This is a genomic window from Spirillospora sp. NPDC127506, from assembly GCF_040302145.1.
Lineage (GTDB): Bacteria > Actinomycetota > Actinomycetes > Streptosporangiales > Streptosporangiaceae > Spirillospora.
The window spans coordinates 1-56,118 of record NZ_JBEORG010000025.1 but is presented as its reverse complement, the minus strand read 5'-3'; the positions used below and the strand labels follow the sequence as shown (position 1 = coordinate 56,118).

Annotated in this window: 53 protein-coding genes and 1 pseudogene (1 of these 54 only partly in view); 26 read left to right on the top strand and 28 right to left on the bottom strand. The window is 72.9% G+C overall.

What is annotated here, in order from left to right; translation table 11 throughout:
* The 13 genes from ABTW95_RS22980 to ABTW95_RS22920 all read right to left on the bottom strand — a co-directional run.
* Positions 1–1,065, bottom strand: the 5' portion of a protein-coding gene (locus ABTW95_RS22980; protein ID WP_396445259.1) for a sensor histidine kinase. The gene continues 900 nt to the left of window position 1, outside the view; the window shows 1,065 of its 1,965 coding nt (coding positions 1–1,065); it begins with the start codon at positions 1,063–1,065; the stop codon falls past the left edge of the window.
* Positions 1,066–1,421: 356 nt separating this feature from the next.
* On the bottom strand, positions 1,422–2,186 hold the full coding sequence (locus ABTW95_RS22975; RefSeq protein WP_500227351.1) for an enoyl-CoA hydratase-related protein: 765 nt from the start codon (positions 2,184–2,186) through the stop codon (positions 1,422–1,424).
* Positions 2,183–3,067: a 3-hydroxyacyl-CoA dehydrogenase family protein gene (locus ABTW95_RS22970; protein ID WP_500227350.1), complete on the bottom strand. Its 885-nt coding sequence runs from the start codon at positions 3,065–3,067 to the stop codon at positions 2,183–2,185. The genes ABTW95_RS22975 and ABTW95_RS22970 overlap by 4 nt, the downstream gene beginning before the upstream one ends.
* A complete protein-coding gene (locus tag ABTW95_RS22965) occupies positions 3,064–4,686 on the bottom strand; it encodes an AMP-binding protein (protein WP_500227349.1) in 1,623 nt (540 codons plus the stop codon). Before ABTW95_RS22965 ends, ABTW95_RS22970 begins: the two co-directional genes overlap by 4 nt.
* On the bottom strand, positions 4,683–5,837 hold the full coding sequence (locus ABTW95_RS22960) for a CaiB/BaiF CoA transferase family protein (RefSeq protein WP_396445255.1): 1,155 nt from the start codon (positions 5,835–5,837) through the stop codon (positions 4,683–4,685). Before ABTW95_RS22960 ends, ABTW95_RS22965 begins: the two co-directional genes overlap by 4 nt.
* A gap of 5 nt (positions 5,838–5,842) precedes the next feature.
* Positions 5,843–7,003 (bottom strand): acyl-CoA dehydrogenase family protein, encoded by a 1,161-nt coding sequence (locus ABTW95_RS22955; protein WP_500227348.1) that lies wholly within the window; start codon positions 7,001–7,003, stop codon positions 5,843–5,845.
* Positions 7,000–7,713, bottom strand: coding sequence for an enoyl-CoA hydratase/isomerase family protein (locus ABTW95_RS22950; protein WP_500227347.1), 714 nt, complete (start codon positions 7,711–7,713; stop codon positions 7,000–7,002). The genes ABTW95_RS22955 and ABTW95_RS22950 overlap by 4 nt, the downstream gene beginning before the upstream one ends.
* Complete coding sequence (locus ABTW95_RS22945) at positions 7,710–8,783, bottom strand: LLM class flavin-dependent oxidoreductase (protein WP_396445252.1); 1,074 nt, start codon at positions 8,781–8,783, stop codon at positions 7,710–7,712. The genes ABTW95_RS22950 and ABTW95_RS22945 overlap by 4 nt, the downstream gene beginning before the upstream one ends.
* Positions 8,780–9,469 (bottom strand): ABC transporter ATP-binding protein, encoded by a 690-nt coding sequence (locus ABTW95_RS22940; protein WP_500227346.1) that lies wholly within the window; start codon positions 9,467–9,469, stop codon positions 8,780–8,782. Before ABTW95_RS22940 ends, ABTW95_RS22945 begins: the two co-directional genes overlap by 4 nt.
* Complete coding sequence (locus ABTW95_RS22935) at positions 9,462–10,214, bottom strand: ABC transporter ATP-binding protein (RefSeq protein WP_500227345.1); 753 nt, start codon at positions 10,212–10,214, stop codon at positions 9,462–9,464. Before ABTW95_RS22935 ends, ABTW95_RS22940 begins: the two co-directional genes overlap by 8 nt.
* Complete coding sequence (locus ABTW95_RS22930; RefSeq protein ID WP_396445249.1) at positions 10,211–11,179, bottom strand: branched-chain amino acid ABC transporter permease; 969 nt, start codon at positions 11,177–11,179, stop codon at positions 10,211–10,213. The genes ABTW95_RS22935 and ABTW95_RS22930 overlap by 4 nt, the downstream gene beginning before the upstream one ends.
* Positions 11,176–12,045, bottom strand: a complete 870-nt coding sequence (locus ABTW95_RS22925) for a branched-chain amino acid ABC transporter permease (protein WP_396445248.1) — start codon at positions 12,043–12,045, stop codon at positions 11,176–11,178. Before ABTW95_RS22925 ends, ABTW95_RS22930 begins: the two co-directional genes overlap by 4 nt.
* Positions 12,046–12,055: 10 nt before the next feature.
* Positions 12,056–13,246 (bottom strand): ABC transporter substrate-binding protein, encoded by a 1,191-nt coding sequence (locus tag ABTW95_RS22920; RefSeq protein ID WP_500227344.1) that lies wholly within the window; start codon positions 13,244–13,246, stop codon positions 12,056–12,058.
* A gap of 223 nt (positions 13,247–13,469) precedes the next feature.
* Between ABTW95_RS22920 and ABTW95_RS22915 the strand changes: the two genes are divergently transcribed.
* The 14 genes from ABTW95_RS22915 to ABTW95_RS22850 all read left to right on the top strand — a co-directional run bounded on the left by ABTW95_RS22915 (position 13,470) and on the right by ABTW95_RS22850 (position 27,207).
* The gene (locus ABTW95_RS22915) at positions 13,470–14,255 is read left to right on the top strand and encodes a FadR/GntR family transcriptional regulator (protein ID WP_396445246.1); all 786 of its coding nucleotides are present in this window, start codon (positions 13,470–13,472) and stop codon (positions 14,253–14,255) included.
* The gene (locus ABTW95_RS22910) at positions 14,255–15,136 is read left to right on the top strand and encodes an LLM class F420-dependent oxidoreductase (RefSeq protein ID WP_396445245.1); all 882 of its coding nucleotides are present in this window, start codon (positions 14,255–14,257) and stop codon (positions 15,134–15,136) included. The genes ABTW95_RS22915 and ABTW95_RS22910 overlap by 1 nt, the downstream gene beginning before the upstream one ends.
* 36 nt (positions 15,137–15,172) lie before the next feature.
* Positions 15,173–15,640, top strand: a complete 468-nt coding sequence (locus ABTW95_RS22905) for a VOC family protein (RefSeq protein WP_500227343.1) — start codon at positions 15,173–15,175, stop codon at positions 15,638–15,640.
* Positions 15,641–15,647: 7 nt separating this feature from the next.
* Positions 15,648–16,016, top strand: a complete 369-nt coding sequence (locus ABTW95_RS22900) for a cupin domain-containing protein (protein WP_500227342.1) — start codon at positions 15,648–15,650, stop codon at positions 16,014–16,016.
* On the top strand, positions 16,013–17,500 hold the full coding sequence (locus ABTW95_RS22895) for an aldehyde dehydrogenase family protein (RefSeq protein WP_500227341.1): 1,488 nt from the start codon (positions 16,013–16,015) through the stop codon (positions 17,498–17,500). The genes ABTW95_RS22900 and ABTW95_RS22895 overlap by 4 nt, the downstream gene beginning before the upstream one ends.
* A gap of 28 nt (positions 17,501–17,528) precedes the next feature.
* Complete coding sequence (locus ABTW95_RS22890) at positions 17,529–18,683, top strand: mandelate racemase/muconate lactonizing enzyme family protein (RefSeq protein WP_396445241.1); 1,155 nt, start codon at positions 17,529–17,531, stop codon at positions 18,681–18,683.
* Positions 18,680–19,837 (top strand): acetyl-CoA acetyltransferase, encoded by a 1,158-nt coding sequence (locus ABTW95_RS22885; protein WP_500227340.1) that lies wholly within the window; start codon positions 18,680–18,682, stop codon positions 19,835–19,837. Before ABTW95_RS22890 ends, ABTW95_RS22885 begins: the two co-directional genes overlap by 4 nt.
* Positions 19,834–20,271: a Zn-ribbon domain-containing OB-fold protein gene (locus ABTW95_RS22880; RefSeq protein WP_500227339.1), complete on the top strand. Its 438-nt coding sequence runs from the start codon at positions 19,834–19,836 to the stop codon at positions 20,269–20,271. The genes ABTW95_RS22885 and ABTW95_RS22880 overlap by 4 nt, the downstream gene beginning before the upstream one ends.
* Positions 20,272–20,351: 80 nt before the next feature.
* A complete protein-coding gene (locus tag ABTW95_RS22875; RefSeq protein WP_500227338.1) occupies positions 20,352–21,122 on the top strand; it encodes a FadR/GntR family transcriptional regulator in 771 nt (256 codons plus the stop codon).
* 55 nt (positions 21,123–21,177) lie between these two features.
* Positions 21,178–21,912, top strand: a complete 735-nt coding sequence (locus ABTW95_RS22870) for a YwaF family protein (RefSeq protein ID WP_500227337.1) — start codon at positions 21,178–21,180, stop codon at positions 21,910–21,912.
* A gap of 114 nt (positions 21,913–22,026) precedes the next feature.
* Complete coding sequence (locus tag ABTW95_RS22865) at positions 22,027–22,998, top strand: ABC transporter permease (protein WP_500227336.1); 972 nt, start codon at positions 22,027–22,029, stop codon at positions 22,996–22,998.
* Positions 22,995–23,789 (top strand): ABC transporter permease, encoded by a 795-nt coding sequence (locus ABTW95_RS22860; RefSeq protein ID WP_500227335.1) that lies wholly within the window; start codon positions 22,995–22,997, stop codon positions 23,787–23,789. Before ABTW95_RS22865 ends, ABTW95_RS22860 begins: the two co-directional genes overlap by 4 nt.
* Entirely contained in the window at positions 23,786–25,543 is a 1,758-nt protein-coding gene (locus ABTW95_RS22855) for a dipeptide ABC transporter ATP-binding protein (protein WP_500227334.1), read from the top strand. The genes ABTW95_RS22860 and ABTW95_RS22855 overlap by 4 nt, the downstream gene beginning before the upstream one ends.
* Positions 25,544–25,548: 5 nt before the next feature.
* Entirely contained in the window at positions 25,549–27,207 is a 1,659-nt protein-coding gene (locus tag ABTW95_RS22850; protein ID WP_500227377.1) for an ABC transporter family substrate-binding protein, read from the top strand.
* A 10-nt stretch (positions 27,208–27,217) separates the two neighbouring features.
* On the opposite strand, the gene ABTW95_RS22845 is transcribed toward ABTW95_RS22850, so the two are convergent.
* From ABTW95_RS22845 to aceB, 5 genes are all read right to left on the bottom strand, one after another.
* Positions 27,218–27,940, bottom strand: a complete 723-nt coding sequence (locus tag ABTW95_RS22845; RefSeq protein ID WP_500227333.1) for a hypothetical protein — start codon at positions 27,938–27,940, stop codon at positions 27,218–27,220.
* A gap of 122 nt (positions 27,941–28,062) precedes the next feature.
* Complete coding sequence (locus ABTW95_RS22840; RefSeq protein ID WP_500227332.1) at positions 28,063–29,349, bottom strand: (Fe-S)-binding protein; 1,287 nt, start codon at positions 29,347–29,349, stop codon at positions 28,063–28,065.
* Positions 29,349–30,545: an FAD-binding oxidoreductase gene (locus ABTW95_RS22835; protein ID WP_500227331.1), complete on the bottom strand. Its 1,197-nt coding sequence runs from the start codon at positions 30,543–30,545 to the stop codon at positions 29,349–29,351. The genes ABTW95_RS22840 and ABTW95_RS22835 overlap by 1 nt, the downstream gene beginning before the upstream one ends.
* A complete protein-coding gene (locus ABTW95_RS22830) occupies positions 30,545–31,993 on the bottom strand; it encodes an FAD-linked oxidase C-terminal domain-containing protein (protein WP_500227330.1) in 1,449 nt (482 codons plus the stop codon). Before ABTW95_RS22830 ends, ABTW95_RS22835 begins: the two co-directional genes overlap by 1 nt.
* Before the next feature lie 162 nt (positions 31,994–32,155).
* Positions 32,156–33,763, bottom strand: coding sequence for a malate synthase A (aceB, locus tag ABTW95_RS22825; RefSeq protein ID WP_500227329.1), 1,608 nt, complete (start codon positions 33,761–33,763; stop codon positions 32,156–32,158).
* Between the two features lie 230 nt (positions 33,764–33,993).
* Between aceB and hflX the strand changes: the two genes are divergently transcribed.
* The 3 genes from hflX to ABTW95_RS22810 all read left to right on the top strand — a co-directional run bounded on the left by hflX (position 33,994) and on the right by ABTW95_RS22810 (position 37,997).
* The gene (hflX, locus tag ABTW95_RS22820) at positions 33,994–35,436 is read left to right on the top strand and encodes a GTPase HflX (protein WP_500227328.1); all 1,443 of its coding nucleotides are present in this window, start codon (positions 33,994–33,996) and stop codon (positions 35,434–35,436) included.
* 467 nt (positions 35,437–35,903) lie between these two features.
* Positions 35,904–37,118: an imidazolonepropionase gene (gene hutI, locus ABTW95_RS22815; RefSeq protein ID WP_396445226.1), complete on the top strand. Its 1,215-nt coding sequence runs from the start codon at positions 35,904–35,906 to the stop codon at positions 37,116–37,118.
* Positions 37,119–37,151: 33 nt separating this feature from the next.
* Positions 37,152–37,997: a DegV family protein gene (locus ABTW95_RS22810; protein ID WP_396445225.1), complete on the top strand. Its 846-nt coding sequence runs from the start codon at positions 37,152–37,154 to the stop codon at positions 37,995–37,997.
* 4 nt (positions 37,998–38,001) lie between these two features.
* On the opposite strand, the gene ABTW95_RS22805 is transcribed toward ABTW95_RS22810, so the two are convergent.
* Complete coding sequence (locus ABTW95_RS22805; RefSeq protein WP_500227327.1) at positions 38,002–38,751, bottom strand: helix-turn-helix domain-containing protein; 750 nt, start codon at positions 38,749–38,751, stop codon at positions 38,002–38,004.
* Positions 38,752–38,817: 66 nt separating this feature from the next.
* Between ABTW95_RS22805 and ABTW95_RS22800 the strand changes: the two genes are divergently transcribed.
* The 3 genes from ABTW95_RS22800 to ABTW95_RS22790 all read left to right on the top strand — a co-directional run bounded on the left by ABTW95_RS22800 (position 38,818) and on the right by ABTW95_RS22790 (position 43,230).
* Positions 38,818–40,134, top strand: coding sequence for an MFS transporter (locus ABTW95_RS22800; RefSeq protein ID WP_500227326.1), 1,317 nt, complete (start codon positions 38,818–38,820; stop codon positions 40,132–40,134).
* 67 nt (positions 40,135–40,201) lie between these two features.
* A complete protein-coding gene (locus tag ABTW95_RS22795) occupies positions 40,202–40,900 on the top strand; it encodes a ComEA family DNA-binding protein (protein ID WP_396445222.1) in 699 nt (232 codons plus the stop codon).
* A complete protein-coding gene (locus tag ABTW95_RS22790; protein WP_500227325.1) occupies positions 40,897–43,230 on the top strand; it encodes a ComEC/Rec2 family competence protein in 2,334 nt (777 codons plus the stop codon). Before ABTW95_RS22795 ends, ABTW95_RS22790 begins: the two co-directional genes overlap by 4 nt.
* A gap of 236 nt (positions 43,231–43,466) precedes the next feature.
* Here the strand turns inward: ABTW95_RS22790 and ABTW95_RS22785 are convergent, their stop codons facing one another.
* Both ABTW95_RS22785 and ABTW95_RS22780 read right to left on the bottom strand, forming a co-directional pair.
* Positions 43,467–43,892 (bottom strand): thioesterase family protein, encoded by a 426-nt coding sequence (locus ABTW95_RS22785; RefSeq protein WP_500227324.1) that lies wholly within the window; start codon positions 43,890–43,892, stop codon positions 43,467–43,469.
* On the bottom strand, positions 43,889–44,491 hold the full coding sequence (locus ABTW95_RS22780; protein WP_396445219.1) for a TetR/AcrR family transcriptional regulator: 603 nt from the start codon (positions 44,489–44,491) through the stop codon (positions 43,889–43,891). The genes ABTW95_RS22785 and ABTW95_RS22780 overlap by 4 nt, the downstream gene beginning before the upstream one ends.
* 441 nt (positions 44,492–44,932) lie before the next feature.
* Here ABTW95_RS22780 and holA point away from each other — a divergent pair, with 441 nt between their 5' ends.
* Complete coding sequence (gene holA, locus ABTW95_RS22775; RefSeq protein WP_396445218.1) at positions 44,933–45,886, top strand: DNA polymerase III subunit delta; 954 nt, start codon at positions 44,933–44,935, stop codon at positions 45,884–45,886.
* Positions 45,887–45,929: 43 nt separating this feature from the next.
* Positions 45,930–45,995, top strand: a pseudogene (locus ABTW95_RS22770) (DUF5954 family protein); the annotation flags it as partial.
* A gap of 70 nt (positions 45,996–46,065) precedes the next feature.
* On the opposite strand, the gene ABTW95_RS22765 reads toward ABTW95_RS22770, so the two are convergent.
* Complete coding sequence (locus tag ABTW95_RS22765) at positions 46,066–46,479, bottom strand: SRPBCC family protein (protein ID WP_396445217.1); 414 nt, start codon at positions 46,477–46,479, stop codon at positions 46,066–46,068.
* A complete protein-coding gene (locus ABTW95_RS22760; protein WP_500227323.1) occupies positions 46,452–47,339 on the bottom strand; it encodes a LysR family transcriptional regulator in 888 nt (295 codons plus the stop codon). Before ABTW95_RS22760 ends, ABTW95_RS22765 begins: the two co-directional genes overlap by 28 nt.
* A gap of 69 nt (positions 47,340–47,408) precedes the next feature.
* On the opposite strand from ABTW95_RS22760, the gene ABTW95_RS22755 reads away from it, so the two are divergent.
* Positions 47,409–47,936: a hypothetical protein gene (locus ABTW95_RS22755; protein WP_500227322.1), complete on the top strand. Its 528-nt coding sequence runs from the start codon at positions 47,409–47,411 to the stop codon at positions 47,934–47,936.
* On the opposite strand, the gene ABTW95_RS22750 is transcribed toward ABTW95_RS22755, so the two are convergent.
* Positions 47,878–48,414, bottom strand: coding sequence for an RNA 2'-phosphotransferase (locus ABTW95_RS22750; protein WP_500227321.1), 537 nt, complete (start codon positions 48,412–48,414; stop codon positions 47,878–47,880). The two genes, ABTW95_RS22755 and ABTW95_RS22750, sit on opposite strands and share 59 nt — an antisense overlap.
* Before the next feature lie 64 nt (positions 48,415–48,478).
* Complete coding sequence (gene rpsT, locus ABTW95_RS22745) at positions 48,479–48,748, bottom strand: 30S ribosomal protein S20 (RefSeq protein WP_396445214.1); 270 nt, start codon at positions 48,746–48,748, stop codon at positions 48,479–48,481.
* 205 nt (positions 48,749–48,953) lie between these two features.
* On the opposite strand from rpsT, the gene lepA reads away from it, so the two are divergent.
* Positions 48,954–50,828, top strand: a complete 1,875-nt coding sequence (lepA, locus tag ABTW95_RS22740; protein WP_396445213.1) for a translation elongation factor 4 — start codon at positions 48,954–48,956, stop codon at positions 50,826–50,828.
* 21 nt (positions 50,829–50,849) lie between these two features.
* Here lepA and ABTW95_RS22735 read toward each other — a convergent pair whose 3' ends face one another.
* The 3 genes from ABTW95_RS22735 to ABTW95_RS22725 form a co-directional block, all read right to left on the bottom strand.
* Complete coding sequence (locus ABTW95_RS22735) at positions 50,850–51,356, bottom strand: DUF4870 domain-containing protein (RefSeq protein WP_396445212.1); 507 nt, start codon at positions 51,354–51,356, stop codon at positions 50,850–50,852.
* A gap of 141 nt (positions 51,357–51,497) precedes the next feature.
* The gene (locus tag ABTW95_RS22730; protein WP_500227320.1) at positions 51,498–52,883 is read right to left on the bottom strand and encodes a hypothetical protein; all 1,386 of its coding nucleotides are present in this window, start codon (positions 52,881–52,883) and stop codon (positions 51,498–51,500) included.
* Positions 52,884–52,966: 83 nt separating this feature from the next.
* On the bottom strand, positions 52,967–53,863 hold the full coding sequence (locus tag ABTW95_RS22725; RefSeq protein WP_396445210.1) for a hypothetical protein: 897 nt from the start codon (positions 53,861–53,863) through the stop codon (positions 52,967–52,969).
* Between the two features lie 163 nt (positions 53,864–54,026).
* Between ABTW95_RS22725 and ABTW95_RS22720 the strand changes: the two genes are divergently transcribed.
* Positions 54,027–54,467: an antitoxin YezG family protein gene (locus ABTW95_RS22720; protein ID WP_396445209.1), complete on the top strand. Its 441-nt coding sequence runs from the start codon at positions 54,027–54,029 to the stop codon at positions 54,465–54,467.
* Positions 54,468–54,481: 14 nt separating this feature from the next.
* Positions 54,482–55,690 (top strand): radical SAM family heme chaperone HemW, encoded by a 1,209-nt coding sequence (gene hemW, locus ABTW95_RS22715; protein ID WP_500227319.1) that lies wholly within the window; start codon positions 54,482–54,484, stop codon positions 55,688–55,690.
* Positions 55,691–56,118: the final 428 nt, after the last annotated feature.

The window sequence follows — 56,118 nt, the reverse complement described above, 5'->3', positions numbered from 1 at the left end:
CGCGAGCGCGGCGCCGGGGTCGGCGGCGGTCTGCAGCCGCCGGTTGAGCCGGTCGGCGATCCGGTACGGGTCGCGCTCGCCGTGGATGAACCCGTCCACCGTGCGCTGGAGCCGCCGCCGGACGGGCTCGAACACGGCGCCCGCGACGATCGCCCCGGCCAGCCCGGCGAGGGTGCCCCTGCCGTGGGCCAGCACGCTCGCCGCGCCCACCAGCGCGAAGTACACGCCGGTGATGACGGCGGCGAGCCCGGCGTACACCAGCGTCCGGCTGACCACGAGGTCGATGTCGTACAGCCGGTACCGGGTGATGGCGACCGCGATGCAGATCGGGACGGCGACGATCGTGATGTTGCGCAGCGGATCCCCGATGGGGCTGTTCTCGCCGATGTAGATGACCCCTTCGGCGAGGATGCCGGGGTAGACGACCCATGCGATCTGCCGCCGCACGTCCGGCGCCGCCTTGACGAACCGGATCAGCACCGAGAGCAGGCCCGCGGCCAGGGTGCCGATGATGACGACGCTGATCGGGAGCGGGATCTCGTCGAACGGGTACACCGACACCCCGTTGTGCCACCGCCGCACATCGGGGTCGATCGTCAGGTGGACGCACACGATGACCGGCACGAGGCACGCCAGGACCAGCACCGGCCGGAACCAGCGCGACACCAGCCGCCCGTCCGGGAAGATCAGCGGCAGGACGAGCGTCAGCGTGTAGGTGTCGACGGCCCACAGCCAGGTGCCGAGCCAGTCGAGGAACCCGGCGGCCGCCCAGTCGTGCCGCCCCGCCCACGGCCCCAGGTTCAGCGACAGGACGTACGTCGCCGCGCTGAACCCGGCGCCGACCATCAGCCAGGCGACCTTCAGCCCCGGCCGGTGCCGCAGCAGGACGGCGCCGACGGGCGTCCAGGCCAGCGCGACGAGGATCTCCGGGTGCCACCACACCATCCGCACGCCCGCCGGGAGCCGGGCGCCGATGGCGAGTGACGCGGCGACGAACGCGACCGCGGTCAGTGCGAGCAGGACGCCGATACGTCCTGCCGCACGGCCGTGCACTGCCGTCTCCATCACACACTCCCCGCCCGAAAGTAATGGAATGTTAAAGCGTGCGGCTCCCTGTCTCGCAGTACCGGCGGCGTCCGCCTCAGGACACTCCGCCGCGTGCCGCCGTGCGCCCACTGACGGGCATGGTGCACTCGGCGTGCAGCGATGGTAACCGGCGATCCCGCTCAGGAGAACAGAAGGCCCAGGTCAGCGCACGTTCTGTAACATTTCCGCACGCTGCGTGCCCGGTGCGTCCCAAGGCGTGACCCCTACCGCCCGGTACGAGCGCGCCGGCCCGCCGATCGCCGCGGCCGCCGGGGCGGCGGGCGGTGCGCTCGGCGGGCCGGTCGGCGGGCGGTCGGCGGGCGGTCGGCGGGCGGTCAGCGGGCGTCGTCCGCCCAGGCGGGCGGGCGCCGCTCGGCGAAGGCGGCCATCCCCTCCGCCGCCTCCTCGCTCGCGAACAGCTCGGCGGACAGCGCCCGCATCTCCTCCACCCGGCCCGGCAGTTCCGGCTCCGCCCACTGGCGCACCAGCCGCTTGATCACGGTCTGCGCCCGCGGCCCGCCCCGCGCCAGCTCGCGCAGGACCGCGTCGAGGGCGTCTCCGGAGGGGCCGGGCGTCACCGAGGTGACCAGGCCCAGCGCGGCGGCCTCCCCGGCCCCGAAGCTCGTTCCGCTGAGCAGGTGCGGGACCAGGAGGCGGACGGCCAGCTGCGGCCGGGTCACCGCCAGGACGAGCGCGGGCGCCACGCCGACCCGGGCCTCGGAGTAGGCGAACGTGGAGTCCGGGGACGCCAGCACCACGTCCGAGCAGGCGAGGAGTCCGAGACCCCCTCCCCGCACCGCGCCGTCCACGGCCGCCACCACCGGCCGCGGATAGGACCACAGCTCGCACAGCAGTTCGCCGAGCAGCACCGAGTGCGCCGACCCGGAGGCGTCCGCGCGGCGCTCCTTCAGGTCGACGCCGGAGCAGAAGGCCGGGCCTTCGTGCGTCACGACGAGGCCCCGCGAGGAGCCTTCGGCGCTGTCGCGGACCGCGTCCGTGAGGCGGTGGAGGAGCTCGACCGACAGCGCGTTGCGGTTGCGGGGCGAGTCGATCACCAGGGCGTCGAACCCGAGGCGCGTGGTCACCGTCAGGAGGCTCATCGCGCCTCCCCGGCGGCGCCGGCGCCCGGCGCGTCGTCGTAGTCGAAGAAGCCGCGCCCCGACTTGCGTCCGAGGCGCCCCTCCGCGACGAGCCGTTCGAGCACCCCGGGCGGGCGGTAGCGCTCGTCGCCGGTCCGCGCGAACATGCTCCGCAGGTTGTTCAGCCGGGCGTCGAGCCCCACGAGGTCGGCCAGCCGCAGCGGCCCGAGGGGGTGGCCGTATCCGAGGGTCATCGCCCGGTCGATCGACGCGGCGTCCGCGACCCCCTCCTCGACCATGCGCATCGCCTCGGTGCCGAGCAGGAGGCCGAGCCGGCTCGTCACGAAACCCGGCACGTCGCGCACGACGATCGGCTCCTTGCCGAGCCGGCGCGCCAGGGCGACCGCGGCGGACTCCGCCTCACCGGAGGTCCGGTCGCCGGTGACCACCTCGACCAGGCGCATCTTGTGCGCCGGGTTGAAGAAGTGCATGCCGACCACCATCGCGGAACCGCCGCACGCCTCGGCGAGGGCGGACACGCTCATGGTGGAGGTGTTGGAGGCCAGGAGGACGTCCGGCGGAGCGCTCTTCAGCCGGCCGAAGATCTGCTCCTTGAGCGCCGGCGTCTCCGGGACGGCCTCGATGACCACGCCGGCGGCGTCCAGGACGTCGTCCAGGTTCCGGGTGGTGGCGAGCCGTCCCCGGACGGGTTCCTCCGACGGCTCGGTCCGCGGGTGGCGGGCGAAGTAGCCGGAGATCCACGCGCCGGCGGCCAGGAGAGCGCGCTCCTCGACGTCGACGAGGTCGACGTCCAGCCCGGCCAGCAGGGCGCTGAGCGCGATGCCCCGGCCCATCGTGCCGCTGCCGATGACGACCATCCGCTCCGGTGCCGTGCCGGTCATGTCCGAACACCTTTCTCGGCCGCGAGCCGCAGCGCGCGCCGGTCGATCTTGCCGGTCGCCGTTCTGGGGAGGGCCGCCACGAACTCGACCCTGCGCGGGTAGGCGTGCGCGCCGACGCGGTCGCGGACCTGCTGCTGCAGGCGCCGCACCAGGTCGTCGGACCGGCTCGTGCCGGCGGCGGGAAGGACGAAGGCGGTGACGACGTGGCCGCGCTCGGGTTCGGGGACGCCGACCACGGCGCACTCGGCGACCGCCGGGTCCGCCCGCAGCGCCGCCTCGATCTCCGCCGGCCCGAGCCGGTAGCCGCCGCTCTTGATGATGTCGTCGGCCCTGCCGTGGAACACGAGGGTCCCGTCCGGCTCGGCGTGCGCGGAGTCGCCGGTGAGCAGCCATCCGTCCCGCACCTTGGCGGCCGTCGCCTCCGGAGCGTTCCAGTAGCGCAGCATGCACACCGGGTCGTCGCTGCGGACGGCCAGCTCTCCGGCCACCCCGGGTGCGACCGGGACGCCGTCGGCGTCCAGGACGGCGATCTCGTGGCCCGGGTAGGGGCGGCCCAGAGCCCGCGGATCGAGCGGTCCGAGGGCGGCGGCGTGCCCGATGAGCGCGTTCGCCTCGGTCTGGCCGAACGCGTTGTTCACGGTCAGGCCGATCTCGTCGCGCGCCCAGGCGGTGAGTTCGGGTTCGACCGCCTCCGCGCCCGTGATCAGGCACCGCAGCCGCAGATCCCGCATCGACTCCGCGGTCAGCGCCCCGGAGCGCCGGAGGATGCGCAAAGCGGTCGGGGGGAACATCCCGATGCTCACTCCCGCCTCCCGGAACAGGCGCACGGCGTGGTGGGGGTCGAACCTCGGCGAACGGTGCGCCAGTACCGTGACGCCGTGCGCGAGCGGCACCAGGAGTCCCAGCATCAGCCCGCCGGCCCAGGCCCAGTCGATCGGGCTGTAGGCGACGTCGTCGGACCGGATGCGGTCCCAAGCCAGGTCGATGGCGTGGTGCCCGAGCAGGACGCGGTGCCCGTGCAGGACGCCCTTCGACTTGCCGGTCGTGCCCGAGGTGTAGAGGAGGAGAGCGGGGTCGTCGGGTCCGGTGACCGGCGTGTCGGTGAGCGGCTCGTAGAGGTCGAGCCCGCCGTGGAGCCACGGCGTCCCGCCATCGGTCGCCAGCACAGCCGTGCCGGCCTTCTGCGCCAGGCCGAGTTCCCGTTCGGTACCGGCGCACACCAGGAGGCGCGCCCCGCTGTCGGTGAGCCGGTGGAGCACCGCCTCGTCACCGAGGACGTCGGAGACCGTGACGACGACGGCGCCCAGTTTCAGCACCGCCAGGACGGCCACCGCCATGTCGGCGCCCTGGGGCAGCTTGACCGCCACGCGGTCGCCGGGGGAGACGCCGTGGACCTCCGCCAGGCGGCGGGCGAGCCGTGCCGTCAGGTCGGCGAGGCCGGCGAAGCTCAGGGTCTCGATCCGGTCGCCGGCCGGGGTGAGGACGGCGGCCCGGCCGCCTTCGTGGTCCAGGCAGTCGGCGGCGATGTTGTAGTCCCCGATCGGCGGCCAGGTGAAGGCGGCGCGGGCCTCGTCCCAGTCCCGCGCCGCCGGGAACCGGAGATCGGACAGCCGGATCACGATGCGTCCCCTTCCTCGATGTCCAGTTCGGCCAGCACCTCGCCGGTGTGCTCGCCGAGCCCCGGGGGCGGGCGCCGCACCGAGCCCGGGGTGTCGGAGAGCTTGACCGGGACGCCGGTGACCCGCAGCGGGCCGGTGTGGTGGGCGGTCTCGACGACCATGCCGTTGTGCAGCACCTGCGGGTCGGTGAAGACCTCGTCGTAGTCGTTGACCGGCCCGACGATCACGTCGGCCGCCCAGAGCCGTTCGAGGGCCTCGTCCCGGGTGAGCTTCCCGAGGTGCTCGCCGATCACCTGGTCCAGTTCGTCCCGATGGGCCAGCCTGGCCTCGTTGGAGGCGAACCGGTCGTCCTCCGCGAGGTCGGGGCGTTCGAGCGCGGCGCAGAGGTTGCCGAAGAACTTGTCGTTGTAGCAGGCCAGGTGCACGTACCGGCCGTCCCCGCAGCGGTAGGCGTTGTACGGCGCGTACCAGTCGATGCTGTTGCCGGTGCGGGGCTGCTGGGTGCCGAGCAGGAAGTACTGCCCGGTGTAGGGGGCCTGCACGTGCAGCAGCCCGTCGATGAGGGAGACGTCGACCTGCTGGCCGCGGCCGGTGATCTCCCGGGCGCGCAGCGCGGCGAGCGCTCCCACCGCGGCGAGCATGGAGGCGGTCGCGTCGCCGACGGGCGGGCCGGCCTTGGTCGGCGCGCCGCCGCGGGGCCCGGTCACCGCCATGAACCCGGTCAGGGCCTGGGCCACGGGGTCGATGCCGGCGCGGCCGGCGTAGGGGCCGTCGGCGCCGAAGGACGACAGCGACACCGAGATGACGCGCGGGTTGAGCGCGCTGACGGTCTCGTAGTCCAGGCCGAGCCTGCGACGCGCCTGCGGACGCAGGTTGTCCACCACGATGTCCGCCCAGGCGACCAGTTCGGCCAGCACTTCGCGGCCCCGGTCGGTGCGGAGGTCGAGCACCACGCTGCGCTTGTTCCGGTTGACGCCGACGAACACGCCGCTGTCGTCGCCCCGCCGCGGCCCGAACCGGCGCGTCTCATCGCCGGCCGGGGGTTCGACCTTGACCACCTCCGCGCCCAGGTCGCCGAGCAGGGTCGCGCAGTACGGCCCGGCGAGCATGGACGCCGCGTCGAGGACGTTGATCCCTTCCAGTGCCATCATCGGCGTCACCGCGGCCTCAGGCCGAGTTCGCGGGCCACGATGTTGCGCTGGACCTGGGAGGCCCCGCCCGCCACGGTCGCGATGACGGCGTCGGTGTAGTGCATGGTCAGCGGATGCTCGTCGATGTACCCGTAGCCGCCGTGCAGCTGCATGCAGTACCGCGCGGCGTCCGCGTACAGCTCGGCGGACGCGATCTTCGCCATCGACGCCTCCTTGGTGTGCGGGAGGCCGGCGTCGTGGAGTTCCCCGCCGTGGTAGACGAGCAGCCGGACGCTCTCGGCCCTCGTCCAGAGGTCCACCAGGAGATGCGCCACGGACTGGAAGTCGCCGACCGGGCGGCCGAACTGCTCGCGCTCCTTGACGTGGCGCAGCGTGTCCTCGAGCACCTGGAAGGTGGCTCCCACGAAGCCCGCGCTGATGATGAGCCGCTCAAGCGGCAGCTCGGCCCCCAGCTGGTGCCAGCCGCGGTTCTCGGCGCCGACCAGCCGGTCGGCCGGGACGCGGACGTCGTCGAGGAAGACCTCGTACACGCCGGTGATGTTGCGTCCCATCGTGGGCAGTCTGCGGAGGGTCACGCCCGGCAGCGCCGGGTCGAGCAGGATCATGCTGATCCCGTCCTGCTTGCGGGCGGCGCCGTCCGTCCGCGCGTAGAGCTGGATGATCGTGTCGGGCAGGCCCGCGGCCTCGCAGAAGGTCTTCTGCCCCTTGATCACGTAGTGGTCGCCGTCGCGGCGGGCCGAGGTCGTCAGGGCGGCCGCGTCCGATCCGGCCTCCGGCTCGGTCACCGCGATCGACAGCCGGACGGTGCCGTCCATGAGCTTCGGCACCAGCTCGGCGCGCTGCGCGGGGCTGCCGTCGGCCACCAGCGTGCGCAGGCCCGAGGCGGTCAGGCTGAAGCAGGCGACCAGGTCGGTGCTCCCGCGGCCGAGCTCCTCGGCCACGACCAGCAGGTCGCCGGCGGTCCCGCCGGAGCCGCCGTCGGCCTCGGGTATCCCGATCCCGAACCAGCCCAGCGCGGCGATCCGGTCGAACACCTCCTTGGGGTAGGTGCCGGCGCGGTCCCACTCCAGGCACTTCCACTCGTCGCACTGCTCCTGGACGAACGCGCGCACGGTCTCCCGGACCGCCTCGCGCGTCGCCTCCGCCTCGGTCATCGCTCCGGTCACTGGGATGGCTCCTCATTCCATGCGTATTCGGGCGGCGGGGTCAGCAGGCCGCCGGCGCGGGGGCGCAGCACCTGCTTGGCGTGCACGACCGACGTCCCCGGCGCCCGCGCGAGCGCCCCCGCCACTTCTCGCGCTCGCTCCTCCGCGGACGCCGAGTCCGGGAGGACCCGGCCGACCCACCCCCAGGCGAGGGCCTGCTCGGCGGTGTAGACATCGCCGGAGTAGGCGATCTCCGCCGCGCGCACCGGGCCCACGACCTCGGCCAGCCGGTGCAGGATCGCCGGAGGGAGCCGCAGCCCCGCGGGCAGCTCGGGCAGGCTGAACGTCGCGTCCGCGGCGGCGTAGGTCAGATCGCACGCCAGGGCGAGCCCCCACCCGGCGCCGAAGGCGGCCCCGGACACCGCGCAGACCGTCGGCCGCTCCAGGTTGCGCAGCCGGCCGACGACCCGGCTCACCAGGCGGATCCTGCGGAGCGCCCCCTGCTCGCCCGCGGCCCCCCGGAACTCCTTGAGGTCCGCGCCGGCGCAGAACACCGCGCCCTCGCCGCACAGGACCAGCCCCCGGACCGCGGGGTCGTCCGCCACGGCGTCGAGCTCGTCCGACAACCGGCGCAGCAGGTCGGTGTTCAGCGCGTTGCGGCTCTCCGGCCTCGCGAGCCGCAGCGTCGCGACCCCGGCCGCGTCCGCGCGCCGCAGGACGGTCCCGGTCATGCCAGGCCCGCCCGTTCCGGCCAGACTTTCGGAATCACCCGGGTGACCAGCAGCTCCGCCGCCTCGACGGGGTCGGGGCCGAGCGGGCCGCCGATGTAGAACTCGGTGTAGCCCTCGGCGGCGGCGAGGTCGCGCAGCTCCGCGATGGCCGGGACGCAGTCGTCCGGGGTCCCCGCGATCACCAGGCCGTCGACCAGGTCGTCCGAGCACCGGGCCGCGGCGCCCGCCACCCCCTCGCCGTCGTCGAACGCCTGCTTCACCGACTCCGCGGACGCCAGGTCCATGCCCACCCGCTCGAGATCGGGCCACAGCCGGGGGTTGCCGACGACGAGCGCGACCTGCCGGCGCGCCTGGTCGCGCGCGGCCCGGCGGTCGGCGGACACGGAGGTGTTGATCCCGAAGATCAGCCGGAGGTCGCCGGCGTCGGCCGGACGCGCGGCGAGCGCGGTCGCCAGGCCGGAGACCTCGGCGAAGCGGCCGGTGCGGAACGCCGCGCGGGACAGCGTCGGCATGTTGCTCGGCGAGATCAGCCCGTCGGCGTATCCTCCCGCGACGGCCAGGATCCGCGGCCCCACGCCGGCGACCACGAGGCCCGGCGGACGCTCCACGGGATAGGTCAGCTGCGCGACCGCGCCCGGCTTGTACGACAGCGCCCGTCCCAGCACCGGGAACTGGTCGAGTTCGACGCGGGCGCCCGACCACAGGGCGCGCATCAGCTGCAGCGCCTCCCGGACGGCGGAGACCGGCTTGTCCTTCTGGAAGAGGCTGTTGACGAGGGCGCCCCCGGTCCCGATCCCCACGGCCAGCTCGCGCCCCTCGGGCAGCAGCTCGCTGATCGTGGCGGCCGCCGACGCCATCTCGATCGGGTTCCGGCCGACCGGGTAGGTCACGTTGGTGCCGACGCCGCAGCCCGCATGGGCGAGCGCGGCCAGCAGGCCGTACACGTTCCGCGCCAGCATCTGGTCCTGGACCCACACGGTGTCCACGACCGACGACAACCGGACGCCCAGCGAGACCAGCTCCCGCGAACCGCTCCAGGGCGTCACCTGCACGCCGAGCCGCGCCGTCATCGGGCCGCTCCGTCCGGTGCGCCGGCGCCGCGGCGGCGCCCGGGAGGCGCCGCGGACGACAGCAGCCCCCGGTCCATCGTCGCGACCCGGTCGGCCAGCCCGCGGGCGAACTCTCCGGGGCGCTCCATCAGCAGGACCGCCGTCCCCCGGTCGCGGAGCCGCCGGACGAGCCGGCCCACCGCGCCGACGATGCCCGGCGCCAGCCCTTCGGTGGGCTCGTCGAGCACGAGCACCGCGGGACCGGGCAGCACCGCCCGGGTGATGGCGAGCATCTGCTGCTCTCCGCCGCTCAGCCGGCGGGCGCGCACGCTCCAGCGCTCCCGGAGCCGCGGGAAGAACTCCAGGACCTCGTCCACCGTGAGAGCGCCGGGCCTGGCGTTCCGCGCCGCCAGGGCGGCGTGCTCGGAAACGGTGCAGCTGGCGAACACGCGCCGCCCCTGCGGCACCAGCGCCACCCCCTTGCGCGCGATGAGGGTCGGTTTGGCCGCCGCGAGGTCGGTGCGGCCGAGCAGGAGACGTCCGGCGCTCGGCCGGTGCAGGCCGCTCACGGCGTTGGCGAGCGTGGACTTGCCGGCGCCGTTGGGGCCGAGGACCGCGAGCACCTCCCCGGGACCGACGGCGAAGGACACCGATCGCACGGCCTGGACCGCGCCGTAGTTCGCGCTGAGGTCGATCGCCTCAAGCATCCGCATCCACCTCCAGGTAGATCTCGCGTAGGACGGGCATGGCCCGGACCTCGGCCGGCGTGCCCTCGGCGACGACCTCGCCGAAGTTCAGCAGGGTCACGTGCGTGGCGAGCCGGAAGACCAGATCGAGGTCGTGGTCGACGAAGAGCACCGCCAACCGGGGGTCCAGGCCGAAGACCAGCGACAGCAGCTCCTCGGTCTCCTCGCTGCTGAGCCCGGCCCCCGGCTCGTCCAGCAGGATGAGCGAGCACGGGTTGGCGACCGCGATGACGATCTCGACCCGGCGCTGCTCGCCGTACGCCAGCCGCCCGACGGGGACGTCCCTGATCCGGGTGAGCCCGCCGCGTTCGAGCAGCTCGTCCACCCGCGCCCACACAGCGCGGGCCCTGGACCAGGGACGGAGGGGGTCCGCCCGCCCGCGGCTGGTGGCCTGCACGGCGATCGCCAGGTTCTCGGCCACGGTCATGGCCGGGAGCAGGGACGTGATCTGGAAGGTGCGGGCCAGCCCGAGGCGGGCGCGGCGGTGCACCGGCAGCGAGGTGACGTCGCGGCCGAGCAGCCTGACGCGCCCCTCGGACGGGCGCAGGACGCCCGACGCCATGTTCATCAGCGTCGTCTTCCCCGCCCCGTTGGGGCCGACGAGCGCACGGCGCTCGCCCTGCCGCACGGTGATCGAGACGTCGCGGTTCAGGTAGGCGCCTCCGATGCGCTTGGAGACCGCATCGAGTTCGAGGACGGCGGTCATGGCTTCTCCTGGGGAACGGGGTCGAGCCTGCGGCGGACGGCCAGGGCGATCCGGCGGGGTGCCCGGTCCTTCTCGCGGCCGCTGAGCGCGACCACCACGTAGAGCAGCCCCATGAGGGCGAGCCAGTTCTCGGTCCTGCTGCTGACCAGGTCCTCGCCGAAGGTCAGCGCGATCGCGACCAGCACCGGCGGGACGAGCGCGCTCCCCGCCAGCACCACGAGGATCAGCCCGCGCGCCGAGACCAGGGCGGACAGGTCCTCGGGGCTGGCGAACCTGATGAGATAGGCGTGCAGCACCCCGGCGACCGCGGCGACGCCGGCGGACAGGACGACGGCCGCCGCCTTGTAGGTCTCGACCCGGTAGCCGAGCGCGCGCATGCGCTCCTCGCTCTCCCGGATCCCGACCAGGACGCCGCCGAAGGCCGACCGCCGGACGGCCCAGAGCAGGAGCAGGCACAGCACCGTGCAGGCCAGCGTGAAATAGAACCAGGTCACCGGCCCGGCCAGGTCCACCGGAAGCGGGCCGGCGCCGGGCCGGGCGATCCCGGTGAGGCCGTCGGAGCCGCCGACCGCCCGCCAGCGCATGGCCAGCGAACGCAGCATCTCCGCGAAGGCGAGCGTGATGAGGAGGAACCCGATGCTGCCCAGCCGGGCCGCCACCGCGGCGATGGGCAGGGCGGCGGCGCAGGTGACGCCCACGCCGATGCCGAGGGCGAGGAACACGTTGTCGACGCCCCAGCGCGTCACGGCCAGCCCGGCGGCGTAGGCGCCCAGCCCGAAGAAGGCGGCATGGCCGAAGGACGGCAGGTTCAGCAGGCGCAGCAGGAACCAGACGGACAGCGCCACCAGCCCCCATACCAGGCCGCGGGCGACCAGGCCGATCTGGAACACGTCGAGGTAGAACGGCGCGGCGGCTACCGCGAGCCCGGCTCCGGCGGCGGCGAGCGTCGATGCGGACCTGTTCAACGGGCACCTCCGAAAAGACCTCGGGGACGCCATGCCAGGACCGCCACGACCAGCGCCATCATGGTGAACTCCGCCACGGTCGGCAGGAACGCCTTGCCGTACGCGTCGGCGACGCCCACGGCGAGGCTCGCCAGGAACGCTCCGCGCAGATCGCCCGGCCCGCCGAGGACGACGATCACGAACGCGAGGACCAGGACGCTGAACTCCTGCCCCATCGCGGCCCCGAGCACCGGCGCGGCGAGCCCCGCCGCGAGCCCGGCGAGCAGCCCGGACAGGCCGAACACGGCGAGGAAGATGGGCCCGGCGCTGACTCCGGTGGCCTCCAGCATCGCCCGGTCGTCGACGCCGGCGCGGACCATCGCGCCGAACCGGGTGCGCTCCTGCAGCCACCACAGGGCCGCGGCGAGCGCGAGCGCCGCGGCCGCCATGAACGCCCGGTAGACGGGGAAGGAGGCATCGGCGAAGCGCCAGGCGCCGTCGGCGAACCCCGGCGCGGGCAGGGACCGGGGGAGCCCGTCCCACCGCACGCGGGCCACCTCGGCGAAGACGAGCAGGAGACCGAAGGTCAGCAGCACCTGCTTGAGTTCGTCGCCGAGGACCCTGCCCCACCGCAGCCGGGTCGTGGCGTACACGAGCAGCGAGAGGACCGTCCCCGTGGCGCCCGCGGCGAGGACCGCCGTCACGTAGCCGCCGGGGCCGGTGAACGCGGTCGCGACATAGGCCGACAGCAGGAAGACGGCGCCGTGCGTCAGGTTGACGAAGCCCGCCAGACCGAACGTCAGGGTGAAACCGGATGCGAGCAGGAACAGCAGGAGGCCGAAGGAAAGACCGATGGCCAGCTGGAGCACCGCCTGGGCGAGGGACATGGCGCGGCTCTCACGACATCTCGCCGGCGACGGAGTGCTGCAGCGAACCCGACTTCTGGACCACCGTGTAGTAGTAGGTGGGCGCGTCCGCGTATCCCGTCTCCGGATTGAAGCTCAGGGTCCCCCAGGGGGCGTCGACCTTGGTGGCGCGGATCGTCCGCGCGAGCTCCCGGCCGTCGGTGGCGTGCTCCCCGGCGGCCTCGACGGCCGCCAGCAGCACGCTGCCGCTGGCCCAGGCGCCCGCGGTGAAGTGGCTCGGCACGAACTGGCCGCCGGCGGCCTTCATCGTGTCGATGAACCGCTTGTTCTCGGGGTTGTCCAGGGTGGAGGAGTAGTAGAAGCCCGCGCCGACGCCCACCGCCGAGGGGCCGATCTGCTTGAGGACGAGCTCGGTGACGAGCGGGCCGTGGCCGATGAGCGGCATGCGCTTCTTCACGCCGAACTTGTCGTACTGCTGCACGAAGCGCACCGCGTCCGCGCCGGCGAAACCGGCGAAGGTCACGTCGGCGTCCGGCAGCCGGGCCAGGTAGGAGGCGAAGTCCGCCGTGCCGAGCGGGGTGAGCACCCGTTCGACGATCTTCCCGCCCGCTTCGGTGAAGCTCTTCTCGAAGGCGTCCGCCACCTCGTGGCCGTAGGCGAAGTCGCTGGCGACGATGACGGCCGTGCGGTGCCCGAGCTCCTCGGCGGCGTAGGTTCCGAGCTTTCCGGCGTCGTGCCCCGCCGTCGGCGCCGCGACCGCGGCGGTCTTGAACTTCTTGAGCCCGTCGGGGTTGGGGATCGGCCCGAGCTGCGGGATTCCCCGCTCCGCGAGGATCGGTCCCACCGCGAGGGTGGCGGCGCCGGTCGCGCAGCAGACGACCGCCGAGACGCCGTCCTGGTCGAGCAGCTTGCCGGCCTTGGAGACCGCGACGGCCGGATCGGTCGCCTCGTCCTCGAAGACCAGCTCCACGGCGCGGTCGCCCGCGCGCCCCTGCGCGAGCTGGAGGCGGGCCTTCAGCGCGGCCTCCATCGGCTTGCCGTACAGCCCGAACGTGCCCGTGTAGGGCAGCAGCACGCCGATCTTCACCGGCTTGTCCGACGAGTCCTCCCCGGACACCGCGGCCCCCCCGCAGCCGGCCAGACCGAGGACGGCGACGGAGGCCACGGCGACCGCGGTGATCCCGGAGTTTCCGACGCTGAACCGCCGAGGTGACTTGGACATCAGTGTCGCCCTTCGCTCATGGGGAGCTGAGATGTCATACAACGTGAGTCGTCATACAACTCCCTCTCTTGGCGCCTGTCAACGGTTGACTTGTCAGATCTCTAGCCGTAACGTCACGGTCGTTATGGACGAGAGACGCCACCAGAACTCCGGCAGCACCGCTGGTGAGCCCGTACAGGCGCGCCAACGGCGCGGTTCCGCCGACGGCGGCGGAAGTCATCAGATGACTCCCGCGCTGCTGCGTGACCGCCCCGAAACCGGCCGGGTCGCCGAGCGGGTGGTCCGCGACATCTGGTCCTACATCGAGGCCAATGGTCTGACGACCGGGTCGAAGCTGCCTCCGGAACGGGTGTTCATGGAGCTGTTCGGGGTCGGCCGGTCCTCGCTGCGGGAGGCGCTGCGCGTGCTCTCCACCCTCGGCGTGATCGACGTCCGGCACGGCAACGGGATGTACGTCGCGACCCCGCCGCCCATCCAGCAGGCCAGCCCCGCCGCGATCTTCGACGCCACGGAGAAGAACGCCCTGCGCAACCTGGTCGAGACCAGGCTCGGCATCGAGCTCGCCGCCGTCACCGCGGCCACCGCGCGCGCGACCGACGACGACTTCGCCGGCCTCCACGCGATGCTCGACGATCAGCAGGCCAGGCTCCGGATCGACCCGGACTTCGCCTGGGAGCCCCTCGGCTTCGAACTCGCCGTCGTGGAGATCAGCGGCAACACCTGGCTCTACGAGGTGGAGCTCATGCTGCGCGATTCGTGGCTGGCGCTCTCCACGGGGCTGAGGGCCTCGGTCGGACGCCACGAGGAGTGGCTGACCGAGCACCGCGCGATCGTCGCGTCCATGCGCTCCCGCAACGTCGTGCAGGCCCAGCGCCTGGTCATGGCGCACCTGAACCTGGAGCGGTTCGAGGAGGACCTCGCGTCGTCCTCGGAGACCCCCGACCAGCAGATCCAGGAACGACACACCCCACGCGGCCACCTCGGCCAAGTCACGGAGAGGCACCCCTGATGAAGTTCGGACTGAGGCTGCCCGGCGCGGGACCCTACGCCGGCCCCGAGGCCATCGTCGCCTTCGCGCAGAAGGCGGAGGAGCTGGGCTTCGACTCGCTCTGGATGACCGACCACATCGCCCTGCCGGTCGACGTGGAGTCGCGCTACCCCTACACCAAGGACGGCAAGTTCTTCTGGCCTCCGGAGACGCCCTACTTCGACACCATCCTGACCCTCGCCTGGGCTTCGGCCGCGACCACGACCATCAAGGTGGGCACCTCGGTGCTGATCGCCGGATGGCACCACCCGGTCAACACGGCGAAGGCGCTCGCCACCCTCGACGTGCTGAACGGCGGCCGCACCATCTGCGCGGTGGGGACGGGCTGGATGCGCGAGCAGTTCGAGATCCTCGGCTCCCCCTTCGAGACCCGCGGCTCCAGGACCACCGAGTACCTGAAGCTGCTGCGCCACCTGTGGACCGAGGACCTCATCGACTTCCAGGGCGAGCACTTCCAGTTCTCCGGCTTCAAGTTCTACCCCAAGCCCGTGGGCGAGCGGTCGATCCCGCTGTGGTGCGGAGGCAAGAGCACCGGCGTGCTCAAGCGGGTCGCGGCCGCGGCGGACGGGTGGCACCCGCTCTACATCGCCCCCGACGAACTGGAGCGCAAGCTGGCGGAGCTCGACGGGTACCTCGCCGAGCACGGCCGCACGCGCTCCGACATCACGCTCTCGGCCCGCCCGGTCAGCCAGGCCACCCTGGACAAGGACACGGTCGATCACTACGCCGGGCTCGGGGTCGAGCTCCTGATCGCCGACACGTCGTTCAAGCACGACACGCTGCAGAGCGTCCTCGACGAGGTCGAGCAGCTCGCCGACCAGCTCATGCCGCTCGCCGGCTGACCGCCCGCGGCCGACCGCCCCCAAGGGAGAGAGACCATGCTGAACAGGCTGTTCCACATCGCCATCAACTCCACGGACCTGGAACGCTCCGTCGCCTTCTACCGGAAGCTGGGCTTCCAGGTCCTCCAGGACAGGACGGTCAAGAACGACCAGGTGAAGCAGGCGTTCGCCGTCCCGTCCGGCGACCTCCGCTTCGTCCACCTGCGCCTCGGGGACGACGCCGACGCGACGCTCCTCGACATCGTCGAGTGGTTCGATCCCGCGACGCTGGACACCGGCGCCGAACCGGTACAGCAGCACCAGCGCGGCCTCACCCGCTTCGCGGTGCTCACCGACGACGCCCAGGCGGTGTACGACGCCCTGTCGGAGGACGGCGTGGAGTTCCTGACCAAGCCGACCTCGGTGATGACGCCGGAAGGCGGCTGGAAGATCTGCCTGGCGAAGGACCCCGACGGGGTCGTCGTGCAGGTGACCGAGCTCCTGCCCGCCCCGAACGGCGGGTGAGCGGGCGGTGACCGGTTCCGCACGAGAACCCGCCGTCATCGCATGGAGCGGCCTGGCCGAGCACAACCCGCTGCCCGGCATCACCGGCTCGGTCCACCTCGGCGAGCGGCTGTCCGCCGCGGTCTTCCGGCTGGCGGCCGGCGCGGTCGTGCCGCTGCACGCCCACGGGAACGAGGAGTTCGGCCAGGTCCTCAGCGGCAGCCTGACGCTGGAGACCGGGGGGCGGCGGTCGGCCATCGCCGCCGGGGACGGCTTCCTGATCCCCGGCGAGGTCCCGCACGCGGCGGTGGCCGGGCCGCACGGCTGCCTCCTGCTCGAATGCTACGCGCCGGCGCGCGACCCGTTCCCGCCGGCCGACCCGGGGAGCACACCATGAGCACTTCAACGGACGAGACCCCCGCGAACCTGGCCACCTACGGGCTCTACATCGACGGGTCCTGGAGCGAGAGCTCCTCCGGCCGGACGCTCGAACGCACGAGCCCGACCGACGGCGCCCTCGTCGGCCGGTACGCCCGGGGCGGGCGGGAGGACGTCGACCGCGCGGTCGCCGCCGCGCGCAGGGCCTTCGACGAGGGGCCGTGGCCGAGCCTCGCCGCCCCGAAACGCGCCGCCGTCATGCGGGCCGCGGCCGACCTGCTCCGCGAGCGCGCGCCCGCCATCGGCCGGCGGATCAGCCTGGAGCTCGGCAAGCCCATCACCATGGCCCGCAACGAGGTCGTGCTCACCGCGGAGGTCTTCGACTACTACGCCGCCCTCGCCCTGGACCAGCGCGGCGACCTGGTCTCCCGGCACACCGACGCGGCCCTCGGGCTGGTGCTCAAGGAGCCGGTCGGCGTGGTCGGGATGATCACGCCCTGGAACTTCCCGCTCCTGCTGCTGTCGTGGAAGGTGGCCCCCGCGCTGGCAGCGGGCTGCACGATGGTCGCCAAGCCCGCGAGCCTGACGCCGGGCAGCACCCTCGACCTGGCCGAGGTCCTGGCGGACGCGGGCGTGCCGGCCGGCGTCTACAACGTCGTCACGGGCGGCGGCGGCGAGGTGGGCACGGCGCTCACCGAGCACCCCGGCGTCGACAAGATCGCCTTCACCGGGTCGACCGAGGTCGGCCAGACCGTCATGCGGTCCGCCGTCGGCACCGTCAAACGCGTGAGCATGGAGCTCGGCGGGAAATCGCCCAACATCGTCTTCGCCGACGCCGACCTGGACCAGGCCGTCCGCGGCGCCTACTGGGGCATCTTCCTGAACACCGGCCAGGCCTGCCAGGCCGGAAGCAGGCTGCTGGTCCAGCGCCCGATCCACGACGAGTTCGTGGCGCGGCTCTCCGAACTGGCGCGGACCAGCCGGATCGGCGACCCGCTCGACGAGCGGACCCAGATCGGCCCGCTGGTCGACGAGAACCAGGTCGAGACCGTGCTGCGCTACATCGAACTCGGCCTCCGGAGCGGCGCCGAGCTGGTCGCGGGCGGCGGCCGGGTCGGCGGAGAGCTCGCCGGCGGCCTGTTCGTGGAACCGACGATCTTCGACGACGTGGCGCCCGGGCACGCCGTGGCGCGCGAGGAGATCTTCGGCCCGGTGCTCGCCGTCACCCCGTTCGACACCCGCGACGACGCGGTCCGGCTCGCCAACGACTCGCGGTACGGGCTGGCCGCCGCCGTGTGGACCAGGGATCTCGACACCGCGCTGAGGACGGCCGGGAAGCTGCGCGCCGGGACGGTGTGGGTCAACGCCTACCACGACGCCGGGCTGCCGTTCTGCATGCCCATGGGCGGCTACAAGGCCAGCGGCGTCGGCCGCGAACTCGGTCGCGAGGGCCTCGCCCAGTACTTCGAGACCAAGTCAGTCCACCTCCGCCTCGGAGCCTGATCCGAGCACTCGCCTGACCGGAGACAACGTGCAAGCCACCGCAGCGCCCAGCAACGTCAGCGCCGACGACCTCATCATCGAGGCGGTCGAGGTCATCCCCGTCCGCGTCCCGCTCGCGAAGAAGTACCAGGGATCGAACTACTCCATGACCAACCGGTGCACGATCGTGACCCGGGTCCACACCCGCAACGGGCTGGTCAGCGAGGTCTACAACGGCGACACCGACGCCGAGCAGGCGGTGATCGTGGACATCATCCGCAACGAGATCGTCCCGCACCTGCTCGGGCGGACGGCGCTGAGCACCGAGGCGTGCTGGGAGGCGATGCTCCCGCCCACCTACGACATCCTGCGCGACCGGTCACTGGCCCTGCAAGCCGTCGCGTGCGTCGACTCCGCCCTGTGGGACCTGGTCGGCAAGGCGCTGGGCGTGCCGCTGTTCCGGCTGTGGGGCGGGTACCGCGACCGGTTGCCGGCGATCTGCATCGGCGGGTACTACACCGACGACGACGCCGACATCGCGCGCCAGATCGAGTGGTACCGCGAGCTCGGGTTCGCCGGATGCAAGTTCAAGGTCGGGCGGCTGAGCCCGGCCGAGGACGCCCATCGCACCCGCCTCGCGCGCAAGGCGGGCGGCGACGACTTCGTGCTCATGGTCGACGCCAACCAGGGCTACACCCGGCAGAAGGCGATCGAGTTCGCCCGTCTCACCGAGGACCTCGGCCTGCGCTGGTTCGAGGAGCCGGTGCGCTGGCTGAACGACCGCCTCTCCATGCGCGACGTCCGCCTGACGACCGGCGTCCGCGTCACCGCCGGGCAGAGCGAGAGCACCCGCGCGGGGCTGCGCGACCTGATCAGCGCCGGCGCCGTGGACGCGTGCAACGCGGACGCGAGCTGGATCGGCGGGCCCAGCGAATGGCGCCGGGTCGCCGCGCTGGCGTCGATGTACGAGGTGGAGATGGCGCACCACGAGGAGCCGCAGGTTTCCGCCCACCTGCTCGCCTCGATCCCGCACGGCACCTACCTCGAGACCTTCGACCCGGACCGCGACCCGATCTTCTGGAACCTGATCGCGAACCGGACGCCCTTCGCCGACGGGCACTACGCGGTGCCCGAGGGCCCCGGCTTCGGGCTCGAGCTGGACTGGGACTACATCGGCCGGTACCGGTCCGAGCCGGCCTCATGAGCACCGGTGTGGCGATCGTCGGCGCGGCCGAGTCGGACGCCATCGGCGTGGTCCCCGACCGGTCCGCCCTCCAGCTGCACGCGGAGGCGGCGGCGAACGCCCTGGCCCACGCCGGCCTCGCCCTCACCGACGTCGACGCGCTGTTCACCTGCGGGTTGGACTTCATGCCGTCGCTGATGGTGGCGGAGTACCTCGGGCTCCGCCCCCGCTACTCCAGCAGCCAGTCGATCGGCGGCTCCTCGTTCGTGGCCCACCTCCACGAGGCGGTCCGGGCGATCCAGGCCGGGGCCTGCGAGGTCGCCCTGATCACGCACGGCGAGACGCGGCGGTCGAACCGCAAGCGCGGGGTGCAGACGCGCCCGCAGCACTTCGACCCCTGGCTCCCGGACTGGCAGTGGGAGCGCCCGTACGGCGTGGACGGGCCGCCGAGCGCCTACGCCCTGGCGGCCCGCCGCCACATGCACCAGTACGGGACCACCACGCGCCACTTCGCGGAACTCGCGGTGTCGACGCGCGCCTGGGCGGTCCGCAACCCCCGGGCGTACTACCGGAAGCCGTTGACGGTGGAGGAGATCCTCGCGACCCCGTACTTCGTCTACCCGTTCCGTCCCACCGACATCTGCCTGGTCACCGACGCGGGCGGCGCCGTCGTCCTCACCTCCGCCGCCCGGGCCCGGGACCTCGGGGTCCCCGTCGTCGAGGTCCTCGGCTCGGCGGTCGCCCACACGCACTACGGAGTGAGCCAGATGCCCGACCTGACGGTGAGCCCGGCGGCGCTGTCCGGGCCCGCCGCGTTCGCCGAGGCCGGGCTGGGCCCGGAGGACGTCGACGTGGCCGAGCTCTACGACTCCTTCACCTACACCGCGATGGTGCAGCTGGAGGATCTCGGTTTCTGCGGCAAGGGCGAGAGCGGCGACTTCGTGTCGGGCGGGCGGACGGCACCGGGCGGGGAGTTCCCGCTGAACACCAGCGGCGGCGGCCTCTCCTACACCCACCCGGGCATGTTCGGGATGTTCCTTCTCATCGAGGCCGTCCGGCAGCTGCGGGGCGAGGCCGGCGACCGGCAGGTGGAGAGCCCCGAGGTCGCCCTGGTGAACGGCATCGGCGGATACCTGTCCAGCAGCGCGACCGCGATCCTCGGGGTGGCCCGATGACGCCGGACGGAGCGACTCTGGACGGAGCGGGCCTGGACCCCGTCGTGTCACCCGGCCCGGAAGGGCTCCCGTTCTGGGAGGGCCTGCGGCGCGGAGTCCTTCTGCTGCCCCGCTGCGAGGCGTGCCGGACGTTCTTCTTCTACCCGCGGGCCCTGTGCCCCTCCTGCGGGTCGCGGCGCCTCACATGGGAGGAGAGCAGCGGCCGCGGGACGCTGTACACCTTCTGCGTGCACTTCCGGTCCCAGGTGCCCGGGCTCCAGAGCGCGGCGCCGTTCGCCACGTGCCTGGTCGACCTCGCCGAGGGCCCGCGCGTCATGGGCTATCTGCTGGGGGTGCCCGAGGACCCCGAGCTGATCGAGTGCGGGGTCCCCGTCCGCAGGACCCCGCTGGAGACCCCGGGAGGCCAGTGCCTGCTGGCGTTCCGGCCGGTCTGACGGCGCCGTGGGACGGCCGTCCCGAGGGTCTGCCGGGCAGGTTGCGAGAGCCAGGCCGGACTCCTACTGTCATGGCTGACATGAACGAGCCCGGCACCGAACCCGCAGGGGCCCGCCGCCCGAGAGGGAAGGGCCGGGTGGCCGAACGCGTCGTCGAGGAACTGCGCGCGTACATCGCCGACAACGACCTGCGGCCCGGCGACAGGCTGCCTCCCGAGCGCGTCTTCATGGAGCTGCTCTCCGTCAGCCGGTCGTCCTTGCGCGAGGCGGTGCGCGTCCTCTCCGCGATGGGCTGCATCGAGGTGGTGCACGGCGACGGCATGTACGTCACCGCGAACTCCGCTGACGGCGAGACCGGCAAGGCGATGTTCGACACCCATGAGGAGCACGCTCTCCGCAACCTCGTCGAGACCAGGCTGGGCGTGGAACTGGCGGCGGTCACCGCCCTGACCCGCCGCGGCACCGCCGCCGACTTCGACGCCCTCGCGGCGATGCTCGACGAGCAGGGAGCGAAGCTGCGGGAGGACGGCTCCTTCGTCTGGGAGCCGCTCGCCTTCGAGCTCGCCATCGCGTCGATGTCCGGCAACACGTGGCTCTGCGAGATCGAGGAGCGGCTCCGCGACGCCTGGGTCAGGCTCTCCTCGGGCTTGAAGGCGACCGTCGGCCGGCACGGCGAATGGCATGCCGAGCACCTGGCGATCCTCGCGAGCATGCGCAGCGGCAACGTCGCCCAGGCGCAGCGGCTCGTCATGGCCCATCTGAGCCTTGAGCGTTTCGAGAGCGACCTCGCGAGGCGGTCCCGGGCCGGCCGCTCACCGGGCAGGCGCAAGACCGCCGGCGGGGATCGCTGAGCCGGCCGCGGTGACGGCCCGCGCGCGGCCCGTCCCGCGCGGTTAGCATGATCAGGTGCTGCTGACCGCCGACGGCCGATTCACGCCGTACGGGCCGTCGCACTGGGCGGCGCTCGGGCTGTTCGCGGCCGGCTGCGCCGTGCTGGTGCCGCTCGGGCGCGCGCAGCGCGCGGGGCCGGGGGAACCCGGGGACCGGGCGCGCGGCTTCGGCCAGGCGTACGCGCTGGCGATCGCGTACGTGGTGATCGGGACCAAGGCGTACACGCTGCTCCCCGGGCGGTGGAGCATCGGCGGGTCGCTGCCGCTGCAGCTGAGCGACCTGGCCTGGGCGGCCTCCGCCGGCGCGCTCTGGACCCTGGGCCGGCGCTGGTTCGCGCTGACGTACTACTGGGGGCTCACCCTGGCGGTGCAGGCCCTGCTCACACCGGCGCTGCACGGCCCCGACTACCCGGGCATCGGCTATCTGGGCTTCTTCGGGAGGCATCTGCTGGTCCTGTGGGCCGCCGTGTACCTGACCTGGGGGCTGGGGATGCGCCCGGACTGGGGCGGCTACCGCTTCGCCGTCGCCGCGACCGCGCTGTGGGCCGCCGCCGTGTTCGCCTTCAACCTGGTCGCCGGGACCAACTACGGCTTCCTCCGGGCCAAGCCCGGCACCGGCTCGGTGCTGGACCTGTTGGGCCCCTGGCCGTGGTACGTGCCGGCCGAGATCGTGATCGTCATGCTCGGCTGGGCCCTGATCACCTGGCCGTGGACCCGTGCGGGCGCCGGTGGAGAGCGGCCCGCCCGCTGACGGGGACGACGGCCGGAGGGGCGTCGTCCTCCGACTCCTGTGATTTTCCTACGCGTTGTGTGATCGATCGGTAGCATTCCGTGCTCTGTGCTGAGTGGTCCGGGAGGTGGGGCGTTGGCGGGGTTCCTGCTGCGGCGGCTGGTGAGCCGGGGAGTGCTGGTGGTCGTCGCCGGGAGTCTCGCCTATCTGCTGGCCGCCGCCGCGCTCGATCCGCGCGCCGGCTTCGAGGCACGCGTGCCGCGTCCGCCGGACGCCGTGATCGATGCCCGGCTCAGCGCCCTCAACCTCGACGACCGGACGCCTCTGGCCGAGCGGTTCCTCGTGTGGGGCGGGGGCGTCGTGCGCGGCGACTTCGGCAGGACGCGGGAGGGGGAGCCCGTCAACGCCGAGTTATGGCCGCGGCTGGGGGTGAGTCTCCGGCTGGTGGTTCCCGGCGGTGTCGCCGGGAGCGTGCTGGGGGTCCTGCTCGGCGCGTACGCGGCGACCAGGCGCGGGCGGGGAGCGGACAGGTTCATCACGGGCGGGGCCTGCGTGCTCTTGGCCGTCCCCGTGTTCGTCCTGGCGGTGCTGTTGCAGACGGCCGCGGCGACGGTGAACGACGCCATGGGCGTGCGGGTCTTCGTGTGGGTCGGGGAAGGCGAGTCCGCGGGGATCGTCGGCCAGGTGCGGCATGCGGTGCTTCCCACGGCCACGATCACGCTGCTGCAACTCGCCGTCTACGCCCGCTACCAGCGGGGCCTCATGCTGGACGTCCTGCACGCCGATTTCGTGCGGACGGCGCGGGCCAAGGGGCTCCGGCGGCGGACGGCGCTGCTGCGGCACGGCCTGCGCACCGCGCTCGTGCCGATGGCCGCGTACTTCGCCTACGCGGCCGGGCCGCTGGTCATCGGCGGGATGCTCACCGAGAAGGTCTTCGGGTGGCACGGGATGGGCGAGTGGCTCGCCGACTCGATCGACCGCGGGGACGTCAACGCGGTCGCCGCGATCGACTGCGTCGCCGCCTGCGCGGTGCTGCCGGCGGGTCTGGTCTCGGACGTCCTGAACGGCCTCCTCGACCCGCGGGTCCGGCCGGGGGCGGCGGCGTGACGCGGCGGGGCGCCGCCGGGTCCGTGCTGCTCGCCGCGGTGGTCGCGCTGGCCTTCGCCGGGCCGCTCGTGTCGCCGTGGAGCTGGGACGAGACGGACTTCACGGCCTTCGGGCAGGGCCCGTCCGGGCGGCACTGGCTCGGCACGACGCAGAGCGGGCGGGACGTGTTCGCCCTCACGCTGCGCGGGGCGCAGAAGTCGCTGGTGATCGGCCTGCTCGCGGCCCTGCTCTCGTCCGGGCTCGCCGCCGTCGCCGGCACCGTCGCGGGATTCGCGGGCGGGCCGCTCGACCGCGCCCTCATGTGGGGTGCCGATCTCCTGCTGGTGCTGCCGCCGCTGCTCGTCGTCGCGGTCCTGGCGCCGGGCGGGGGATGGCCGCTGCTCGCGCCGCTCCTCGCCGCGTTCATGTGGATGCTCCCCGCCAGGGCGGTGCGGGCGTCGACGCTGTCGGTGCGCGAGCGCGGGCACGTGCTCGCCGCCCGGTTCCTGGGGGTGGCGGCGCCGCGCGTGCTCGTCCGGCACGTCCTGCCGCAGGTCGCCTCGCTGCTGGTCGCGGACGCGAGCCTGGCCGCCGGCGCCGCGATCGCGGCGGAGGGCGGGCTGTCGTTCCTCGGCCTCGGGGTCCGTCCGCCGGACGTGTCGCTGGGCGCGCTCATCGCGGACGGCCGGGGCGCGGCGGCGACGTGGCCGTCCGGGGCCGCCGCCGGGCTGCTCGCGCTGATCGTCCTCGCGGTCAACCTGCTCGGCGACGGGCTGCGGGACGCCCTCGATCCGCTGCGGGGCGGGCGGTGACGGTGCTGGAGGTCGCCGGCCTGTCGGTCGTTCACGCGGGCGGCGTGCGCGCCGTGCGAGGGGTGAGCTTCGCGGTCGGGGCGGGGGAGGTCCTCGGGATCGTCGGGGAGTCCGGGGCCGGGAAGACCGCCGCCGCGCTCGCCGTGATGGGGCTCCTCCCGGACGGCGCCGAGGTGACGGGATCGGTGCGGCTGCGCGGGGAGGAGCTGATCGGACGCTCCGACGCCGAACTCTCCCGCGTGCGCGGCAGGGACCTCGCGATGGTGTTCCAGGAGCCCGCGCTCACGCCCGTGCACACCGTGGGCGACCAGATCGCCGAGGCCGTCCGCGTCCACTCCGGAGCCGCGCGGGCGGCGGCGCGTGCGCGGGCGGTGGAGCTGCTCGGCCAGGTGGGGATCGCGGCGCGGCGGGCGCGCGCCTACCCGCACGAGTTCTCCGGCGGGATGCTGCGGCGCGTGATGATCGCCATGGCCATCGCCAACGCGCCGGCAGTGATCTTGGCGGACGAGCCGACCGCGGGGCTGGACGTGACGGTCCGGGCGCAGATCCTGGACGTGCTCCGGGGCGCGCGTGAGGCGACCGGCGCCGCCATCGTGCTGATCAGCCACGACCTCGGCGTCGTCGAAGGCTTCGCCGATCGCGTGACGGTGATGCGCGAGGGCCGGGTCGTCGAGAGCGGGCCGGTAGAGCGGGTCTACCTGGAGCCGCGTGCGGCCTGCACGGCCGAGCTGCTGGGGTCTGTTCCTCGCGTGGACGGCACAGCCCCGCCCCGGCCTCGGCCCGAGCGTCCTGTCGCGCTGCGGGTGGACGGTCTTGCCAGGCACTACCCGGTCTTCAAGGGAACGCTCGTGCGCCGCCGGCTCGGGACGGTGCGCGCCGTGGACGGCATCGGATTCGACGTCCGGGAGGGCGAGACCCTCGCGCTCGTCGGCGAGTCCGGATGCGGGAAGACGACCGCCCTGATGGAGATCCTGCGACTGTCGCGGCCGCAGAGGGGACGAGTGGTCGTCCTCGGCCAGGACACGGCGTCTTTGAACGCGGCCCGGCGGAAGGCCCTGCGGCGCGACGTCCAGGTCGTCTTCCAGGACCCGGGCGCGTCGCTCAACCCGCGGATGCGCGTGGCCGCCATCATCGCCGAGCCCCTGACCGCGCACGGGTTCCCGTCCTCGCTGATCGAAAGCCGCGTGAAGGAGTCGCTGGAGCTGGTGGGCTTGGAGAGCGAGCACGCCAGGCGTTTCCCGCACGCGCTCTCGGGCGGGCAGAGGCAGCGCGTGGCCATCGCCAGAGCGCTCGCCTTGGAACCGCGTCTGCTCCTGCTGGACGAACCCGTGTCCGCTTTGGACGTGTCCGTGCAGGCGAGCGTGATGGCCCTGTTGGAGAGCCTCCGCGACCGCCTCGGCCTGGCGTATCTGCTCGTCGCCCATGACCTGGCCGTCGTCCACCGCATCGCCGACCGGGTCGCCGTCATGTACATGGGCCGGATCGTCGAACTGGGACCGACGCCCGACGTGTACCGGGCACCGGCCCACCCCTACACGCGTGCGCTGTTGCGGCGCGTCCGCCTGCGTGGAGACCCGCCGGACCCGATGTCACCGCTCACCGGATGCCGTTTCCGATTCCGGTGCCCCCGCTACGCCGTGCTCGCGAAGGAGGACGCCCGCCTGTGCGACGAACAGGACCCGAAGCCATGGGGAGGCGCGGACCGGTCGGTCGCCTGCCACCATCCCCTCGTCGGTGCGGGGGCCCGGCAGTGAAGCGGATGCTCGGCGCGGCCCTCCTGGCCGCCGTGCTGCTGAGCGGATGCGGTGACCTGGAACAGCGAGGCGACGCGTCCGGACGGCTGCCGGCCTCGGACGTCAATCCCGCCCCGCGCGGCCGGATCGCGGGCGGCGGGACGCTCCGCTGGGCGCTGCCGGAGTTCCCGTCCCAGTGGAACTTCAACCACGTCGACGGCGCCAAGGGCGCGGTGGAGCACGTCATCCAGGGCGTCCTGCCGTATCTGATGCGCGCCGACGAGAGATCCGTCCCGCATCCCGTCCCGGAGTACCTGGAATCGGCCGCGCTGAAGCGCACCGGGCGCGGCCAGACCGTCACCTACAGGCTCAACCCGCGGGCCAGATGGTCCGACGGCCGCCCGCTCGGATACGCCGATTTCGCAGCCCAGGCCCGTGCGCTGTCCGGACGCGACCCGCGCTACGAGGTGTCCACCGTCTCCGGCTACCGCCTGATCGAGCACGTCGAGCGGGGCGCCCTGCCGAACGAGGTGAAGGTGACGTTCGCCCGGACGTACGCCGACTGGCGGAGCCTGTTCAGCCCGCTCTACCCGGCCGCCGCGTACGCCTCCCCGCGCGAGTTCAACACCGGCTGGCTGAACCGGCTGCCCGTCACGGCGGGACCGTTCAAGGCCCAGCGGCTCGACCGCACCGGCAAGACCGTCACGCTGGTGCGCGACCCGGCCTGGTGGGGCGCGCCCGCGAAGCTCGACCGCATCGTCTACCGGGCGATGGACACCAGCGCGATGCCAGGCGCGTTCGCCAACCACGAGATCGACCTCATGGACATCGGGCTGGACGCGGGCGCGATGCGGCGCCTCCAGGACGTCCCCGGCGCCGACATACGCCGTGCCGGCGGGCCCGACTGGCGGCACTTCACCTTCAACGCCGCCGGACCGATCCTGTCGGACGTCCGCGTGCGGCGCGCGGTCATGCTCGGCATCGACCGCCGGGTGATCGCGCGATCCGACCTCTCCGGGCTCGGCGTCCCCGTCCGGACGCTCGGCAACCACTTCTACGTCAACACCCAGGACGGTTACCGCGACAACTCGGATGCGCTCGGAACCTACGACCCGGCACGCGCGGAGCGACTCCTCGACGAGGCGGGGTGGCGGCGACGCGGCGAGTACCGTGCCAAGGCCGGGCGGACGCTCGCACTGCGGTTCGTGATCCCGTCCGGAGTCCCGGTGAGCAAACGCGAAGCGGAACTGGCCCGTGCGCTGCTCGCACGTATCGGCGTCCGGGTCGACATCAGGCCCGTCCCGGCCGACGACGCCCTCGACACCTACGTCACGCGGGGCGGCTTCGACATCGTCCCGTTCTCGTGGCTGGGCACCTCGTTCCCGGTCTCACCCATGAGAGCGGTGTTCGCGCGGCCGCGTGGAGGCGCCGTCCAGCAGAACTACTCCCGCACGGGAACGGCCGCCATAGACACGGCGATGGACCGGGCGATCGCGGAGATCGACCCGGAGAGGATTCACGTCCTTGTGAACAGGGCGGACCGGCTCATCTGGCGCCAGGCGTCGGTGCTGCCGCTGTACCAGCGTCCGCAGCTCGTCGCCGTGCGCGCCGACCTGGCCAACATGGGCGCCTGCGGCTTCCTCGAACCCGCCTACCAGGACATCGGCTTCACCCGCCGCCCCTAGCCCGCGCCGGTCAGGGGAAGGCGAGCCGGATGCCCTTGCGGTCGCTGGTGTAGCGGGCGTTCCACACGTACAGCCGAAGGTCGTCGGCGGAGAGGCCGGCGTTGACCGGTAGGTCGGAGGCGATCCGCACGAGGTAGGAGGCTCCGCCGGGCATCATCTTGCTGCCGTTGTCGTCGACCGGCGGCTTCGACCCGTCGATCCGGGCGGTGATCCTGCTGTGGTTCGGCAGCGTGCACATGTCGCCGGGGATGCCCGCCTGCGGCATGCACCGCTCCCGCGCCGCCTTCGGCACCTGCGCCTTCGGCATGAACAGGTCGGCGGGGAAGTCCAGCAGGACGGCCCGGCGCTGGGTGTTGGTGAGGATGTAGTCGGCGTAGGCGTACGTCGTCCCGGACGGCGGCGCCTTCGTGGCGCCGAGCGGCTGCCGGCCGGTGCCGGCGCGGACGGCGGCCAGGCTGTAGCCGTAGCCCTCGGGGGTCGTGAAGTTCACCGGCGGGCCCGCGTCCGGCGAGGGGACGGTGGAGCCGGGGCGGGCGCCGTCGCCCTGGCTCGCCAGCGTCGGCTGGGACGCCTCCCCGGCGCCGTCGGCGCCCGGGCGCAGGACGACGATGCCCGCGGCGATCGCGGCGATCCCCACGGCGCCGGTGACGGCCCCGGCGAGGCCGAGCCTTCCCGCGCTCGTCTTCCTTCTTCGGCGGTGCGAACGGTACGGCTGGTAGGTGCTGTTGGACATGATGGTGCGTGCTCCCTCGTGCCTGCTCCAGGCTAAGTAAGCGCGTCCTATCGAGTTGGGTCGGCAACGGCGGCTGGACACGATACCGGACGCCCGGATCGGCGGTGGTCCGGGCGCGCGGCCTACGAACGGCGCGCGACGAGGGCGTCGCGGCCGAGACCCCGCAGGGAGGCGTCCAGCACCTGCGCGGTGTGCGCGACCGCGATGCCGGCGCCGCGCCGGCGCAGCGCTGTGGCGATCTGCATCGAGCAGCCGGGGTTGGCGGCGACCAGTAGTTCGGCTCCGGTGGCGTCCACGTTCACCGCCTTGCGGTCGCCGAGTTCGCCGGCGGCCTCCGGCTGGAACAGGTTATATGTTCCGGCCGAGCCGCAGCAGACGTCGGGTTCGGCGATCTCCCGCACGGTCAGCCCGGGAATGGCGGCCAGCAGCGCGCGGGGCTGGCGGCGCACGCCCTGGGCGTGGGCGAGGTGGCAGGCGTCGTGGTAGGCGACCGTGACCGGAAGTGGCCTCCGTTCCGCGCGGGGCCCGAGTTCCACGAGGTACTCGGCGAAGTCCCTGGTCTTCGCCGAGAGCGCCTTCGCGCGCTCCGCCCAGGCGGGGTCGCCGGCGAGCAGCGCCTCGTACTCCTTCATCGCGGACCCGCAGCCCGCCGAGTTGACCACGATGACGTCGACGTCCTCGAACGCCTCGATCGTCCGGCGGGCGAACGCGCGGGCCTCCTCGGCGCGCCCCGAGTGCAGGGACAGCGCCCCGCAGCACCCCTGGCCGCGGGGGATGACGACGTCGCAGCCCTCAAGGGCCAGGACGCGGGCCGTGGCGGCGTTGACGCCGGGGAAGAACTCGCCCTGCACGCAGCCGGTCAGCATCCCGACCGCGGCGCGGCGCCCGCCGCGCGCGGCGACCCGCTCCGGCAGCCTCGGCGCCCTGCCGAGGGGCGGCGCGAGCCGTTCCATCGCGGCGATCGACGGGGACAGGCGCTCCAGGATCCCGCTGCGCCGCACGAGGCGCTCCAGCCCCGACTTCTGGTAGGCGCGCAGGGGGCCGCGCAGCGCGCGCAGCCTCCGCTTGTACGGGAACAGCTGGAAGACCAGCTCCCTGACGGCCCGCTCCTTCAGCGGACGGGGATGTTCGCTCTCCACCTCGGCGCGGGTGTGCTCGATGAGACGGTCGTACTGGACGCCGGACGGGCAGGACGTCACGCACGCCATGCATCCGAGGCAGCGGTCGAAGTGCTCGACCATCGGCCCGCTGAGGGGTGCGCCCTCCACATGCTGCTGCATGAGGTGGATGCGGCCCCTGGGGGAGTCCATCTCCTCGCCCCACAGCACGTACGTCGGGCACGTGGGCAGGCAGAAACCGCAGTGGACGCAGTCGTTGAGGAGATCCGGGAGGTCGTCCTGGGTGCTCATCAGATACCTCCCACGAAGCGGCCGGGGGACAGCCGGTGATCAGGGTCGAACTGGTCCTTGACGCGCCGCATCAGCGCGAGCGCCGGAACCGGCCCCCACAGGTCGATCTCGCCGCGCACCCCTTCCGGGGCGTAGCGGACGACGGCATGGCCGCGGTGGCGGCCCAGCACGTCCCTCAGCCGGCCCAGGAGATCGGCGACCTCCTGCGCGGTCATCCCCGCGTCGAGGCCGACGTGCCCGTGGCCGCTGCCGCTCCATGTGACCGGGGTGCCGGGACCGAGCAACGTGAGGACGTCGCGGAGCGAAGGCGGCGGTGCGCTGATGTCGATGAGCGTGGTGCCGTCGGGATAGCGTCCCCAGCCGTCCGGTGCGGTATCGGAGATCCCGGCGGTCTCGCCGAGGAGTTCCGCGGTCTGCCCGGCGCGCGCGGCGACGCCGTCCGGCACGCCTTCCAGGAGCACGGAAACCGTGCTCGGCCCGATGTACTCGACGGCGCTGGGCGCCACGGGGGAGTGGAGGACGCTCTGCACGGCGTCGTGCGCCTGCTCCGGGCCGTCCACGGCGCACGTCACGTACGCGGTCGCCGCGGGGATCGGGTGCAGGCGGAACGTCGCCTCCACGATCAGCCCCAGGGTGCCGAACGAGCCGGAGAACAGCCGGCCCAGGTCGTATCCGGCGACGTTCTTGACGACCTTGCCGCCCGACCGCGCGACCTGGCCGTCCGCCCGGACGATCGTGAGCCCGATGACCAGGTTCCGCGGCGTCCCGTACATCGTGCGGAGCGGGCCGGCGGCGCCGGTCGCGATCGTCCCGCCGACCGTCGAGCCCGGCAGCGGCACGTCCAGGGCGAGGCGCTGGCCGCGTTCCGCGAGCCGCTCGCCGAGCCGCTCCATGGGGAGCCCGGCCTCGGCCTTCGCGACGAGGTCGCCCGCCGTGTGCTCGACGAGCCTGTCCAGCCGGTGGGTGTCGATCAGCAGGTCGCAGCGCTGCGGGGGCGTCCCCCAGTCGAGGCGGGTCTCGGCCCCGCGCGGGACGACCGCGAGCCCCTTCTCGGCGGCGACGCGCATGATGTCGGCGGCCTCGGTCAGGTCCTTCGGCGCGGCGACGAGCGCGGGCTCGACGCCCAGCACGCCCTCCGCGGGCTCGCCGGGGCGTACGTCGGCGCAGACCTTCGCCAGTGCGTCCAGGGGGCGCATCAGAAGATGTCCGCCTTTCCTTCGTACGGGTGCGGGCCCTTGTGCTTGCCGGGCACCTCGCCGCACAGCCGCGGCGTGGGGAAGACCTTGCCCGGGTTGCACAGCCCCGCGGGGTCGAACCCGCAGCGGACCATCTGCATCGTGTCCAGGTCGGCGTCGGTGAACATGCGCGGCATGTACCGGGCCTTGTCGACGCCCACGCCGTGCTCGCCGGTGATGGAGCCGCCGTGCTGGATGCACAGGTCGAGGATCGCTCCCGACACGGTCTCGGCGCGCTCCTCGGCGCCCTCCTCCGCGTCGTCGAACAGCACCAGCGGATGCAGGTTCCCGTCGCCCGCGTGGAACACGTTCGCGACCCGCACGCCCGACTCGGCCGACAGCGCGTCGATGCCCGCCAGCACCTCCGGCAGCACCGTCCGCGGGATCACGCCGTCCTGGACGAGGTAGGCGGGGCTGATCCGGCCGACCGCCGCGAACGCGGACTTGCGGCCCTTCCAGATCAGCGCGCGCTCCTCGTCGTCGGCGGCGATCCGGATCTCGAACGCGCCCGCGTCCCGGCACAGCCGCTCCACCTCGGCGAACTGCGCGGCGACCTCGGCCTCCGGGCCGTCCAGCTCCACGATCAGCACCGACCCGGCGCCCGCCGGGTACTCGCAGCGCACCGCCGCCTCGGCCGCCTCGATCGCGAGGGCGTCCATCATCTCGATCGCCGCCGGGACGACGCCCGCCCCGATGATCGCCGACACCGCGGTGCCGCCCGCCTCGATCGAGTCGAACGCCGCCAGCAGCGTCTGCACCGTCTCCGGCAACCGCGTCAGCCGCACCGTGACCTTGGTGGTGATGCCGAGCGTGCCCTCCGCGCCGACGAACACGCCGAGCAGGTCGTAGCCGGGCGCGTCCGCCGCCAGCTCCACCAGCTCGCCGTCCGGTGTGACGACCTCGCAGGCCAGCACGTGGTGCGCGGTGAACCCGTACTTCAGGCAGTGCGCGCCGCCGGAGTTCTCCGCGACGTTCCCGCCGACCGAGCAGATCTGCTGGCTGGACGGGTCGGGCGCGAAGTAGTACCCGTACGGCCGGACGGCCCGCGTCACGTCCAGGTTGATCACGCCGGGCTCCACCACGGCGCGCTGCCCGGGGATGTCGATCTCCAGGATCCGGCGCATCCGGGCGGTGACGATCAGCACGCCGTCGGCGCGGGGGAGCGCCCCGCCGGACAGCCCAGTCCCCGACCCGCGCGCCACGTACGGCACGCCCGCCGCCGCGCACTCCCGCACGATCGCCGCGATCTGCTCGGCCGTGTCGGGCAGCACGACGATCCCGGGCGTGCACCGGTGGTTGGTGAGGCCGTCGCACTCGTAGGTGCGCAGCCGCACCGGATCGGTGATCACCCGTTCCGGCCCGACGATCCCGCCGAGCCGCGGTGCGAGCCCTGTGAGCATGGATTCCATCACTACCACCATCCTCCGCCCCCGCGACCCCCGCAAGATCCGGCCGGCCCCGCCGCGGGGCCTGCGGCGCGCCGCGGTGCGCGGGATGCGCCGCGGCGGCCGATGAGGTGCCCCGGCGGCCCGGCGACCGAGGCCGGGCCGCCGGGGCGGCGCCTTACGCGATCACGGGAACCGCTGGTAGGCCGGGGTGGTGAGGAACTCCGAGTACTCGTCCGCCAGGGTGACCTCCTTGAAGAGGGCCACGGCCTCGTTGTAGCGGGGCTCGTTGTACGCCTCGCCGAGCTCGGCGCGGATCTTGCCGAGCTCCTCGTCCAGGAGCTGCTCGACCCACTCCTTGGTGATCTTCCTGCCCTCGGCGGTGGAGACGCCGTTGTAGATCCACTGCCACACCTGGGAGCGGGAGATCTCGGCCGTGGCCGCGTCCTCCATCAGGTTGTGGATCGCGACCGCGCCGGCGCCGTCCAGCCAGGTGGCGAGGTAGCGCAGCGCCACGTCGATGTTGTTGCGCAGGCCCGCCTCGGTGATCTCGCCCGGGGTGTCCTTGACGTTGAGCAGGTCGGCCGCGGTGACGTCGACGTCCTCGCGGAGCCGGTCGAGCTGGTTCGGCTTGTCGCCGAGGACGCCGTCGAACACCTCGCGGCAGACCGGGACCAGGTCGGGGTGGGCGACCCAGGAGCCGTCGAAGCCGTCGCCGGACTCGCGGGTCTTGTCGGCGCGGACCTTCTCCAGCGCGACCTTGTTGACCTCCTCGTCCCGGCGGGACGGGATGAACGCCGCCATGCCGCCGATCGCGTGCGCGCCGCGCTTGTGGCACGTCCGGACGAGCAGCTCGGTGTAGGCGCGCATGAACGGCGCGGTCATCGTGATGGCGTTGCGCTCCGGCAGGACGAACGCGGCGCCCCGGTCGCGGAACTTCTTGATGACGGAGAAGAGGTAGTCCCAGCGGCCGGCGTTCAGGCCCGCGGAGTGGTCGCGCAGCTCGTAGAGGATCTCCTCCATCTCGAACGCGGCGGGGATCGTCTCGATCAGGACGGTCGCGCGGATGGTGCCGCGCGGGATGCCCAGGTGGTCCTGGGCGAGGTTGAACGCGTCGTTCCAGAGCCGCGCCTCAAGGTGGCTCTCCATCTTCGGCAGGTAGTAGTACGGCCCCTTGCCCTTGGCCAGCTGGCGCCGCGCCGAGTGGAAGAAGTAGAGGCCGAAGTCGAACAGCGACCCGGACATGGGCTCGCCGTCGACGAGGAGGTGCTTCTCCTCCATGTGCCAGCCGCGCGGCCGCACGACGATGGTCGCGAGCTCCTCGTCGTCCTTGAGCGCGTAGGTCTTGCCGGTCTTCTCGTCGGTGAAGTCGATGGTGCGGTCGAGGGCGTCCCGCAGGTTCAGCTGGCCCTCGATCATGTTGTTCCACAGCGGCGTGTTGGCGTCCTCGAAGTCGGCCAGCCACACCTTCGCGCCCGAGTTGAGCGCGTTGATCGTCATCTTCCGGTCGGTCGGGCCGGTGATCTCGACGCGGCGGTCCACCAGGCCGGGCGCCGGGTCGGCGACGCGCCACGAGCCGTCCTCGCGGATGTGCGCGGTCTCGGGCAGGAAGTCCAGCGTCCCGCCCGCCGACAGCTCGCGCTGGCGCGCGGCGCGGGCCTCCAGCAGCTCCTTGCGGCGGGCGCCCAGCTCGCGCTGGAGGGCGGCGAGCAGGCCGAGCGCCTCGGGGGTCAGGATCTCCTCGTACCGATCGCCGAGGGGTCCGGTGACCTCGATGCCTTCCAGTCCAGCCATCTGCCTGCCCTTTCGTACGATTTCCGTATCGCGAAATTCGACTTCTGTTACGTGGAGACGGTACTCGGCACCGCGAGGCCCGGTCAAAGCGGGTACCGGTGCACCTCCCCGCGTGCGCTTACGTCAACCCAGAGCGGAAACCATGGGGATAACCGGGTGACCCGCGGGGAAGGTGCGTGAGACCATCGCCGGGAAGATACGGCCGCGAGGCGGCGTTCTACCGAGGACATATGACTCAACCTTTCTCTTCAGACCAGACAGACTTCGAGCTCCAGGACGAGTTCGAGTACGAGCCCATGACGGGTGAGCTCGACCTGGAGGACCGGCGGGCGCTGCGACGCGTCGCGGGCCTGTCCACCGAGCTGACCGACGTCACCGAGGTCGAGTACCGCGCGCTGCGCCTGGAGCGGGTCGTCCTCGTGGGCGTGTGGACGGACGGGACGGCCGAGGAGGCCGAGAACTCCCTGCGCGAGCTGGCGCTGCTCGCCGAGACCGCGGGCTCGCAGGTGCTCGAGGGGCTCGTCCAGCGCCGGTCCCGCCCCGACCCGGCCACCTACATCGGCTCCGGCAAGGCCGCGGAGCTGCGCGACGTCGTGATCTCCACCGGCGCCGACACCGTCATCTGCGACGGCGAACTGGCCCCGAGCCAGCTGCGGCACCTGGAGGAGACCGTCCAGGTCAAGGTCATCGACCGGACCGCGCTGATCCTGGACATCTTCGCCCAGCACGCCAAGAGCCGCGAGGGCAAGGCGCAGGTCGAGCTGGCGCAGCTCGACTACCTGCTGCCGCGGCTGCGCGGCTGGGGCGGCAACCTGTCCCGGCAGGTCGGCGGGCGCGCCGCGGGCGGCGTCGGCATCGGCGGCCGCGGCCCCGGCGAGACCAAGATCGAGCTGGACCGGCGGCGGATCCGCACCCGGATGGCCAAGCTGCGCCGGCAGATCGCCGAGATGTCCAAGGCGCGCGACACCAAGCGCGGCGAGCGCCGGCGCAACCAGGTGCCCGCCGTCGCCATCGCCGGCTACACCAACGCGGGCAAGTCGTCGCTGCTCAACCGGCTCACCGGCGCCGGGGTGCTGGTGGAGAACGCGCTGTTCGCCACCCTCGACCCGACCGTCCGGCGCGCCGAGACGCCCGGCGGCCGCGCCTACACCCTCGCCGACACCGTCGGGTTCGTGCGGCACCTGCCGCACCAGCTCGTCGAGGCGTTCCGGTCGACGCTGGAGGAGGTCACCGACGCCGGGCTGATCCTGCACGTCGTGGACGGCTCCGACCCCGACCCCGAGGCCCAGATCGACGCCGTCCGCGAAGTGCTCCGCGAGATCGGCGCGGACCGGATCCCGGAGATCATCGTCATCAACAAGGCGGACGCGGCCGACGACCTCGCGCTCGCGCGGCTGCAGCGGCGCGAGCCGCACAGCGTCGTCGTCTCCGCCCGCACCGGGTTCGGCATCGACGAGCTGCGCGCGGCCATCGAGGCCGACCTGCCGGGGCTGGAGAGCGAGCTGCACGTCCTCGTCCCGTACGAGCGCGGCGACCTCGTCGCCCAGGTGCACGAGCGCGGCGAGGTGCTCAAGCAGGACCACGTCGCGGAGGGCACGGTCCTGCACGCGCGGGTCCCGGCGGGCCTCGCCGGCGAGCTCGCGCAGTACGAGACCGTCTCCCCGACGGCCTGACCCCTTCCGGCGGCCCGAAACCGGCCCGGTCTCCGGGGAAACCCGGAGGCCGGGCGTTCACCGCGGCCCGGATCGCGCCCCTCGGACACGACCGAAACCGGCAGAAGGGCCATCTCGGTCGCCGAACGGTGACAGCTTGTCCAATCCGCTTGACGGTGCGGTTGAAATCCGTACGGTCATAGAGCTAGGGGCGGGGTGATGGCTGTCGATGCGCTGCGACGAAAGGTTGTCGGACGGGCCTTCGGTGCACTACCGTGACGAAACCGATATCTCCGGTCTCGTTGCCAGCGGTGGTCGTCCGGCCACCCGACCCTCCAACGGTGAGCTTGATCGCCGGCACCCAGTCGGTGTTTCGGATCGAGAGCAGGTGGCCATGGCAGGTCCGAACACTGGAATGAGGGCGGGCGGCCCCCTCCAGCGCCATCCCGCGCGGCACCGCGCACGGCTCCTCTCAGGTCGGTGACCCTATGACGGTACGGCTGTTGACGAACATCGGCAGGCTCTGGACGGGCACCGACGTCTGCAGCAACGCCGCGGTCCTCATCCACGACGACCGGATCGTCTGGGCCGGGCCCGCATCCGACCTCCCGCAGAGCGTCCCCGGCATCATCGACGACATCGTGGACGTCGACCACGTCGAGAACCTCGGCGGCGGCCTCGTCACCCCCGGCCTCATCGACGCGCACTCCCACCCCGTCTACGCGGGCAACCGCTGGGCCGAACTGGCCATGCGCACCAGCGGGTCGTCGCACTCCGCCATCACCGCGGCGGGCGGCGGCGTCAACTCGACCGTCACCGTCACCCGCGGCACCGACCCCTGGACGCTGTGCAACGGCGTCCGCGAACGGCTCCGCCAGTGGATCCTCGCCGGCACCACCACCGTCGAGGCCAAGACCGGCTACCACCTCACCCGCGACGGCGAGCTCGCCGACATCCGGATGCTGCGGTCGCTGGAGGGCGAGCCGTCCATGCCGCGCATCCACGCGACGTTCCTCGCCGCGCACATCCTGCCGCCCGAGTTCTTCGGCCGCCGCCGCGACTACATCGAGGCCGTCCGGCTGTGGGCCGGCGACGCCGCCGTCGCCGGCGCCGACTCGATCGACGTCTACTGCGACGAGGGCCACTTCACCGCCGAGGAGGCCCGCGCCCTGCTGCTCACCGGCAAGCGCGCCGGGCTGAAGGCCCGCATGCACGCCTGCGCCAACGAGCGCATCGGCGCGGCGCAGGTCGCCGCCGAGGTCGGCTGCGCGTCCGCCGACCTGCTCACCCAGGCCAGCGACGACGACATCAAGGCCCTCGCGCACGCCGGCGTCACCGCCACCGTCTGCCCCGGCAGCGCCCTGAACAGCAGCCGCTCGCCCGCGCCCGTCCGGCAGATGCTCGACCGCGGCGTCACCGTCGCGCTCGGCACCGACCACAACCCCGGGCAGTGCGGCATCACCTCGATGCCGCTCGTCATCGGGCTGTCCGTCGCCATGTTCGGGCTCAGCGTCACCGAGGCGCTGCGCGCCGCCACCCTCGGCGGCGCCGCCGCGCTGCGCGTCGGCGACCGCGGCTCCCTCGCCCCCGGCATGCTCGCCGACATCGTCCTGTGGGACGCCGACCACGAGGGCGCGTTCGCGTGGGCGTTCGGGCTCCGGGCGCTGCGCATCTGGCGCGGCGGCGTGCCCGTCCAGCCCTGACGCGCCTCCCCGGCGGCGGGTAGGGTCGCCACCATGGGCAGTGCGGTCGCGGTCGTCACGGATTCCACCGCCTACCTCCCCGCCGGGCTCGCCGGACGGCACGGGCTGACCGTCGTCCCGCTGCAGATCGCCGTCGGCGGCGCCACCCGCGACGAAGGCGACATCAGCGCCGCCGAGGCCGCGCAGGCGCTGAAGGAATGGCGCCCCATCACCACGTCGCGCCCGGCGCCCGAACGCTTCGCCGACGTCTACAAGGCCGCCGCCTCGTCCGGAGCGGCCCACGTCGTCTCCGTGCACCTGTCGGCCGCCCTGTCCGGGACCGTCGAGGCCGCCCGCCTCGCCGCCCGCGACGCGCCCGTGCCCGTGACCGTCGTCGACACCGGCACCATCGGGATGGGGCTCGGTTTCGCCGCGCTCTCCGCGGCCGCCGCCGCCCTCGCCGGCGGCACCGCCGAGCAGGCCGCCTCCGCCGCGTCCCGCCGGGCGGAACTCACCCGGTCCCTCATCTACGTCGACACCCTTGAGCACCTGCGGCGCGGCGGCCGGATCGGCGCCGCCGCGACGCTCCTGGGGTCGGCGCTCATGGTGAAGCCGCTCCTGGACATCGCCGACGGGCGGATAGCGCCGCTGGAGAAGGTGCGCACGTCCACGCGCGCGCTGGCCCGGCTCGAAGAGCTGGCCGTCGCCGAGGCCGGCGACCGCAAGGTCGACCTGGGCGTCCAGCACCTGTTCGCCTCGTCCCGCGCCGAAACGCTCGCCGCGCGCCTGCGCGAACGCATCCCCCGCGTGGAGGACGTCTACGTCGGCGAGGTGGGCCCGGTCATCGGCGCCCACGTCGGCCCCGGCATGCTCGGCGTCGTGGTGGCGCCCCAGCTCTGACGGGTCAGGCCGTGAGGAGCCGGCGGAGAGCGGCCGGTGGGTGGCCCGTCTCCGCCTTCACCGTCCGGGTGAGGTGCGCGTGGTCGGCGAAACCGAGATCGGCGGCAAGGCCCGCCAGGTCGCGCTCGCCCCGCTCGATGCGGTCGAGCGCGCGGCTCACCCGGACCCGGTTGCGGTAGCGGGTGACGGACATGCCGGTCTGGCGGCGGAACGTCCGGCTCAGGTGGGACGGCGAGACGTCCAGGAACCGCGCCAGCGGGACGAGCCCGGACGCCTGGGGATGGCCGCTGACGATGGCCTCGCGGGCCTCGTCCACCAGTGCGCGACGCGTTCCCCGCGCGTCGTCCAGGCTCAGGTGGTCGAGCAGGCTCAGCAGGTGTTCGGCCGCCTGGTAGGCGGCGTCGGGACCGGCGCGCAGGAGGAGGCGATGGGCGACGTCCGCGCGCGCCCCGACCCTGACCATGCCGGACTCTCCACGCCATAGATCGGGGGAGAGGGTGATGGCGGTGCACACGTCACCGCCCGCGGGGTGCGCGAACTGGCCCTCCTCGTCCGGAGCCTGCGCGTAGCCCATCGTGGGGTCGATCACCGCGCGTCCCCGGCGCGAGCGCATGCGGAACCGTCCCCGCCTGACCAGGACGACCTGGTGGCCGGTGAACGGCTCCGGTTCCGACCAGCCGGGCCGGTGATCCGTGCAGCGCACCGTGTGGACGGCGAAATCGTCCGTCACGGCCACAGGCGTCGACTGGCGCATGGTCGCCATCGTACGCAGGACAAACATCTTCAAGCGTTCCCGGCGGCCTCGATGGAGACTCGCCGAATGGTCGGACGATGGCTGCTGGTGGTCCTGCTCGCAGGGCAGACGATGGTCTCGATGGACGGCTCCATCGTGGCGGTGGCGATGCCCAACATCGCGGAGGGGCTGCATTCGTCTGGGGCGCTGCTGCAACTCGTCACGGGCGGATACAGCTTCGCCCTGGCCGTACTGGTCGTCACGGGCGCGCGCCTGGGGGACAAGTGCGGATACCGCGCGATGTTCTTCTTCGGGCTGTTCGGATTCACCGCCGCGTCCCTGGCGTGCGGGCTGGCACCGAACGGCGCCGTGCTCGTCGCCGCGAGGGTGTGCCAGGGCGCGTCGGCCGCGATGCTGCTGCCGCAGGTGCTCTCCCTCATCCAGTTGGCTTTCGACGGGACCGCCCGAGCACGTGCGCTCGGGCTCTATTCGATGGTCCTGGCGCTGGGGGTCGCCTTGGGGCAGGTCATGGGAGGGGTCATCGTGACCCTCGGCGGGAGCTGGCGCCCCATCTTCCTGGTCAACGTCCCCATCGGCGCACTGCTGCTCGTCATAGGGCCGCGGGTGATGCCTCCGGAACCTACGAAGGAAACGCGTCTGGACCTCGTGGGCGTGGCGCTGCTCTCGTGCGGGATGGCCGCGTTCGTGGTGCCGCTCGTGCTCGGGAGGGAACAGCACTGGCCTGTCTGGACATGGCCGTCCCTGGCGGTCGGCTGCGCCCTGCTGGGGGTGTTCTGCGCTTACGAGCTGAGGGCGGCGTCTCCGCTGCTGGACCTCTCCGTGTTCCGGAGCCCGTCCGTCCGGCCCGGCCTGTTCGCCGCCTGCTCGGTGATGGGCGCCTACGCGGGGTTCCTGTTCACGCTCGCGCTGTATCTGCAGGACGTCCTCGGCTTCTCACCGCTGCGGGCCGGGCTCACGTTCGTCCCGTACACGATGGGGTTCGCCACCGTGGGCCTGGGCTGGACCCGCTTTCCGCTGCGGACGAAGCTTCCCTCGGCCGGCCTGCTGTCCTTCGCCATCGCCGTCTTGGTCTTGGCCGTCCTGACTGAGAACGGCTGGCCGGCGCTGCTCTCGGTTCCGCTCCTGTACGTCGCGGGCGCGGGGCACGCCGCCGGGTTCAGCCCGCTCGTCGACCGCGTCGCGGGTGCGGTGGGGCCTGCGAGGGCATCGGCGGTCTCCGCGCTGACGAACACCGGCGCGCTGCTGGCGAACGTCCTCGCGATCGCCGTGTTCGGCGGCGTGTACCTCTCCGACCCGGACTCGCTGCGGCGCGTCACGGTGCTCATCGCCGGCCTCCTGGTGCCGGCCGCTGCCGCCGCCCGCACCGCCACGGGGCGCCACTGACGCAGAGTTATCCACAATTGCTCAACGTGCCGCGACGGGGCGCCGCGCCTCCCTAGCGTCGGACGGCATGAGACCCGACCCGCACGACCGCCTGCACACCTTGATGGGACGGCTGAAGCCGCCCTCCCCGCCGTCCGACGCGCCCCCGGCCGCCCGCTTACGCGCGACGCCCGACCGGTCCCACGTCCGGACGCTCGTCCTCATCGGCGTGGTCGCGGCCCTGGTGGCCGCGGGCTACCTGTGGCTCGCGCGCCCGCGCCCGCAGGCGTCCGCGGCCCCGATGGCGAGCGCCGCGCTCACCGACCCGCGGCCCACCGCGTCCGCGGCCCCGGCGGCGGCGTCCTCGGTGGTCGTCCACGTCCTCGGCAAGGTCAGGCACCCGGGTGTGGTCACGCTGCCGTCCGGGTCCCGGGTCGCCGAAGCGATCAAGGCGGCCGGGGGCGTCCGCCGGGGCGCCGGGACCGGCACGCTCAACCTCGCCCGCAAGCTGGTGGACGGCGAACAGATCCCGGTCGGCGTCCCGCGCCCCACGCCCGCGCCGGCACCCGCCGCGTCCGCCTCCGGGGCGCCCGGCACACCGCTCGACCTGAACACCGCCACCCCCGACCAGCTCGACGACCTCCCCGGCGTGGGCCCCGTGCTCGCCCAGCGCATCGTCGCCTACCGCACCCAGCACGGCGGTTTCCGCTCGGTCGAGCAACTCCAGGAGGTCAGCGGCATAGGCGCCCACCGGTTCGCCGACCTGAAACCCATGGTCCGCGTGTGACCCGCGACATCCGCCTGCTGATCCCCGCCCTCGCCACCTGGCTGACGGCCGGCGTGACCTTGGGCCTCTCCCCGAAACTCACCTACGCGCTGGCGGGCACCGCAGCCCTGGCCTCCTTCTTCCTCCTGACTTCCCGCCGCAGCCCCGGCGAAGAACGTACGGATGCGGGATCGGGCGGGCGGTGCCGTCGTGACCGGGGCGGCGGTGGGCCGAGCGGGCGGCGGATCGTCGTCGGAGTCATGCTGGCGTGCGCGGCGGCGTCGGCGTGCGGGGTGGCGCTCCGGGCGACGGCCGTGGCCGGCGGTCCGGTGCACGACCTCGCACGCACCGGACGGTTCGCGACGGCCGAGGCGGTGGTGACCGGCGATCCGCAGGAGAAACCCGGCCACGCCCGACGCATGATCATTGTTCGCGCGCGGGCGGAGGCGGTGCGGCATGCCGAGGTCCGCGTCCCGGTGCTGCTCATCGCGGCCGACCCGCGCTGGCTGCGCCTCATCCCCAGCCAGCGGGTGCGGCTGCGCGGGCGGTTCGTGCGGCCCGAGGGCGGCGGTCTCCTCGCCGCGGTCGTGATCGTCCGGGGGCCGCCCGACGTCCTCGGTCCGCCGTCCGCGCCGCAGCGCGCCGCCGAGCGCGTGCGGGCGAAGCTGCGGGCGGCCGTGGACCGCCTGCCGCCCGACCGGCGCGGAGTCCTGCCCGCCATGGTCGTCGGCGACACCTCCCGCCTCGACCCCGCGCTCGCGGCGGATTTCCGCACCGCGGGGCTCACCCATCTCCTCGTCGTCTCCGGAGCGAACCTGGCGATCGTCGTCGGCGCGGTGGCCGGGCTGTGCCGCCTCACCGGCCTCGGCCGCCGCCGCGCCCCGCCCGTGGCCGTCGTCGCGGTGGCGGCCTTCGTCCTCGTCGCGCGGCCGGAACCGAGCGTCCTGCGGGCGGCGGTCATGGGCCTCATCGGCCTGCTGGCGCTGTTCACCGGCCGGGAACGCCAGGGGCTTCCCGCGCTGGCGGCCGCCGTCCTGCTCCTCGTCCTGATCGATCCCGGGCTCGCGCGCTCGTACGGGTTCGCGCTCTCGGTCCTCGCGACGGCCGGGCTGCTGGTCCTGGCGCCGCCGTGGCGGGAACGGCTCTCCCGCCGGCTGCCCGGTCCCCTCGCCGACGCCCTCGCCGTCACGGCCGCCGCCGAGGTCGCGGTGGCGCCGGTCCTGGTGATGCTCTCCGGCGAGGTGGGCGTGGTGTCCGTCTTCGCGAACCTGCTGGCCGCGCCCGCCGTCGCCCCCGCGACCCTCCTCGGCGCGCTCGGCACCGTGACGGCCCTCGTCTCGCTGCCCCTCGCCCGGCTGATCGTGTGGCCCGCCGGCCTCGCCGTCGGCTGGATCATCCGGGTCGCCCGCACCGCCGCCGCGCTGCCCTACGCGACCCTCCCCTGGACGGGCGGAGCCCTCGGCGCCGCGACCCTCCTCGCGGCCGGCGCGGCAGCGGTCCTGATCCTGCGCAGCCGCCGCCTCCGCGTGATCGCTGCCGCCGCCATGACCGGCGTACTGGCCGGCGTCATCGCCATGCGCGCGCTGTCGCCCGGCTGGCCGCCCCCCGGCTGGCAGATGGTCGCCTGCGACGTCGGACAAGGCGACGCACTGGCGCTGTCCGCCGGCCCGGGCCGGGCCGTCGTCATCGACACCGGCCCGGAGCCGGGCCCGGTCGATCGCTGCCTGCGGCGTCTCCACGTGACGGACGTCCCGCTCCTGATCCTGACCCACCCGCACGCCGACCACATCAACGGCACGTCCGGCGTCCGCCGCCACCGCACGGTCCACCAGGTCCTCACGACCCCTGCCACCTCGGGCCGCGAGGCCCGCTACACCTCGGGCCTCAGTTCCCGCCCCGCCGAACCGGGCCAGCGATGGCGCATCGGCGACCTGACGCTCTCGATCCTGGCCCCGCTCGGCCCCGCCCGACCCCTCTCACCGGAGGACGACGGCACCGCGATCAACAATGCGAGCGTCGTCCTCGTCGCCCGCAAACCAGGCTTCAGCGCCCTCCTCGCAGGCGACATCGAAACGGACGCCCAACGCGCCCTGGAAGCGGCCGTTCCCCGCGTCGACGTCCTGAAAGTCCCGCATCACGGCTCGCGCAGCCAGGACCCGGGCTTCCTGGCCGCCGCGCACGCCGCCATCTCGCTGATCTCAGTCGGCGAACACAACGACTACGGCCACCCCTCACCCGCGACCCTCGCCCTCCTGCGCCGCCTCCACACCCAAATCCACCGCACCGACCAGGAAGGAGACATAGCCATAGTCCGCACCGCAACCACCATCACAGCTATCACCCGCAACTGACCGCCCCCAACGCGCCATCAACAACCCGACGTGCCTACAGGGGCGCCGGGGCCGGCACGCTCAACCTCGCCCGCAAGCTGGTGGACGGCGTGACCTTGGGTCTCTCCCCGAAACTCACCTACGCGCTGGCGGGCACCGCAACCCTGGCGTCCCTCTACCTCCTGACTTCCCGCCGTTCTCGACCAGTGGGTGGGCGGGATCGATGATGTGGAGGTGGGTGTCGAACACTCGCCGGCTTATCGACGGGCTCCGACCTGCGGGTGCGGCAGCCGACTCACGAAGCGGTCGTGGTTGACCACGCCACGCCGGTGGCTGCCGGTGCTGATCACGGCGTGATCGTCACGGGCGGTGACGCCGAAGGTCAGGGCTCGTCCCTCGACGCCGGTCAGCGTGACCTCGATGGTCACGGTCGACCCCGGGACGGTCGGCGCCTGATGGGAGAGGTCGACGTGGGTGCCCAGGGTGATCTCGCCGTCCTCGAGGTGACCCTTCACCGTCTCGATGCAGGCCCACTCCACGATCCCGACCAGGTAGCCGGTGGCCAGTACGTGCGGCATGGCGGCGAAGTCGCCTGATTCGGGCAGCAGGTGCGGCACCGTGCGGGTCGCCGGAACGACGTAGGTCATCGTGTGGGTCAGTCCGGGCTGCAGGGTCTCTTTCAACGGTTCTCCTCGGCGGGTACGGGCAGGGGCAGGGCGGGCGCGGCGGCGATGAGCGCCGCGGCGGTGCGGCGGGCGTCCTGGATGGCCGTGGTGTCGCCGGTGGTGACGACGCGGGCGTTCGCGCCGTCGATCAGCAGTGCCAGGGTCGAGCCCCACCACGGTGGGTCGGGCAGCCCGTCTTCCTCGGCCAGGTCGGTCAGCACCGTACGAAGCCAGGCCTTGTACTCCGCGATGACCTGGCGCGCAGGGTGCTCGGGGTCGGGCAGCTCGGCGGCGGCGTTGGTGAACGGACACCCGCGGAACCCCGGTTTGGCGTGGCCGATGGCGAACCAGTCGAACAACCGCAGGACCTGGCTCGCGGGTGGATCGACGGCGTCCGCCAGATACGCGCCGATTGCTTGTTGCCGCTGCTCGCGGCGACGATCCAGGACGGCAGCGATCAAGCCCGCCTTCGAGCCGAACTGCGCGTACAAGGTCGGCTTGGAGACCCCGGACTCCTCGACCACACGATCGACGCCGATGGCGCCGATCCCCTCCGCGTAGAAGAGCGCCGCGGCCACCTCCAGGATTCGCTCGCCGCTCATCGACCACTTCGACACGCGGGTTAACTTACAGGTCTGTAAACCGCAGTACAAGAGCGGGTCGGCTCGCAGTCGGGAGGAGGTCTCACAGTGGCCGCCGGGGTCCGGCGGTGTTCAGCCATCAGCCCACGCTGTCATCTGCAGCACGGCGGCGTAGGCTTTCAGGCACTCCCGATCGCTCTGCTTCGAGCTGGCCGACGTGCACTGGCGGCATGCCGGCCGGCGGGACGAAGCGCTGCGGGAGATACAGGGTCGGTCGGGCGCGCACAGCGCCGATCCGCGGGGCCCGACCCCCGACTGCCGCCGCGTCCAGGACGCCCCTACTCGATGAGCCGGGATGGCCCAGGACCCGGGTCCCTCTACCGGCTGCGGCGGGAGCCTCCGGACGCGGCACGCGGAGGGCGTCACGGTGCTGCTCGGCGGTACTGAGCCCGTCCTGGGGCGTGGCATGCTGCTGGTGTGGCGGTCGAGTCGGTTGTGCTGGTGATCGGGGACGAAGAGCTGCTCGTGGAGCGGGCGATCGGGGAGGTCGTCGCGTCCGCGCGGGCGGAGGATCCGGAGGTGGAGGTCATCGACCTGGCGCCCGGGGGGCTTGAGCCGGGGCGGATCTCGGAGTTGACGTCGCCGTCGCTGTTCGGGGGCGGGAAGGTGCTCGTCATCCGGTCGGCGCAGGATCTGGGGAAGGACCTGACGGCCGAGGTGCTCAAGTACGCCGGGAACCCGGCGGAAGAAGTCGTGCTGGTGGCGGTCCATCCCGGTGGGGCCAAGGGGAAGGCGCTGGTGGACGGGCTCACCAAGCTCAAGGCGCGCAAGATCTCGTGTCCCAAGGTGACGAAGGCGGGGGAGCGGGTCGACTTCGTGCGGGCCGAGATCCGCCGGGCGGGCGGGAAGATCTCCGCGGACGGGGCGCGGGGGCTGATCGACGCGGTGGGGAACGACCTGCGGGAGCTGGCGTCCGCGTGCAGCCAGCTGGTCGCCGACACCGGTGGGAAGATCGACGACGCCGCGGTCGCCCGGTACTACCGGGGGCGCGCGGAGGTCAGCGGGTTCACGGTGGCGGACAAGGCCATCGAGGGGCGGCTCGCCGAGGCGCTGGAGCAGCTCCGGTGGGCGCTCGCCACGGGCGTCGCGCCGGTGCTGATCGTCAGCGCGCTCGCCCAGGGGGTGCGGGGGCTGGCGAAGGTCGGCGGCGCGCCGAGAGGAGCGCGGGGCGCGGCGCTGGCGAAGGAGCTGGGCATGCCGCCGTGGAAGATCGACCGGGTGCAGAAGCAGCTGAGAGGCTGGTCCGGGGACGGGGTCGCGCGGGCGCTCGCGGCCGTCGCCGAAGCCGACGAGCAGGTCAAGGGCGGCGCCGCCGACCCCGCGTACGCGCTGGAGAAGACCGTCGCCGCCATCGTCGCCGCCCGGGGCTGACCGCATCGGCTGTGCGACGACGGGGCCGTGAGCGGGGCGCCGGTTCGGCGCCGTGCGGGTCTCCCGGATGGCGCGGGTCGGGTCGGACGGTCCGGAAGGGCCGAGGCCGTCCGACCGGGAACGCTACGACAATCCCGCCGCCTGCGGCGCCGGCCGAGGGGCATCGGCGCCAGGCGGCGTCACTGCTCGGCCTTGGCCTTCAGGCCGTTGGCCTCCATGGTCACGTAGCGGCGGCTCAAACGGCCCGTCAGCAGGCCGATCAGCGGGGCCAGAGGACCCTTCTGGTCGAGGGTCAGGCGAGCGGTCACGCCCTTCTCGTTCGGGACGATGTCGTGCGCGGCCGTGGTGGTGACGCCGGGCGACCGGGACTCCCAGGTGAAGGTCTCGTTCTCCTTGAAAGCGGTGACCGTCCACACGGCGGCGGGCAGCTTCGGCTGGTGGACGCGCGCCCGGCTGGAAAGGCCGAACGGCTTGTCGAGAACTTCGACGCGGTCGATCGAATCGGTCATCTCGGGCCACCGCTCGACGTCCTTCAGGAGGTTCCAGACGGTCTCGGGGGTGGCGTCTATGTCAACTGAGATCTCGAAATGCACGGTGTACTCCTCACAGCTCTGCGGACGGCGGACAGAAGGTCGGCGACCAGGGGGTCGTCCGCCCGGCCCGGCAGATGCAGAGCGTAGTAGGGGACGGCGGGCAGGTCGATGATCTCGCGCGCGGTCAGGCCGGGCGGCGGGGGGACGCAGCCGTTCACCACGGCCAGGCCGATCCGCAGCGAGGCGAAGTGGAGCATGAGCGGCCAGCCCTCGGCCTCGACCGCGAGCGACCAGGGGACCTCGGCGGCGCGCAGCGCGCGCTCCAGCGTGACGCGGTGCGGGCCGGCCGGCGGCGGGACGATGAGGCTCGTCCCCGCGAGGTCGGCGAGGGCGAGGCGCGGCTCGGCGGCCAGGGGATGGTCGTCCGGCATGACGAGGGTCTGCGGGTAGGACGCGAGCAGCTCGGTCTCCACGTCGGACGGCAGCACGTCCAGGACGGCGACGCCCACGTCGGCGCGGCCGGTGCGGACGGCGGCGAGGGTGCGGGCGCGGTCGCCGTTGATCAGGCGGACCCCCGGGCGGACGGCGTCGCCGAGCAGGTACAGGTAGGCGCCCTCCCCGGCGGCGAGCACGGGCGCGCGGGACGCGGCCGTGCCGCCGACCTCGGCGAGGAACGCCGCCACGCGGGCGTCGAGGTCGCGGGCGAAACGGGCGACCTGCTCGCCGGCCGGGGTCAGGGCCAGGCGGCGCCCGTGCCTGGTGTAGAGCGGGCGGCCGAGGGTCTCGGCGAGTTTCCGCACCTTGACGTGGAGGGCGGGCTGCGAGATGTGGAGCTCGTCGGCGGCGCGGGTGAAGTTGAGGTGGTCTGCGAAGACGGCGAACGAGGCGAGCGCGTCCGTGGAGAGGCGGCTCAAATCCATAGATACGAACTATAGCTGGAGTGGCTATTAATAGTTCTGCTTTAGGGATGGGGGGTCGAGAGTTGAGGCATGGACATCGAACCTCGGCTCGGCATCGACTTCGGCCGCGTCATTCACGGGGGACTTCTGGCCCCGGGCGACGATGACACTGCCTTCCTGGACGGAAGCTTCGAAGAGGCGCTCGCGTCGCCGGCGACCGAAGGCGTCTACGAAGTGCTGCCCGGGCTCATCGAGGCTTTCGAAGGGCGCGCCTGGATCATCTCCAAATGCGGTGACCGCATACGGGAAAGGACCCTGGCGTGGCTCGACCACCACGACTTCTACGCCAGGACGGGCCTGCCCAGGACGAACGTCCGGTTCTGCCGGAAGCGGGCGGAGAAGGCGCGGCACTGCGCCGAACTCGGCATCACCCACATGATCGACGACCGGCTGGACGTGCACCGGGCCATCCGCGGGATCGTGCCCCACCGGTACCTGTTCGGGCCGCGCGGAGGCCCGGACTGGGTGCGGCACGTGCCCGACTGGGCGGCCGCCGAGGTCATTCGCGAAGATATTCCGGCGGGACGGACCCGGCCAGCCACACGCCGTTCGCGCTGACCCGGAACTCGTGCCCGTCGGCGGCCATCCGCCCGGATTCGACGGTGAGGACGACCGGCCGGCCGCGGCGGGCGCCGACGCGCCGGGCCGTCTCGCGGTCGGGGGAGAGGTGGACGGCGTGCCGGTCCATCGGCTGCAGCCCCTCGCGCAGGATCGCGTCCACGGAGCGGCCGGCGGTGCCGTGGTAGAGGAACTCCGGCGGAGGCACGGCGGGCAGGTTCAGCTCGACCGGGATCGAGTGCCCCTGGACGGCCCGTATCCGGTCGCCGTCCAGTTCATAGCGCTTCTTGTCGTTGGCCTCCACCACGTGCTCCAGTTCGGAGCGGGTGAAGGCGAAACCGTGCCGTGAGGCGGCGGCGAGCAGTTCGGCGACGTCCGCCCAGCCCTCCGGCGAAAGGGAGAGACCGATCCGCTCGGGGCGGTGCCGCAGGTGCTTGGCGAGATACTTGGAGATCTTCACCATGCGGCGTTCGTCCATGGACATCGGCCCCGGAAATGCGTCGGAGCCGGCGCGCATGCGGCCGGCCCCGGGCGTGCGGTGGTTACTCGGACTGCAGGGCGGCGGCCTGCTTGGCGATCGCCGACTTGCGGTTGGCGGCCTGGTTCTTGTGGATGACGCCCTTGCTGACGGCCTTGTCCAGCTTGCGCGCGGCGAGGCGCTGCGCGGCGATCGCGTCGTCGACGTTGCCGGCCTCGGCGGCCTCGCGGAACTTGCGGATCGCCGTCTTCAGCTCGGACTTGACGGCCTTGTTGCGCAGGCGGGCCTTCTCGTTCTGCTTGTTGCGCTTGATCTGGGACTTGATGTTAGCCACGTCGTAGTGCCTCAGCTTGGTAGCGATCCACGCCTGCTCACCGGCAGGCTCCAACGGAATGTCTGAACGGGGGCGGACGGTGCCCCCCGGGCACGACGCTACGCCACACGCAGTCGCACAGCTTACCAATCACCGGTGCCCGCCCCAAACCGGGCCGTGCACGGAGCACCGCGCCCGGCATGGGACTATGGAAGCACATCCATCCATGCCCACCAGTGAGTTTTGCGAACGGACCCCGGTGCCAGCGCCTCAGCCCGACAAGACCGATCCCGCGATCATCCGCAACTTCTGCATCATCGCGCACATCGACCACGGCAAGTCGACTCTCGCGGACCGGATGCTGCAGCTGACGGGTGTGGTCGAGGAGCGCCGGATGCGCGCCCAGTACCTCGACCGCATGGACATCGAGCGTGAGCGCGGCATCACGATCAAGAGCCAAGCCGTCCGGCTGCCCTGGACGTCCGGCGGCGTCGACCACGTCCTGAACCTGATCGACACCCCCGGGCACGTCGACTTCTCCTACGAGGTGTCGCGGTCGCTGGCGGCGTGCGAGGGCGCGGTCCTGCTGGTGGACGCCGCGCAGGGCATCGAGGCGCAGACGCTCGCGAACCTGTACCTGGCGCTGGAGGCCGACCTGCACCTCATCCCGGTGCTGAACAAGATCGACCTCCCGGCGGCGCAGCCGGACAAGTACGCCGAGGAGCTGGCCGGGATCATCGGCTGCGACCCGTCGGACGTGCTGCGCGTGTCGGGCAAGACCGGCGAGGGCGTCCGCGAGCTGCTCGACAAGATCGTCGAGGAGGTGCCGGCGCCGGTCGGCGACCCGGACGGTCCCGCCCGCGCGCTGATCTTCGACTCGGTGTACGACACCTACCGGGGCGTCGTCACCTACGTGCGGATCGTGGACGGGCACCTGTCCCGCCGCGAGAAGAGCCTGATGATGTCGACCGGGGCCGCGCACGAGACGCTGGAGGTCGGCGTGATCTCCCCCGAGCCGGAGCCCGTGCAGGGCCTCGGCGTCGGCGAGGTCGGCTACCTGATCACCGGGGTGAAGGACGTCCGGCAGGCGCGGGTCGGCGACACCGTGACCGGCGCGTCCCGCCCGGCGCCCGAGCCGCTCGGCGGCTACCGCGACCCGAAGCCGATGGTGTTCTCCGGCCTGTACCCGGTGGACGGAGACCAGTACCCGGAGCTGCGGGACGCGCTCGACAAGCTGCGCCTGAACGACGCCGCGCTGGTCTACGAGCCGGAGACGTCGGCGGCGCTCGGGTTCGGGTTCCGCTGCGGGTTCCTCGGCCTGCTGCACATGGAGATCGTCCGGGAGCGGCTGGAGCGCGAGTTCGACCTCTCGCTGATCTCGACCGCGCCGAACGTCGTGTACCGGGTGGTCATGGAGGACGGGACGGAGCACACCGTCACCAACCCCAGCGAGTTCCCCGAGGGCAAGGTCGGCGCGGTGTACGAGCCGGTCGTGAAGGCGACGCTGCTGTCCCCGGCCGAGCACATCGGCGCGATCATGGAGCTGTGCCAGGGCCGCCGCGGCGCGCTGCTCGGCATGGACTACCTCTCGGAGGACCGCGTCGAGATCCGCTACACGCTGCCGCTCGCCGAGATCATCTTCGACTTCTTCGACCAGCTGAAGTCGCGGACCCGCGGCTACGCCTCGCTCGACTACGAGCCCAGCGGCGAGCAGGAGGCCGACCTCGTGAAGGTCGACATCCTGCTGCAGGGCGAGTCGGTGGACGCGTTCAGCCAGATCGTCCACCGCGACAAGGCCCGCGAGTACGGGCTGATGATGACCTCGAAGCTGAAGGAGCTCATCCCGAGGCAGCAGTACGAGGTGCCCATCCAGGCGGCGATCGGCGCCCGGATCATCGCCCGGGAGAACATCCGCGCGATCCGCAAGGACGTCCTCGCCAAGTGCTACGGCGGCGACATCTCCCGCAAGCGCAAGCTCCTGGAGAAGCAGAAGGAGGGCAAGAAGCGCATGAAGACCATCGGGCGGGTGGACGTCCCGCAGGAGGCCTTCGTCGCCGCCCTCTCCACGGGGGGCGGCGACGCCGACAAGGGCAGGAAGTAGTAGCGCCGGCCCGGCGCGGCCCTACTTCAGGATGGGCCACGCCACCACGGCCGGTACGCGGCGGAACTCGCCTCGGTTGGCGGCCCGTCCCGCGTAGACGAGGAAGAACATCACGGCGGCCGTGAACAGCAGCGGCACCCAGATGAAGAAGTCGACGAGCAGGGACAGCGGCCCGAACACGAACCACACGGTGATCGCGGCGATGCCCATGTTGAGGCCCTGCGCGGCGTGCCGCCGGACGAACGGCGAGCCGGGCTTGCCGAAGAAGACGATGGCCGGTGCGACCGCGCCGACGAGGAACTGGCCCACGTACGCCATGAGCGACCACGTCCGGTCGTCGTGGCTGACGGGCCCGTAGTGTCCGGGCATCTGGGCGGTGCGCCCGCCCTGCTGGGGCTGCTGCCAGGCCGCGCCGGGCTGCTGCCGGGGCTGCTGCCAGGCGTTGCCGGGCTGCTGCCAGGGGGCCTGCTGCGGCTGCCGTCCGGGCTGCTGCCCTCGGCCGGGCGACGGGGGAGGCCCGTAGGCCATGGCGGACGTCCTCTCCTCTAGTTCGCTGTGCGAGCTATTGCGCGAAGTGTATGACGCTTTCGACGCCTGAAGAGTTCGGACGGGTTCCCCGCGGCCGCCCGCCCCGTGGCCGTTTCGCGCCACCGGGGCGGGGCCGCCTCGTCAGGGCCGCCAGATCACCGCGGACGGGTTCGCGGGTGTGAGCGTGACCGAGCCCGTCCACGCGACGGACGACGGCCGCGGCAGGTACGACTCGTCCAGGAAGAACGCCCGGTTCACGGACGTGACCGTCACCGCCGCGCCGTTGTCCCCGAACCCGGTCGGGGTGCGGACGGCCTCGATGCTCGCGATGTCGGAGATCCGCGCCCCCTCAGGCAGCTCGACGGTGGTGGCGACGGCGCCGTCACGGTCGATCGCCCAGGCCGGCTCGCCGTGGTCGGACCGGTACGGCTTCGACGGGTCGGACTTCAGCCGGACCCCGAGCGCCACACCCGGCGCCGACCCCCACCCGGTGGCCGCGCCGGTCGTCTTGGCGAACTCCGCGAAAAGGTACGTGCGCGGGTCGCCGACCGCCCGCGTCGCCGGGTCGGACGGGCTCTCGATCTTCCCCTCCCGCACCATCTCCTGCGCCGCGACCCGGTACGTCCACGGCTCGCGGTCCATGACGACCTCGCGGGCGCGGCCCTCCGGCCGGGTCTGGGACGCGTCGAGGAGGAAGCGCAGCGGCGGATCCGGCGAGATCACGTCGCACATGTTGTTGTTGGACGTGCACGTCTGCAGCACCGGGTGGTCGCCCTCGTAGCGGCCGGTGAACTTGAGCGTGAGGTGCAGGGGCGCCTGGTAAACGGCGGTTCCGTCGACCCGGTTCCCGGACGCGTCCACCTCGACGCGGTAGACCCATTCGATGTCGGCGGTCCGGCCCCAGCGGGCCATCAGCGCGGGCGTGTCGGTGCCGCCGTCCTCGTTGCTCCACACCACCGAGTACTCGATGACGCGGTGCCCGGGCGTGGCGGCGGCCCGCGTCTCGTGCCAGGCGATGAGCGGGGTGTCGGTGACGGCGTTCTGGTAGGGGTCGCCGAAGGGCCAGCCCGTCCGGCCGACGACGATCGGCGCGTGGCGGAGGGCGACCGCGTCCGACACCCGCACCGCGGTGCGGCGCAGGGTGACGCTGCGCGCGGCGGGCGCGCCGCCCTCCGCGAAGCGGATCGCCACCTTGTGGCGGCCCTTCCCGACGTGCCCGAGCCCGAGGCTCCGCGGGATCGGGTCGGACGAGGGGACCACGAGGTCGGTCACGTGGCGTCCGTCCACCGCGACCGACACGACGGCGGATTCGGCGCCCTCGCTGACCCACGAGACGCCCGGGGCGGACGCGGCGAAGGAGATCACGGCCTCCCCGGCGCGGCGGGCGGTGAACGCCAGCGACGCGGCGGGCCCGCCGCGGTGGACGGTGATCGCGCCGGACGCGGCGGCGTGGGCGGGCGGGGCGGCGAGGGCGAGGGGAGCGCCGGCGAGGGCGGCGAGCACGGCATGACGCGCACGGCTTCTCATGATCAGGGAAGCTAGGGCGGCCGGGTCGCGTTCCGGTGACGGCGCGGTCGCCCGCCGGTGTCGGCTCCGTGAGGCGCCCCGCCTCAGACGCGGCTGCGGTGCGGGACGCGGAGCGCCGCGCGGCCCGCCGGCTGCTGCAGCGACACGGCCGTGAACCGCTCCGCCTCGCCGGGCCGGTCGGGTCCGTACAGCGTGAGGCCGGACGCCGCCAGCCGGACCGCCCGGCCCCGCCGGACGACGTCGTGCCCCAGTTCCCGCAGCAGCGCGACGACGTCCCGGGCGGGCTCGTCGAGCAGGTCGACGCCGTCCAGCCGGAACCGCATCTCCGGGTTGCCGCTCCAGCCGGGCGACCGCTTCCCGCAGATCTCCGCGAGCCGCTCCACGCCGTCCTCGCCGCGGTCGGTGGACAGCGCGAGCGTCCCGCGCCCCACCCGCACGCTGCGGTGGTCGGCCCACCCGCACAGCAGCGACGCCTTCGGCGGGCGGGTGCCGCAGCGCTCGGCGACCGCGGCGAGCGTCGTCCACGCGTCGGCGGCCCGGGTGGAGAACAGCAGGCTCGCGTCCGGCAGCAGCGCCCCGCGCCCCGGCTCCAGCGTGATCACGAACGGCGCGACCCGGCCGGGGAACCGCGCCGGATCGGCCTCCCGCAGCGTGACCAGGCCCTCCCACTCCACGGGCTCGTCCACCGCGAACCAGGTGATCACGGCCTCCACGCCGAGGGCCCGGAACGTCGCGTCGGTCAGCCGCTCGGCGACCGCCTCCCGCAGCCCCTCGGCCGTCTCGGCGAGCCGGCGCCGCCACCACGGGGGCTCGGGATCGCCGTCCGCGCCCGTCGACCAGCGCGTCCCCGCGCCGGGGAAGTCCGAACGCCGCTCGCCGCCGGCGGCGTCGACCACCACGCAGTGCCAGCCGTCCGGCCCGCCCCGCAGCAGCACCCGCGCCGGCGCGCGTCCCCGCTCGTCCGCACCCTCGTCCACCATCCCGACGACATTATCCACCCAAGAGGGTCGGCACGCTCCATTCCGGCCGCCCGGCGGGTGGTTTCCCGACGACACGGCGGGGGTTGCTCGACCTCGGCGCGTATGTCGGTACGGTCGGAGACGGCGGCCAGACGGTCCCGACCCGACCTCCCGGAGGTAGCGCGTGACCCACCCCGAGCAGGTTCTGCGTTCCGCGAAGGAGCGGGAGACGGTGAACGGCGCCGTCCGCGCGCTGCGCTCCGCCGCCCCGGACGGCTGGGAGCGGCTCGACTTCGAGTTCCGCGCGACCGTCGGCATCGACAGCGCGTCGTTCGAGGTCGAGGACGCCGACGGCGGGCGGCGCACCGCGATCCCGCCCGGCCAGGCCATCGGCAGGATGGACGAGCTGCGCCGCGTCATGTACCGGAACGGCAAGGGCGCCTGGTTCACCGCGCGCCTCCGGATCGAGCGCTCGGGCCGCTTCAGCGCCGAGTTCGACTACGACGGGGAGCCGGAGTTCACCCCGCCCCTCACCCCGTCCGCCTACGCCCTCGACCTCGACCGCTTCCCCCGCTCCGAGGCCCACATCCCCGACTGGCTGCGGGCGAAGCTCGACGAGGTCTGAGGCAGACTCGAAGGGTGCCATCCACGCTGCCCGACGGCGACCCCGTCCCCTCCGACGGCGCCCTGCCCGCCAGCGCCCTGCAGGGCCTGGGGGACCGCCCCTTCGCCTTCTACGTCCATGTGCCCTTCTGCGTGACGCGCTGCGGGTACTGCGACTTCAACACCTACACGGCGACGGAGCTGGGCCCCGGCGCGAGCCGCGACTCCTATGCCGACACCGCCATCAGCGAGGTGCGGATGGCCCGGCGCGTCCTCGGGGACGCCGATCTCGCCGTCGAGACGGTCTTCGTGGGCGGCGGCACGCCCACCCTGCTTCCGCCGGACGACCTGGGCCGCGTCCTGGCGGCCATCGACGCCGAGTTCGGGCTCGCCGAGGACGCCGAGGTCACCACTGAGGCGAACCCCGAATCGGTGGACGAGCCCTACCTGGCCGAGCTCCGCGAGGCCGGTTTCACCCGGATCTCCTACGGCATGCAGAGCGCGCGCGAGCACGTCCTGGCGGTCCTGGAGCGCACCCACACCCCCGGCCGCGTCCCCCAAGTGGTCGAGTGGACGCGCAAGGCGGGCTTCGAGCACATCAACCTCGACCTCATCTACGGCACACCGGGGGAGACCGACGACGACTGGAGGGCCTCCCTGGAAGCAGCGCTGAACGCCGAACCCGACCACGTGTCGGCGTACGCGCTCATCGTCGAAGAGGGGACCCGCCTCGCCGCCCAAGTGCGACGCGGCGAACTCACGCCCCCCGACGACGACGCCATGGCCGACCGCTACCTCATCGCCGACGAGATGCTCACCGCCCACGGCCTGCGCTGGTACGAGATCTCCAACTGGGCCGCCGACCCCACCGCCGCCTGCCGCCACAACATGCTCTATTGGACGGGCGCCGACTGGTGGGGCGTCGGCCCGGGGGCGCACAGCCACGTCGGCGGAACCCGCTGGTGGAACGTCAAGCACCCCGCCGCCTACGCATCCCGCCTGGCCGAAGGCACCACCCCGGCGCACGCCAGAGAGATCCTGACGGACGAAGACCGCCGCATCGAACGCATCATGCTCGAACTGCGCCTGGCCCAGGGCTGTCCCACCGCCCTCCTAGACGACAAGGCAGTACGCAAGGCGATCGAAGAGAACCTCCTGGAAGAGGCCCCCTACACCGAAGGCAGAGCCGTCCTAACCCAACGAGGCCGCCTACTGGCCGACGCGGTAGTCCGAGACCTGACCTGAACCAATAGGCCACTGCGAGGCGCGCCGGCCGTTCACTTGCGGCGTGTTACCCCTATGGGCCCGCCGGGAGGGGCGACACGCCGCAAGTCAACCTCAGCCACCGTGCGGCGTGTTGGCCGTTCAGTTGCGGCGTGTTGCCCTTTTGGGGCTGCTGGGAGGGGCAACATGCCGCAAGTCAATCTCAGCCGCCGCGCCACGGGCAGGCACGCGGAGGGCGCTCTAGCGCCCGGAGCGGGCATGCCCGCGCGACGCAGGCGACCGCAGCGACGCCGCGCACGCCCGTCACAGGCACGACAGACCGCAACAGCGGCGCGAGGATCGCCTGCGTCGCTGACGGGATGCTTCTATGGTTGTCAAGCGGTGGCGGGTGGAGCGTTGTGTGTTGTGTTTGTGCTGGTGAGGGCTTTGAAGAGTTCGCGGGCGAGGTA

Coding starts and splice junctions, on each gene's coding strand:
- ABTW95_RS22975 (WP_500227351.1), bottom strand. CDS start 2,186: ATGAGCCTCCTGACGGTGACCACGCGCCTCGGGTTCGACGCCCTGGTG.
- ABTW95_RS22970 (WP_500227350.1), bottom strand. CDS start 3,067: ATGACCGGCACGGCACCGGAGCGGATGGTCGTCATCGGCAGCGGCACG.
- ABTW95_RS22960 (WP_396445255.1), bottom strand. CDS start 5,837: ATGATGGCACTGGAAGGGATCAACGTCCTCGACGCGGCGTCCATGCTC.
- ABTW95_RS22950 (WP_500227347.1), bottom strand. CDS start 7,713: ATGACCGGGACCGTCCTGCGGCGCGCGGACGCGGCCGGGGTCGCGACG.
- ABTW95_RS22945 (WP_396445252.1), bottom strand. CDS start 8,783: ATGACGGCGCGGCTCGGCGTGCAGGTGACGCCCTGGAGCGGTTCGCGG.
- ABTW95_RS22940 (WP_500227346.1), bottom strand. CDS start 9,469: ATGCTTGAGGCGATCGACCTCAGCGCGAACTACGGCGCGGTCCAGGCC.
- ABTW95_RS22935 (WP_500227345.1), bottom strand. CDS start 10,214: ATGACCGCCGTCCTCGAACTCGATGCGGTCTCCAAGCGCATCGGAGGC.
- ABTW95_RS22925 (WP_396445248.1), bottom strand. CDS start 12,045: ATGTCCCTCGCCCAGGCGGTGCTCCAGCTGGCCATCGGTCTTTCCTTC.
- ABTW95_RS22920 (WP_500227344.1), bottom strand. CDS start 13,246: ATGTCCAAGTCACCTCGGCGGTTCAGCGTCGGAAACTCCGGGATCACC.
- ABTW95_RS22915 (WP_396445246.1), top strand. CDS start 13,470: ATGACTCCCGCGCTGCTGCGTGACCGCCCCGAAACCGGCCGGGTCGCC.
- ABTW95_RS22910 (WP_396445245.1), top strand. CDS start 14,255: ATGAAGTTCGGACTGAGGCTGCCCGGCGCGGGACCCTACGCCGGCCCC.
- ABTW95_RS22905 (WP_500227343.1), top strand. CDS start 15,173: ATGCTGAACAGGCTGTTCCACATCGCCATCAACTCCACGGACCTGGAA.
- ABTW95_RS22895 (WP_500227341.1), top strand. CDS start 16,013: ATGAGCACTTCAACGGACGAGACCCCCGCGAACCTGGCCACCTACGGG.
- ABTW95_RS22885 (WP_500227340.1), top strand. CDS start 18,680: ATGAGCACCGGTGTGGCGATCGTCGGCGCGGCCGAGTCGGACGCCATC.
- ABTW95_RS22880 (WP_500227339.1), top strand. CDS start 19,834: ATGACGCCGGACGGAGCGACTCTGGACGGAGCGGGCCTGGACCCCGTC.
- ABTW95_RS22875 (WP_500227338.1), top strand. CDS start 20,352: ATGAACGAGCCCGGCACCGAACCCGCAGGGGCCCGCCGCCCGAGAGGG.
- ABTW95_RS22850 (WP_500227377.1), top strand. CDS start 25,549: ATGCTCGGCGCGGCCCTCCTGGCCGCCGTGCTGCTGAGCGGATGCGGT.
- ABTW95_RS22845 (WP_500227333.1), bottom strand. CDS start 27,940: ATGTCCAACAGCACCTACCAGCCGTACCGTTCGCACCGCCGAAGAAGG.
- ABTW95_RS22840 (WP_500227332.1), bottom strand. CDS start 29,349: ATGAGCACCCAGGACGACCTCCCGGATCTCCTCAACGACTGCGTCCAC.
- ABTW95_RS22835 (WP_500227331.1), bottom strand. CDS start 30,545: ATGCGCCCCCTGGACGCACTGGCGAAGGTCTGCGCCGACGTACGCCCC.
- ABTW95_RS22830 (WP_500227330.1), bottom strand. CDS start 31,993: ATGGAATCCATGCTCACAGGGCTCGCACCGCGGCTCGGCGGGATCGTC.
- aceB (WP_500227329.1), bottom strand. CDS start 33,763: ATGGCTGGACTGGAAGGCATCGAGGTCACCGGACCCCTCGGCGATCGG.
- hflX (WP_500227328.1), top strand. CDS start 33,994: ATGACTCAACCTTTCTCTTCAGACCAGACAGACTTCGAGCTCCAGGAC.
- hutI (WP_396445226.1), top strand. CDS start 35,904: ATGACGGTACGGCTGTTGACGAACATCGGCAGGCTCTGGACGGGCACC.
- ABTW95_RS22810 (WP_396445225.1), top strand. CDS start 37,152: ATGGGCAGTGCGGTCGCGGTCGTCACGGATTCCACCGCCTACCTCCCC.
- ABTW95_RS22805 (WP_500227327.1), bottom strand. CDS start 38,751: ATGCGCCAGTCGACGCCTGTGGCCGTGACGGACGATTTCGCCGTCCAC.
- ABTW95_RS22800 (WP_500227326.1), top strand. CDS start 38,818: ATGGTCGGACGATGGCTGCTGGTGGTCCTGCTCGCAGGGCAGACGATG.
- ABTW95_RS22795 (WP_396445222.1), top strand. CDS start 40,202: ATGAGACCCGACCCGCACGACCGCCTGCACACCTTGATGGGACGGCTG.
- ABTW95_RS22760 (WP_500227323.1), bottom strand. CDS start 47,339: ATGGATTTGAGCCGCCTCTCCACGGACGCGCTCGCCTCGTTCGCCGTC.
- ABTW95_RS22755 (WP_500227322.1), top strand. CDS start 47,409: ATGGACATCGAACCTCGGCTCGGCATCGACTTCGGCCGCGTCATTCAC.
- ABTW95_RS22750 (WP_500227321.1), bottom strand. CDS start 48,414: ATGGACGAACGCCGCATGGTGAAGATCTCCAAGTATCTCGCCAAGCAC.
- lepA (WP_396445213.1), top strand. CDS start 48,954: ATGCCCACCAGTGAGTTTTGCGAACGGACCCCGGTGCCAGCGCCTCAG.
- ABTW95_RS22735 (WP_396445212.1), bottom strand. CDS start 51,356: ATGGCCTACGGGCCTCCCCCGTCGCCCGGCCGAGGGCAGCAGCCCGGA.
- ABTW95_RS22730 (WP_500227320.1), bottom strand. CDS start 52,883: ATGAGAAGCCGTGCGCGTCATGCCGTGCTCGCCGCCCTCGCCGGCGCT.
- ABTW95_RS22725 (WP_396445210.1), bottom strand. CDS start 53,863: ATGGTGGACGAGGGTGCGGACGAGCGGGGACGCGCGCCGGCGCGGGTG.